This is a genomic window from Streptomyces sp. CBMA152 (assembly GCF_014596475.1).
Classification (GTDB): domain Bacteria; phylum Actinomycetota; class Actinomycetes; order Streptomycetales; family Streptomycetaceae; genus Streptomyces.
This window is the reverse complement of sequence record NZ_MECJ01000039.1, coordinates 114,820-172,326: the sequence shown is the minus strand read 5'-3', so window position 1 is coordinate 172,326 and position 57,507 is coordinate 114,820. Positions and strand designations below refer to the sequence as shown.

The following is a 57,507-nucleotide window of genomic DNA, read 5'->3' as shown; positions in this document are numbered from 1 at the left end:
TCCTCACCACGTACGACACGGACGCCGACATCCTGGCGGCGGTGGAGGCGGGCGCGTCCGGGTATCTGCTCAAGGACGCGCCGCCGGAGGAGCTGGCGGCGGCCGTGCGCACGGCGGCGGCCGGGCAGTCGGCGCTCGCCCCGGCGGTGGCGCACCGGCTGATGGACCGGATGCGCACCCCGGCCGAGGCGCTGACCCGCCGCGAGCTGGAAGTGCTGCAACTCGTCGGCGACGGGCTCTCCAACCAGCAGATCAGCAAGCGGCTCTTCCTGAGCCAGGCGACGGTCAAGTCCCATCTGGTGCATATCTACGCCAAGTTGGGAGTGGAGTCGCGCACGGCGGCGGTCGCGGCCGCCTCGGCGCGCCGGCTCATTCGCCAACCGGGGTGAATTCGTCTACGCCCCCGCGTCGGAAGGGGCGGAGCGGGGCATGGATGCGTCATGTGCCCGGCCTGACCCCGCGCGGAGGCCCGTATGCCACAGACAGCACGCCAGTACTGGTGGAATCTCCAAGGACGCACCAGGCTCAACTTCAACTGGGGCATCATCAACCACGACTCGACCGTGATCATCACCGCGTCCGAGTACAGCGTGGACAACAACGACCCCCGACACAGCCCCCGGTTCATCGGCGCCGCCACGGTCACCGTGGAGAACATCAGCCCGCACTCGCCGCCGTACGACCCGAACCACGGTGTCACCTTCACGGTCAACGTCGAGTGGGGCTCCCCGCTGCACATCGTCACCGACATCACGGTGCTCGACGGGCCACCCGTCGACATCGAGTACCAGAACGGCTGAGGGGGGCCGATGCCGCGTACCGCACGTCAGTACTGGGCCGGTCTGCAGGGCCGGACGGCGCTGAACTTCAACTGGGGCATCATCGACCACGACTCGACCGTGATCGTCACGGTCTCCGAGTACAGCGTGGACCCCAACGACCTCAAGCACAGCCCGAGGTTCGTGGGCGAGGCGCCGGTCCGGGTGAGCAACATCAGCCCGCACTCACCGCCGTACGACCCCAACCACGGAGTGGGTTTCGTGGTCACTGTCGACTGGGGTGCGCCGCTGCACATCGTCACCGACATCACGGTCCTGGACGACAAGCCGGTCTACAGCCTGTGGGAGGGCGGCCGGCTGGCCTTCGTGATGCAGCACCAGCAGCAGACCAACTGGTGCTGGGCTGCGGTCTCCACCAGCATCGCGCTCTTCTACAACGCGGGCAGTACGTGGACGCAGTGCGCGGTGGCCAACCAGCAGACCGGGCGCACCGACTGCTGCGCCGGCGGGGCGAGCGGCGCGGGCTGCAACTCCCAGCAGCCGCTGGACAATCCACTGAGCATCGTCGGCCACCTCGACCACATGGTCACGAACCAGGTGGACTTCGCGACCGTCGAGTCCGAGATCAAGGCGGGCCGACCGCTCTGCATCAGGATCGGCTGGTCGACCGGCGGCGGGCACTTCCTCACCGCGATGGGCGTGGACGCGCCGTACAACAACTCGGATGCGATCGTCGCCGTGGACGACCCGATCTACGGCCCCTCCGACCAGGTGTACAACACGCTCGCGACCAACTACCAGGGCAGTGGCACCTGGACCCACAGCTACTACACCCGGGCATAGGGACGGACCATGGCGCTTCAAGTACCGCAGCCACCCCAGGAGTCGCGTTCCGCCGCCGAGGCCGGGGTCGAGCTCCTCGCGGGCCTCGGCCGGGTCCGCCCGGCGCAGACACTGGTGCCCGCCGGGGCCGACGAACTCCAACTCGCCCATCCCCTCCAGATGTACGTGATCGGGCTCGCCGATCTGCCGGGCGGCCTTGCCGGGGCGCGGCCGGTGGCCTGGCGCTATCTCGTCCAGCACTCCTCCGGCCCGGTCGCGCTCGCCGAGACGGTACGGGACGAGGCGGGCGGCCATGTCTTCAGCCAGCTCAACTACGGCCCGTTCGTGGCCGGAACGGCGGCCGCGCTCGACGCGGCGGACCGTGAGTCGGGCGACGCGGAGGTGCGTCTGCTGCATCTTCCGGCCGTCCACCTGATCGCGGTCTGGCTGCACGGCGAGGCGTCGGACACGCTGATCCCGGCGGCCCCGGCCCCGCCCGGGGTCGAGGCGGACCACGCGTATCCGGCGACGGAACTCTTCACGCTGTTGGCCCGCGACGCCCCGCAGGACATCCTGCCTCCGGAGGCGGGGGACGACCGGGGCGGCGGCTGAGGGCTCAGCCCCGGAGGGTGAAGTCCTCCGCTGTCGCATGCCGCAGCTCCCGGGCGGCACCCTTCGGTGGGCGGGGCGCCGGTACGGTCAGAAGCGGGCACTTGGCGTGCCGCAACACATACCGGCGCACCGGCGCCCACCAGGCACCCGGGCGCCCGCCCACGACCAGCAGATCATCGGGCCGACCGGCGACGGCACACAGCACCCGCCCGGGCCGGTCCATCCCCGCCACCTTGCGCACCTCGACCCCGTCGGGCAGCCCGCCAAAGGCATCCTCAAAGGCCCGGTCGAGCCGCTGCCGCGCATCCAGCTCCCAGTGCGCGGCCCAGGCGGGCTCGGGATTGCGCAGATACAGGGCCCGCCCTTCGGGCGGCTCCCAAGCGATGACGGCGACAAGCACGCGCCCACTACGCCGCGCTTCCCCGGCCCCCGCGCGCAAGGCGGCAAGCCCGCCGAGCGACCCACTGACGCCGACGACGACGCGCCCGCGCGAGCTCACTTCGGCCTCCGGAGCGAACTAGTAGCAGCCCGATACGTCCCCGCGTCCGTTTGGGGGCGCGGGGCTGTGACATTTGCGGCTCCGCCGCGCGGGCGCGACCAGCCCAAGACGGCCCGCAGCCGCAAACGCACCCACTCCAGCGACACCCCTTCCGGCCTCTCCTCGCGGAGCGCCTGCATAGCTCGCTCGAAGCGATCCGTCACCACGCCGTACATGACACCCGCCCTCTCCCACTACCGCTGGCCGCCAGGCCAATCGCACTGCCTACAGTCGAGTCTGTACGCTGATTGGACCGGCCAGCAGGGCCAATCAAGGGGAGTTGGTATGGCAGGGATCCGCATGGTCCACTCCGTGGGCGGCACGACGGCCACCAGTCGGACGCTCGGCAGCCGACAGCTGGCCACGCTGCTCGCCGCGACCGCCGGGACGCGCCCGGGCTACCGCCCGCTGGCCCAGGGCGTACGCACCCTGCTCCTGGACGGCCGGATTCCGCTGCACGCCAGGCTCCCCGCCGAGCGGGAGCTGGCCACCGCGCTCGGGGTCAGCCGGGCCACCGTCACGGCGGCGTACGACCTGCTGCGCGAGGGCGGGTACGCGCTGAGCCGGCGTGGCGCGGGCACCTGGACCGAGCTGCCGGACGGCCAGCGCCCGGCCAATGTGGCCAGCTTCGCGGACGGCTCGGACCTCATCGACCTGGCCATGGCGGCGCCCTCGGCGCCGGAGGCCGAGTACACCGAGGCGCTGGCCTTGGCCGCGGACGAGTTGCCCAGCCATCTGCGCACACCCGGCTACCATCCGCTCGGCCTGCCCCGGCTGCGCGCGGCCGTCGCCGAGCGCTACACCCGGCGCGGCCTGCCGACCCTGCCCGACCAGATCCTGATCACCACGGGCGCGCAGCAGGCGCTCTCCCTGGTGGTGGCCCTGCTCGGCCGCCCGGGCGACCGGGTGATCGTCGAGAGTCCGTCGTACGCCAACGGCCTGGACGCCGTACGCCACGCGGGGCTGCGCATCACTCCCGTACCGGTGACGGACGACGGCTGGGACGGCGAGCTGATGGAGTGCGCCCTGCGGCAGACCGCGCCCCGGCTCGCGTATCTGATCCCGGACTTCCACAACCCGACCGGCGCGCTGATGCCGACCGAGCAGCGCACCCGGCTACTGCGGTCGGCGCGCGCCACCGGCACCTGGCTGCTCATCGACGAGACGATGGCGGAGATGGCGCTCGATGTCGCGGCGCCCGCGCCGTTCGCCTCGCTCGCGCACCACGGCGAGGCCGAGCAGATCGTGACGGTCGGCTCGCTCAGCAAGACCCACTGGGGCGGGCTGCGGATCGGCTGGGTGCGGGCGGGCTCACGCCTGATCACCGAGCTCGCGGGGACACGCATCCATCAGGACATGGCGTCCTCGGTCCTCGACCAGCTGGTGGCGGTGAACCTGCTGCCCGGCATGGACGACGTACTGGTGGACCGCCTGCGACGGATGCGGGAGCAGCGCGCGGCCCTGGCGGACGCGCTCACGGCCCAATTCCCGGAATGGCGCTGGCAGTTGCCGCCGGGCGGCCTGACGCTCTGGGTCGACCTGGGCCGCCCAATAGCGGGCGCCCTGGCCCAGGCAGCCCTGGCGCACGGGGTACTGCTCCAGGGCGGCGCCAGATTCGCGGCCGACCCAGGCACCCACGAACACCGCCTGAGGATCCCGTACTGCCTGCCGCCGGAGATGACCCGGGAAGCGGTACGGCGTCTGGCGGCAACGCTGGACGCAGGCCTCCCGACATCGACAACGCAGCCGACGCAACCGCACTGGGTCGCATGAGCGGCGTGCATCACCCCCGTCCCCCCTAGGGGCGCGGGGAACTGCGCGACAAGCCCCCACCGACCCGCAGACGAAAACACACGCGCGGAGCGCTACCGCTGGGGCGGATCCCCGAATAAGTCGACGGCTTCCCGCAGCCCCTTGACCGCCAGGGACAACGCACTCACGGACCCGATCGACCCGGCGATCAACAGCAGAGAGCGACGCAGCCGCAACACCTCGGGCGCACCGGTGACAGCCATGGCATCCAGCGCCGCCAGCTCGTCCTCGGCCACCGCCCGGTCCCGGAACTCCGCCGGATGCCCCGCCAGCTCCCGCCGCAGCCGCGCCACGGCCACCCGCAGTTCGGCGACTCTGGGGTCCGGGTCCTCACCACTGCCGGTCACGGGCCTCTGCTCCACGCGTCGCAACACAAGTCCTTCCCCAGGCGCCCCACGCACACCGTCGGGCCGTTCACAGCCCGTCAGCGAAGGTCAACTGACGGGAGTTGCGGGCAAGTTAACGCCATCGCGCCCGGCGCGCGCCACTGTGCGGACGGAATTCGGCGCCCCCATTCGATATACGTGGGGCCATGACATCACCGAGGAACGACGAACCGCAGGTCGTGGGTCTGCTGCTGGCGGCGGGTGGCGGACGCAGGCTCGGCGGACGCCCGAAGGCTCTGTTGACGCACCGGGGCCGCCCGCTCGTGGAGTACGCGGTGCGGGTGCTGCGCGAGGGCGGCTGCACGGCCGTGCACGTGGTGCTCGGCGCCTCGGCCGACGAGGTGCGGGCCCGCGCCCGCCTGGAGGGCTGCGTACTCGTCGACAACCCGGACTGGGCCGAGGGCATGGGCTCCTCACTGCGCGCGGGACTCGCCTCGCTCGCCACAACAGGCGCGAGCGCCGCCCTGGTCTCCCTGGTCGACCAGCCCGGCATCGGCCCGGCGGCCATCGCCCGCGTACGAGCCGCCTACGACTCCCCCGCATCGCTGGTCGCAGCCTCGTACGACGGGCGGCGCGGCCATCCCGTGCTCTTCGGCGCCGACCGCTGGCCGGACATCGCGGCCAGCGCCGAGGGCGACCGCGGGGCACGCGCGTATCTCAAGGCGCACGAGTCGGCGATCGCGCTGGTCGAGTGCGGGGACGTGGCCGAGCCGTACGACATCGACACGGAGGCCGATCTCAAGCGGCTCGACTGATACTCCGGTACACCTGGAGTGAACGGGGTGGCACCGAGCGCCACGGTCTGTCGACCCGGAGAATCTCGACATCAACAAACCATTGAACTTCCACTATGAGGAAACTAGTATCCACTGTTCAGAAGCGCCCGATTGATTGAGACGGCGCCCCCAGTCGTATCCGGGGCGATGGCACTCAGTGCCATTTCTGCCTCCCGGCGGCCGGCGAGGGCACCGCCCGCGAAGGAGTGACAGCACATGTCCGCACCAGCGCCGTCCCCGCTGGCCATCGTCGACGCCGAGCCCCTGCCCCGGCAGGACGAGGTGCTCACCGACGCGGCCCTCGCCTTCGTGGCCGAGCTGCACCGGCTGTTCACGCCCCGCCGTGACGAGCTCCTGCTCCGCCGCCAGGAGCGCCGCGCCGAGATCGCCCGCACCTCCACGCTGGACTTCCGCCCCGAGACCGCCGCCGTCCGCGAGGGCGACTGGAAGGTCGCGCCGGCCCCGGCCGCGCTGAACGACCGCCGGGTCGAGATCACCGGCCCCACCGACCGCAAGATGACCATCAACGCGCTGAACTCGGGCGCGAAGGTCTGGCTCGCCGACTTCGAGGACGCCTCGGCCCCCACCTGGGAGAACGTCGTCCTCGGCCAGCTCAACCTGATGGACGCGTACGAGCGGAAGATCGACTTCACCGACCCGAAGTCGGGCAAGTCGTACGCACTCAAGGACGCGGGCGAGCTCGCGACCGTCGTGATGCGGCCGCGCGGCTGGCACCTGGAGGAGCGCCACCTGCGCTTCGACGGCCGTCCGGTGCCGGGCGCCCTGGTCGACTTCGGCCTCTACTTCTTCCACAACGCCAAGCGCCTGATCGAGCTCGGCAAGGGCCCGTACTTCTACCTCCCGAAGACCGAGTCGTACCTGGAGGCCCGCCTCTGGAACGACATCTTCGTCTTCGCCCAGGACTACGTCGGCATCCCGCAGGGCACCGTCCGCGCCACCGTCCTCATCGAGACGATCACGGCCGCGTACGAGATGGAGGAGATCCTCTACGAGCTGCGCGACCACGCGGCCGGGCTGAACGCGGGCCGCTGGGACTACCTCTTCTCCATCGTCAAGAACTTCCGCGACGGCGGCGCCAAGTTCGTCCTGCCGGACCGCAACGCGGTGACCATGACGGCGCCGTTCATGCGCGCGTACACCGAACTCCTGGTCCGCACCTGCCACAAGCGCGGCGCGCACGCGATCGGCGGCATGGCGGCGTTCATCCCGTCCCGCAAGGACGCCGAGGTCAACAAGGTCGCGTTCGAGAAGGTCAAGGCCGACAAGGACCGCGAGGCGGGCGACGGCTTCGACGGCTCCTGGGTCGCCCACCCCGACCTCGTCCCGATCGCGATGGCGTCCTTCGACGCGGTCCTCGGCGACAAGCCGAACCAGAAGGACCGCCTGCGCGAGGACGTCTCGGTCGCCGCCGGTGATCTGATCGCCATCGACTCGCTGGACGCCAAGCCCACGTACGCGGGTCTGGTCGCCGCCGTCCAGGTCGGCACCCGCTACATCGAGGCCTGGCTGCGGGGCCTGGGCGCGGTCGCCATCTTCAACCTGATGGAGGACGCGGCCACCGCCGAGATCTCCCGCTCGCAGATCTGGCAGTGGATCAACGCGGGCGTCGTGTTCGAGAACGGCGAGCGCGCCACCGCCGACCTCGCCCGCAAGGTCGCCGCCGAGGAACTGGCCGCGATCCGGGCCGAGATCGGCGAGGAGGCGTTCGCAGCCGGCAAGTGGCAGCAGGCCCACGACCTCCTGCTGAAGGTCTCGCTCGACGCGGACTACGCGGACTTCCTGACGCTGCCCGCGTACGAGCAACTGGTCGGCTGACCAGCGCCTCAGCGGCCCGCATGACCTCAAGGGGCGCGGGTCCGGAGCGAATTCACCGCTTCGGACCCGCGCCCCTGTCAGAATGAGTGAATGTTACGTGGAGGCAGGGTCGCCGTAGTCGGCGGAAGCGTCGCCGGATGTGCCGCGGCGCTGGCAGCGCACCGCGGCGGCGCCGCGGAGATCACCGTGTTCGAACGGGCCGCGGGCCAACTGGCCGACCGGGGCGTCGGGCTCGCGATGCACAACGACCGGTACGCGGAGCTGGAGTCGGCCGGATATGTGGACGCGGCGATGCCGTGGCTCCAGCTGAGCCGCCGCTGCTGGTACGTCAAGAACGGCTCGGCGCCGCTGGGCCGCCGCATCGGCGTGCTGCCGTTCCCGTTCCGTACGTACAACTGGGGTCCGCTCTGGCATGAACTGCGCGACCGGGTACCGAAGTCGGCGGAGTTCCGGGGTGGCGCGACCGTGACCGGCGTCGAGGCGGACCCGGACGGGGTGGAGGTGACCACCGCCTCCGGCAGCGAGCGGTTCGACCTGGTGATCGGGGCCGACGGCTACCGCTCGGCGGTGCGCACGGCCGCGTTCGCCGAGGTGCGCCCCGAGTACGCGGGCTATCTCGCCTGGCGGGGCGCCTTCCCGGCCGAGCGGCTGATGGCACCGGAGCTGTGGCCCGACGAGGACTGCGTGTACGCGGTCTTCCCCGGCGGGCACACGATCATCTACCGCATCCCGGACGGCAAGGGCGGCCTGCGGATCAACTGGGTGCTCTACACCGCCCCTCCCCCGGACCTCGACCTGCGCTTCGACAACCCCACCAGCCTGCCGCCGGGCACCCTCGCCGAGACGCTGCACACCCGGCTCGCGCATATCGCGGACACTCAACTGGCGCCGTATTGGGGCCAGTTGGTGCGCACGACCACCGCCGAGGAGCTGTTCGTGCAACCGATGTACGACTTCACCGCGCCCCACTACGCCAGCGGCCGGCTGGTCCTCGCGGGCGACGCGGCGACGGTGGCCCGCCCGCACACCGGCGGCGGCGCGGTCAAGGCGCTCCAGGACGCCACCGCCCTGGAGGCCAGCCTCACGGCCGCACCCGACTGGGAGACGGCACTGCACGCGTACGACGAGAGCCGCGCCGCGACCGGCCGTTCCATGGTGGAACTCGGCCGCCAACTCGGCCTCGGGCTCGTCCAGGAGACGCCCGACTGGAGCGCGATGGACCAGCGGGGCCTGGAGAAGTGGTGGCAGCAGGTCGACGGCTCGGGCGGCTTCGGCGGCCGCCGCCTCACGTCGTGAACAGTCGGGTCGTGACCGGTCCCGGGTCATCGTTCAGCCACCGATGAGTTCCCCCCGCCCGACCGGTCTCCCCTGCATGGACGCACACGCACAGAACCCCAGGCCAGACCTCGCCCCCGCCGCCCACGCCGTGGCCCGCCTGATCGACGGCGTACGGGACGACCAGCTCGCGGCTCCGACACCCTGCCCCAAGTACTCGGTACGCGAGCTCGTCGGGCACATCGCCGGGCTGACCGGCGCCTTCACCGCGGCCGCGCACAAGAACTTCGGTCCCGCGACCGGCACCGACCCCGGGTCCGTCACGCCCGTACTGCCCGAGGACTGGCGGACCGGGCTGCCCGGGCGGCTCACGGCGCTGGCCGAGGCGTGGCGCGCGCCGCAGGCGTGGGACGGGGACACCCAGGCGGGCGGCGTCACGTTCCCGGCCGCGATCGCGGGCGTGGTCGCGCTCAACGAACTCGTCGTCCACGGCTGGGACCTGGCCCGCGCGACCGGCCAGGAGTACGACCCGGGCGCGGCCGGTCTGGAGGTGGCGTACGGCTTCTTCGCGGCGAACCGGGACAGCACCCTGCGCGCCCCCGCCTTCGGGCCGGTCGTCGAGGTGCCCGAGGACGCCCCGCTGCTCGACCGGGTCGTCGGGCTCAGCGGGCGGGATCCGGGCTGGGCCGCCTGAGCCCGGTCGCCACGGCGGCCGCTGTGGCGACGAGCAGCAACGCGGATGCCCAGAACGCCCGTTGGGCTCCGGCGGCCGGGTCCGCCGCGCCCAGGAAGACGCTGCCGAGCAGGGCCGTGCCCAGGGTGCCGCCGAGTTGCTGCACCGCGTTGAGCAGCCCGGCGGCCGAGCCGGTCTCGGCGGGGCCGACGCGGTGCAGTGCGGCTGTGAAGAACGGGACGGTGAACAGCCCGACGCCCGTACCGCACACCGCGAGCGCGCCCGGCAGCGGCCACGGGTAGCGGGCGGGGTCGCTCACCGCGTACACGGCTGTCGCGGCCAGGACCCCCGTGAGGAGTGTGGCGATTCCGGCGTACATCAGGCGCGGCCCGTACCGGGGCACGAGGCGGGTGCCCGCGACCCAGGAGGCGACGGCCATGCCGAGGGACCAGGGCAGCAGAGTGAGCCCGGCCGTCAACACATCTGATTCGAGGCCGAGTTGGAGGTGCAGGACGATCACCAGCATCAGACCGTTCAGCACCGCGAAGAAGAGCGTGGAGGTCACCAGGGCCGCCGGGAAGCCCCGGTGCCGGAAGAGCCCGGCCTCGACCAGCGGGCTGCGGCCGTGGCGGCTCTTGCGGCGCTGGTCGACCCCGAAGAGCCCGAGCAGCGCGACTCCGGCCGCAAGGAGCGCCCAGGTCCAGGCGGGCCATCCGGCGTCCTGGCCCTGGATCAGCGGGTAGACCACCGCGCCGGAGCCGGTCACCACGAGCGCGGTGCCGGTGAGGTCCAGGCGCGGGCGCCTGGCCGCCCGGTCCTCCCGCAGCAGCGGGGCCGCGAGCAGGACGGCGGCGCCGAGCGGCAGGTTCACCAGGAACACCGACCGCCAGGACGAGCCGAACAGGTCGGCGTGGGTCAGCAGCCCGCCGAGCGCGGGTCCGCAGACGGCGGCGAGCCCCATCACCGGGCCGATGCTCCCGAGCGCCCGCGCCATCTCGTCGCCGTCGAACATGGCCCGGATCAGGCCGATGGTCTGCGGGATGACCAGCGCGGCTGCGGCCCCCTGCACGGCCCGCGCCCCGATCAGCACCCCGTACGAGGGCGCGGCCGCGCACGCCACCGAGGCCACGAGGAACACCGCCACCCCGACCCGGAACACCCGCCTGCGCCCGAGGATGTCCCCGAGGCGACCGCCGGTGATGAGGAACATGGCGAAGGGGAGGGTGTACGCGGCGGCGTACCACTGGACGACCGAGTCCGGGCCGCCCAGGTCGGTCCGGATGACGGGCGCCGCAACCTGCACGATCGTCGCGTCAAGGAGATTCATCGCCTCGGCGACGAGGAGCACTGCCAGCGCGGCCCAGCGCCATCGGTACCGGCCGAGGGGCAACCCTGGCGCCTCTCCCAAGTCCCCCCGCACAACTTCCTGTCGTACGACCTTCGACACAGCCACTCCTCCCCTACGCCGCCGGGCTCCCCGGCCTCCCCCGAGCCTGTCGGCGCGTACGCTGGCGGTTCCATCCACAGCGCCGGATCCATCGATTCGTTCCACCTATACGACTCAGATGAAGGAATCTCACGTGCTCGACGAGATCGACCGTGCTCTGGTCCACGCCCTGCACCTCGACGGGCGGGCCTCGTTCGCGCGGATCGCGGCGGTCCTGGAGGTGTCGACGCAGACCGTCGCCCGGCGCTACCGGCGGCTGCGGGGCGAGGCGGGGCTGCGGGTGGTCGGGCTCGTCGATCCGGCGAAGGCGGGGCTCGCCCAGTGGATGGTGCGGCTCAGCGCCGTGCCGCGCGCCGCGCAGGATCTCGCCCAGGCCCTCGCACGCCGCGAGGACACCTCCTGGGTCAAGCTCGCCTCGGGCGGCACCGAGATCGTGGCGATCGTCCACGCCCCGCAGACGCTGCTGCTGCGCGAGATCCCCCGGACCGCCGGGGTGACCGCCGTGTCCGCGCACTATGTCCTGCACATGTACCTCGGCGGCCCCACGGCCTGGCACGGCCGGGCCCGCACCCTGGACGCCGAGCAGCAGCGGGCGCTCGCCCCAACCGGCGTAACAGACAAGGAAGTCGAGGGATCACGCGCGCTTCCCATGCCCACCGACGACCACCTCCTCGCCGCCCTGCGGCACGACGGCCGGGCGGCTCTCGCCGAGCTCGCCGTCGCCACCGGCTGGTCGCCCGCGACGGTCGCGCGGCGCATCGGCGAACTACGGGCCCGCGGGGCTCTGTTCTTCGACGTCGAGGTCGACGGTGCCCAGCTCGGCGGCGGTACGCAGGCACTGCTGTGGATGGCGGTCACTCCGGCGCACCTCGACGCGGTGGCCCGCGAGCTCGCCCGCCACGACGAGCTCGCCTTCGTCGCCGCGACCACCGGCCCGAGCAACCTCGTCGCCCAGGCGCTCTGCCCCGACCCGGCCGCGCTGCACCACTACCTCACCCAACGGCTCGGCGCGCTGGAGGCGATCCGCACCCTGGAGACCGCGCCGGTGCTGCGCACGGTGAAGGCGGCGGGTCCCCTCGCACCGACGCCCTCCCGGCGCGCCCCGCTCACACCCGCGCCCTCTCGGCGCGCCTCCCCGGGGCAGCGCACCCTCAACTAGCCTCCCGTACAGGCACCTTGAGCTGGTTGAAGCCGTAGTACACCGCGAGCAGACCGTGCGCCGCGAGGGTCAGCGGTGCCGAGACGAAGGCGAGGCCCACCGTCGCCGGGTAGGCGAGCGAGCCGATCGCGAAGCGGGCGCGGGTGGCGCGGGCGGCTCGTACGTCGACCCGGGAGTCGAAGAGGTGGCCGGTGCGGGTCAGATGCCACCACAGCGCCGTGAAGTTGAGGGCCATGACGACCATGAAGCCGCTGTACACGGCGGCGGCGACATGCGACGCGTGCTCCTCCCGCAGATATTCGGCCATCAGCCCCGCCGGCCACGGGATCGCGGCGACCGTCATGAGCAGCAGCAGATTGAGGAACATCAGCGTGCGGTCGACGCGCGCCACATAGCTGAAGACGGTGTGGTGGTTGACCCACATGATGCCGATGACCAGGAAGCTCACCACATACGCGGCGTACGAGGGCCACTGGCGGCCCAGGTCGCTCCACAGGTGGTCGCCGGAGTGCTGGGGCACCTTGATTTCCAGGATGAGGAGGGTGATCGCGATGGCGAAAACGCCGTCGCTGAACGCCTCGACCCGGCTTGATTCATTCACCGGGTGAACTGAACCCGACCCGTCCCGATTCTTCAACTTCCTTGTGCCGCAAGGGTGTACGGGTCCGCCGGAGAGCTGGTAGGAAAGTTTCCTAACAAAACAGCGGAACGACGAACTCCCCCCAGGAGGTCCGGTGCTCACCCCCCACCACAGCGCCACCGCACGTCGTCTCAGGATCACCGCCACGGCTCTGCTCGGCGCCGCCGTCCTTGCCGTACCCGCCGCCACCGCCACTGCGGCCACCAGCCACAATGCCCCCATGGCAGCTGCGGCGACCGGGCTCGACGACCCGGCCAAGAAGGAAATAGCGATGGAGCTCGTCTCCAGCGCGGAGAACTCCTCACTCAACTGGAAGGCCCAGTACAAGTACATCGAGGACATCCACGACGGCCGGGGCTACACGGCCGGGATCATCGGGTTCTGCTCCGGCACCGGTGACATGCTCGACCTGGTCCAGCTGTACAGCGACCGCGAGCCCGGGAACGTACTGGAGAAGTACCTGCCCGCCCTGCGCAAGGTGAACGGCTCGGACTCGCACGCCGGGCTCGACCCGCACTTCACCAAGGACTGGAAGACGGCCGCCTCGGAGACCGCCTTCAAGAACGCCCAGAACGACGAGCGCGACCGGGTGTACTTCGACCCGGCGGTCCGGCAGGGCAAGGCCGACGGCGTGGGCACGCTCGGCCAGTTCATCTACTACGACGCCCTCGTCATGCACGGCGACGGCAGCGACCCGACCACCTTCAGCGGCATCCGCAAGAAGGCGCTGAAGAAGGCCAAGCCGCCGTCCCAGGGCGGCGACGAGACGACGTACCTCAACGCCTTCCTCGACGCCCGCGTCTGGGCGATGAAGCAGGAGGAGGCGCACAGCGACACCAGCCGCGTCGACACCGAGCAGCGGGTGTTCCTCAACAACGGCAACCTCAACCTCGACACGCCGCTGGACTGGCATGTCTACGGCGATCCGTACCACATCAGCTGATGTGAGGCTATAGAGAGAAACGAGCGGCGTGCACGGTACCGTGCACGCCGCTCGCGTTGTTGTGTCGTACGTACGGGGTCAGTGCGCGACCACCGCGGGCTCGGCCAGCACCCCCGCTTCCGCTTCCGATTCCGCCGAACTCTCCTTGCGGCCTAGGTGGTTGAAGGCCAGGTTCAGGACGATCGCGATCACGCAGCCGGTGGAGATGCCGGAGTCGAGGACGACCCGGACGTTCTGCGGGAAGGCGTCGTAGAACGTGGGCGCCGCGATCGGGATGAGGCCGACGCCGAGGGCGGCCGCGACGATCAGCGCGTTCTCGCCCTGGTCCAGGGCGGCCGTGGACAGCGTCTGGATGCCGCTGGCCGCGACCGAGCCGAAGAGCACGATGCCCGCGCCGCCGAGGACCGGCAGCGGGACGAGCGCGATCACCGACGCGGCCACCGGGCACAGGCCGAGCAGGACGAGGATCCCGCCGCCGGTGGCGACCACGAAGCGGCTGCGCACCTTGGTCATCGCGACCAGGCCGATGTTCTGCGCGAAGGCGCTCGCCATGAAGCCGTTGAAGAGCGGGCTGACGGCGCTGCCGAGGGTGTCGGCGCGCAGGCCGCCCTCGATGGTGCGCTCGTCCGCCGGGCGGCCGACGATCTTGCCGAGCGCCAGCATGTCGGCGGTCGACTCGGTCATGCAGACCAGCATCACGATGCACATGGAGACGATCGCGGCGATCTCGAAGTGCGGTGCGCCGAAGTGGAACGGCGTGGGGAAGCCGACGGCGTCCGCGCCCCGGAGCGCGTCCAAGCTGGTCATGCCGAACGGCACGGCGATCAACGTGCCCACGACCAGGCCGAGCAGGATCGCGATCTGCTGGAGGAAGCCGCGCAGCAGTTTGCGCAGCGCCAGCACGATCACCAGGGTCAGCGCGGCCATCCCGATGTTCTTCGTCGAACCGAAGTCGTGCGCGGTGGCGTTGCCGCCCTGCGCCCAGCGGAAGGCCACCGGGAGCAGGGAGACACCTATCAGGGTGATGACCGTGCCGGTGACGACGGGCGGGAAGAAGCGGAGCAACTTGCTGAAGTACGGGGCGAGTACGAAACCGAGGACGCTCGCGACGATCACCGCCCCGAAGATGACCGCCATACCGTCGTGGCCGCGGTCCTTGCCGATCGCGATCATCGGGGTGACACCGGCGAACGAGACACCGTTGACGAACGGGAGGCGGGCGCCGACCTTCCAGAACCCGATGGTCTGGAGCAGGGTCGCGAGTCCGGCGGTGAACAGACTCGCGCCGATCAGGAACGCGGTCTCCTTGGCGCTGAGCCCGACGGCGGGCCCGACGACCATGGGCGGGGCCACCACGCCCGCGTACATCGCGGCCACGTGCTGAAGGCCGCTGGTGAACATCTTCAGTGGGGGGAGGGTCTCGTCGACCGGGTGCGTGGCACCTTCGGCGGCCGGGACGTGAGGGGCGACTGCTCCCTCGGTTACTGCGTCGTTGCGGGGCGCGGGCAGGGCGGCCACGGGCGGTTCCTCCGGTCGGGTAACGCGTCGGCGGCGACGCGGGTGTCAGGGAGGTGGTGCAGTGTGGTGCGGCTGTGTTTCGTGGGGCGTACGGTTCGGTCTCGTACGGCGAAAAGATCTTTCTCGTACCACCGACTCGTCCGGCGAAGAGACCTGCCTCGTGCGGGGATTGGCACGAGTCACCGTCCCGGGGGGTGCGCACCTTCCTGTGGTGCGCACCCCCCGGGCGCGGCTGCCGTGGGCCCCGCTCGGGTCCACGGCGACCGGCCGAGGGCCGTCCCCCTCGGCCGGACTCCTGGGCGGGAATCCCGGTCGGGATCAGGCCTGCGCGGCGATCCGCGCGAGGCGCTGCGCCTCGTCCCGCGTGGCGCGGGCGATGGCGTCCTCGTCGACCGTGAGGAGGCGGTTGTCCTCGACGATCTGCTTGCCGTTGACGAACGACGCCGTCACCGGGGCGGCGGCGCCGAAGACCAGTGCGATGACCGGGTCGGCGATGGAGGCGTGGGCGAGGGTGTCCAGCTTCCACAGCACGAAGTCGGCGAGCTTGCCGGCTTCGAGGGACCCGATCTCGGCCGAGCGGCCGAGCACCTGGGCGCCGCCGTACGTGCCGAGCCGCAGCGCCTGGCGGGCGTTGAGCGCGGACTCGCGGTGGGCGCCGAGGCGGTTGATCAGGAGCGCGTTGCGCAGTTCGGTGTGGAGCTCGCCGGACTCGTTGGAGGCGGTGCCGTCCACGCCGAGGCCGACCGGGACACCCGCCTTCAGCATGTCGGGGACGCGGGCGATACCGGCGGCGAGGCGCGCGTTGGAGGACGGGCAGTGGGCGACGCCGGTGCCGGTGCCGGCGAAGGCGGCGATGTCCGAGTCGTTCATGTGGACGCAGTGCGCCATCCACACATCGGAGCCGAGCCAGCCGGTCGACTCGAAGTAGTCGGTCGGACCCATGCCGAACAGCTCCTTGCAGAACTGCTCCTCCTCGACGGTCTCCGAGCCGTGGGTGTGCAGCCGTACGCCCTTGCGGCGGGCCAACTCGGCGCCCTGCTTCATGAGTTCGGTGGAGACCGAGAACGGCGAGCAGGGGGCGACCGCGACCTGGGTCATCGAGTCGAACGAGGCGTCGTGGAACCGGTCGACCGTCTCCTCGGTCCCGGCGAGCGCGCCCTCCAGGGTCTCGACGGCGAAGTCCGGCGGCAGACCGCCGTCCTTCTTGCTGCGGTCCATGGAGCCGCGGGCGAGCGTGAACCGTACGCCCATCTCGGCGGCGGCGCCGATGATCGCGCCGGAGAGGTCGCCGGCGCCCTGTGGGTACACGTAGTGGTGGTCCATCGCGGTGGTGACACCGCCGCGGGCCATCATCGCGAGCGAGCCCTGCGCGGCGACGCGCCCCATCTGCGCGTCGATGCGCGCCCAGGTCGGGTAGAGCGCCACCAGCCAGTTGAACAGGTTGTGGTCGGTGGCCAGGCCGCGGGTGATCCACTGGTAGAAGTGGTGGTGCGTGTTGACCAGGCCGGGGGTGACCAGGTGGCCGGTGCCGTCGATGCGGCGGACCACGTTCTCCAGGTGCTGCGGGGCCCGGCCCGCGCCGATCGACTCGATGCGGTTGCCGGCGACGACGAGGTACCCGGAGGCGTACTCGGTGTCGTTGGCGTCCACGGTCGCGATCGCACAGTTCTCGATGACGATGCGCTGGGCTGCCGATGGTGCCATCGTGCTTCCTCTTCCTTGACTTGCAGAGCGGGCACGGCAGGACCCTAGAGGATTTGAGTGCCGGGGCCGGGCGGCCCACGGGTGCCGAGTGGGTGGAAAAGCGCCCCCGGGCGGCGGGGTCCGGGGGCGCTCCGCGTCAGAGGTTGGTCATGTCGACCGGGATGCGCGGCTCGACGCCGTCGCGCAGCACGGTGGCCTCGATCAGACCGTACGGGCGGTCCGCGGCGAAGTAGACCTCGTTGTCGTTCTTGAGCCCGAACGGCTCCAGGTCGACCAGGAAGTGGTGGTTGTTCGGCAGCGAGAAGCGGATCTCGTCGATCTCGCTGCGGCTGTTGATGACCCGCGAACCCATCTGGTACAGGGTCTGCTGGAGCGAGAGCGAGTACGTCTCGGCGAAGGCCTGGAGTATGTGCTTCTTGGCCTGCTCGTACGACTTCTCCCAGTTGGGCATCCGGTCTTCGTCGCTGGTCCAGTTGTAACGCCAGGCAGCGGAGACGTCGGTGCACAGGATGCGGTCGTACGCCTCCTTCAGCGTCGTGTACTTGTCCTTGACGTAGCCCCAGAACTCCGAGTTGGTGGAGTTCATGACCGTGAGGTCCTTGAGACCGGAGATGATCTCCCAGTTCTCACCGTCGAAGGTGATCTGGGTGGTGCGCAGCTCCTGGCCCTTGCGGGCGAAGGAGTGCCGTACCTCGTCCGAGCCGATGAACTTGGAGTTGGCGTCGGAGGTGGCGATGCGCTCCCAGGTGTACTCCTCGATGCGGATGCGCGCCCGGTGGATCGGCTCCTGCGACGTCACGAAGTGACGGGCGAGGTGGATGCCGAACTGCTCGGCGGACTCGATGCCGTACTCCTTGGCGAAGGCGAACACCGTGTTCTTGGTGGTGTCCGTCGGCAGGACGTTCGCGTTCGAGCCGGAGTAGTGGACGTCGTCCATGTCACCGGAGAGGGCGACCGAGACGTTCAGGTCCTTGATGTGGTGCGTGTCGCCGTCCCGCGTGATCTTGACGACGCGGTTCTCTGCTTTGCCGTACTGGTTCTGGCCGAGAATCGTGGGCATGTCTGCTAGCTCCCTCGGTAAACGGAGTAGCCGAACGGGTTGAGCAGCAGCGGTACGTGATAGTGCTCGCCCGGCACGACGGCGAACGTGATCGCCACCTCCGGGAAGAACGCACCGCTGTCCCTTACGCGGGGGGCGTCCTGCTGCGCCTCGGCTTGCTTCACTGTCTTGATTGAACGCGTGAAGTACGTCTCGACCTCGAAGTCGAGTCGTACATGGGTCGTTCCCTCCGGCAGCGCCGGAAGGTCCTTGCAGCGCCCGTCCGCGTCGGTCGCGGAGCCGCCGAGCGCCACCCACTCGGCGTCGCGGCCCGAGCGGGCGGCGAGCGAGATGGCGACGCCCTCGGCGGGGCGGCCGATGCTGGTGTCGAGGATGTGCGTCGACACCGACGCGGTGGTCGCGGTGCTCATCAGTCCCTGTCCTCTTCTTCTGCGGTTTCCACGAGACGGGTCAGCCGGATCCGGTTGATCTTCCCGAGTTCGGCGCGCACGATCTCGCGCTCCGCCTCGGCGGTGTTGCCGATCCTGGCCTTCATCGCGTCGCGCATCTGCTCACCGGTGGCCCCGGTGGCGCAGATCAGGAAGACATGGCCGAACGTGTCCTGGTAGGCCAGGTTCAGATCGAGCATCTCGGCCTTGAGCTCCTCGGAGGCGCCGGCCATCCCCCGCTGTTCGCGGGCGGACGTCGGGTCGCCCGGCTTCGGCCGCCCGATCGGCGCGTGCCCCGCCATCGCCTCTTCGAGGTCCTTGGCGTCCAGCTCGGCCATGGCGGCGTCGCTGGCGGCGAAGAGCTCGTCGGCGGTGGCGTACGGGCGCCGGGCGAGCAGCTTGCTCCCCCATACCGAGCTGGCGCACACCTCGTGGAGCTCGGCGAGCGCCGTGCTGTCGTCGGAGGTGTTGAACCGGGCGAGGCCCGGCGTCGAGGTCGAAGTCACGAACGGCCTCCGTGGCCTTGGTGCTGGACGGGCTGCGGATAGCTAACGCCCTCGGAAACATCCCGTCAACACTTTGTTGAAAACTTGGAGCAACAAAAAGCCGCCGTCCCGATCCGCGGACGGCGGCTCTGCGCGCGAGGCTCGGCGGCGCGCCGCGCTCACTCGCTCTTGGCGGCGTTTTCCCTGTTCAGGTAGTTGTACACGGTGAAGCGGCTGACCCCCAGGGCGGACGCGACGGTCTCCACCCCATGGCGTACGGAGAACGCTCCGCGCGCCTCCAGGGTCCGTACGACCGACTGCTTGGCCTTGCGGTCGAGCGCGGCCAGCGGCATGCCGTGGCGCCGCTCCATGGCGGCCAGGATGTGGTCCAGGGAGTCCGACAGCTGCGGCAGCCGGACCGCGATGACGTCCTCGCCCTCCCAGCTGAGCACCACGTCGTCGGGCTGGGCCTGGTCGGGCCCCAGTATCTCCGCGCCCATGGCGTCGACCAGCGGCTTGACGGCGGTGACCAGCGGGTGGTCGGCGGGCTCGGTCACTTCTCGCCCTCCCCGACCACGTTGACCTGGAGCGAGACGCGGGTGGCCCCGGCCGCCAGGGACTTGCGCAGCAGCGCGTCGACGGCGGTCAGCACCTCGTCCGCGCCGCCCTCGGCGGTGTTGCCGAAGGGGCCCACGTCCACGGCGTCGAGCGCCGCCGTCTGCAGGACCTCACGGGCGGCCACCGCATGCGGGGGCGCCTCGTCCAGGTCGAAGGGCTCGGTCGTGAACTCCACTCTCAATCGCACGCGCACAACCTACTGCGCGGATTCGGAAATCCGGGAGGTCAATCGGACAGGGCCCCCTTGACAAGCTCACCCCTCTCCCTGCAACCTTCCATCAAGCAGAAAGTAACTTCCGCAATACGGAAGGAGCGCCGAACCCCATGGGATACTCGGACCAGCGCTTCGATGTGAACCTCTCGATCCTCTTCACGGAACTCCCGCTCCTGGAGCGCCCCGCGGCCGCGGCCGCGGCGGGCTTCACGGCGGTCGAGCTGTGGTGGCCCTGGATCGAAACCCCCACTCCGGCGCAGGCCGAGCTCGACGCCCTGAAGAAGGCGCTCGACGACGCCGGCACCCAGCTGGTGGGGCTGAACTTCTACGCGGGCGCCCTGCCGGGCCCCGACCGCGGAGCCCTCTCCGTACCCGGCGAGGAGTCGGACCGCTTCCGCGCCAACATCGAGGTCGCGGCGGACTTCGCCGCCTCGGTGGGCTGCAAGGCGCTCAACGCCCTTTACGGCAACCGCGTCGAGGGCGTGGACCCGCAGGTCCAGGACTCGCTCGCGCTGGAGAACCTGGTGCTGGCGGCCCGCGCGGCCGACCGCATCGGCGCGATCCTCCTGGTCGAGGCCCTGAACAAGCCGGAGTCGCCGCTGTACCCGCTGGTCAGCGCCCCGTCCGCGATCGAGGTCGTCGACAAGGTCAACGCGGCGACCGGCCTCGGCAACGCCAAGTTCCTCCTCGACATCTACCACCTGTCGATGAACGGCGAGGACGTCACCCAGGTCATCGAGGCGTACGCGGACAAGACCGGCCACGTACAGATCGCCGACAACCCGGGCCGTGGCGCGCCGGGCACCGGCGAACTCCCCCTGGAGGCCCTGCTCAACCAGCTCGCCAAGGCGGGTTACGAGGGCTGGGTCGGCCTGGAGTACAAGGCCGCCGACGCCGCCGCGTCCTTCGCGTGGCTACCGGCCGAGGCCCGCGCGGCGCGCTGATTCGCGCCCCCACGAACTTCCTGACGTAACACAGCAGTTGAGAGAGGCCCCCCAAATGAGCACAATTCCCAAGATCGCATGGATCGGCCTCGGCATCATGGGCTCGCCCATGTCCGAGAACCTGATCAAGGCCGGTTACCCCGTCACCGGCTTCACCCTTGAGCAGGACAAGCTGGACCGCCTGGCCGCCGCCGGTGGCTCCGCCGCCGCCTCGATCGCCGACGCGGTCAAGGACGCGGACGTGATCATCACGATGGTCCCGGCCTCCCCGCAGGTCGAGGCCATCGCGTACGGCGAGGCCGGCATCCTGGCGAACGCCAAGTCGGGCGCCCTTCTGATCGACATGTCGTCGATCACCCCGCAGACCTCCGTCGACCTGGCGAAGGCGGCGGCCGACAAGGGCGTGCGCGTCCTGGACGCCCCGGTCTCCGGTGGCGAGGCCGGCGCGATCGAGGCCGTGCTCTCCATCATGGTCGGCGGCGACAAGGCCGACTTCGACGAGGCCAAGGGCATCTTCGACGCGCTGGGCAAGACCATCGTGCTCTGCGGCCCGCACGGCTCCGGCCAGACGGTGAAGGCCGCCAACCAGCTGATCGTGGCGGTCAACATCCAGGCGTGCGCCGAGGCCGTGGTCTTCCTGGAGAAGTCCGGAGTGGACCTCACCGCGGCCCTGGACGTCCTCAACGGCGGTCTGGCCGGTTCGACCGTGCTGACCCGCAAGAAGGACAACTTCCTCAACCGCGACTTCGCGCCGGGCTTCCGCATCGACCTGCACCACAAGGACATGGGCATCGTCACCGACGCCGCCCGCAACGTCGGCGCGGCGCTCCCGGTCGGCGCGGTGGTGGCCCAGCTGGTCGCGTCGCTGCGCGCCCAGGGCGACGGCGGCCTGGACCACTCGGCGCTGCTGCGCGCGGTCGAGCGCCTGTCGGGCGCGCAGATCTGAGCCTTCAAGGCTCTCCCCGACTTCCGGGCGGCGGTGGCGCTGACACCTGTCCTGTCGCGCCCAGGCGTCGCCGCCGCCCGGAACACCCCACTTCATTTTCAACAAACTGTTGACGTTCGCTTCGGGGCGTACCTACGCTCCTGACACCGCAGACCGTTCAGCAGTGCAGCTCCCGTACGGAAGGTCACGATGTCGAAGCGCGTGCTTACGACCGAGTCCGGCGCCCCCGTCGCCGACAACCAGAACTCCGCCACCGCCGGCGTCGGTGGCCCCATCCTCCTCCAGGACCAGCACCTGCTGGAGAAGCTCGCGCGCTTCAACCGTGAGCGGATCCCGGAGCGCGTGGTCCACGCCCGCGGCTCCGGCGCGTACGGCTACTTCGAGGTGACGGACGACGTCACCGGCTTCACGAAGGCCGACTTCCTCTCGCAGGTGGGCAAGCGCACCGAGACGTTCATCCGCTTCTCGACGGTGGCGGACTCGCTCGGCGGCGCGGACGCGGTCCGCGACCCGCGCGGCTTCGCGCTGAAGTTCTACACCGAGGACGGCAACTACGACCTCGTCGGCAACAACACCCCGGTGTTCTTCATCAAGGACCCGATCAAGTTCCCCGACTTCATCCACTCCCAGAAGCGCGACCCGTTCACGGGCAAGCAGGAGCCGGACAACGTCTGGGACTTCTGGGCGCACGCCCCCGAGGCGACGCACCAGATCACCTGGCTGATGGGCGACCGCGGCATCCCGGCGTCGTACCGCCACATGAACGGCTACGGCTCGCACACCTACCAGTGGACGAACGAGGCGGGCGAGGCCTTCTTCGTGAAGTACCACTTCAAGACCAACCAGGGCATCCGCAGCCTGTCGTCCGACCAGGCGGCGGAGCTGGTGGGCCAGGACGCGAACTCGCACCAGACGGACCTGCTCCAGGCGATCGAGCGCGGCGTGAACCCGTCCTGGACGCTGTACGTCCAGGTCATGCCGGCGGCCGAGGCGGCGGGCTACCGCTTCAACCCGTTCGACCTCACCAAGGTGTGGCCGCACAGCGACTACCCGCTGCAGCGGGTGGGCCGCCTGGTGCTGGACCGCAACCCCGACAACGTCTTCGCCGAGGTCGAGCAGGCGGCGTTCTCGCCGAACAACTTCGTGCCGGGCATCGGCCCCTCGCCGGACAAGATGCTCCAGGGCCGCCTGTTCGCGTACGCGGACGCGCACCGCTACCGCCTGGGCGTCAACCACACCCAGCTCGCGGTGAACGCGCCCAAGGCGACGGTCGCGGACAACTACGGCCGCGACGGCGCCATGGCGACGCGCAACGGCCGCCGCACCGACAAGAACTACGAGCCGAACTCGTACGCGGGCCCGTCGCAGACGGACGCGGCACTGTCCGCCCCGCTGGCGATCGCGGGCTGGACGGGCACGCACGCGGCCCCCGCCCACGTGAAGGACGACGACTTCTTCCAGGCGGGCGAGCTGTACCGCCTGATGTCGGACGACGAGAAGTCCCGCCTGATCGCGAACATCGCCGGCGGCCTCTCCCAGGTCTCCCGCGACGACGTCATCGAGAAGAACCTGGCCCACTTCCACGCCGCGGACGCCGAGTACGGCAAGCGCGTGGAGGAAGCGGTCCGCGCACTGCGCGAGGACTGAGCGGGTTCGCTTCACCAGACCGCGCTCGGAAATCTGACGGGAGGTCACATTTCCGGGCGCCGTCCGGACCGCCGGCCCGATGAGGGGTGGCCGGCGGCCCCGGACAGGCCGAGGATCGCGGCGGCACTCGTGATGCCAGTGCGGTGGTCAAGGTCCGTCCCGGCCCCTTCTTGACCTGAAGGAAGGGCGCGCGGAGGACGAGCCAATCACTGGCCGCCGCGATCCCGGACGCCTGCACCCCCAGACTCCGCCCGGCGGTGCGAACGTCCTGTCGCGCCAGCCTCGCCCCGTCGGGCGGTCACAACTCCACAGCCAGGGCGCTGGGTTCGGTTTACGGTCCTGAATCGAGCGCTCGATGATCAAGGCTCTACCTGCAGTTATAGGTAGAGCCTTGATCGTTTTTATCAGGAAGCATTCAGCGCGCTCCGCGCGCGAGTGATCACCCGGTGCGCATCAGCCCCGTAAACCGCGGACTCGCTCAGGGTCTTCCATACCCGCAGATAGGTGGCGACGCTGTCGGCGTCATCGATCCACAGCTCGGCGTGCCAGTCCTCGACGACCACGAGACGCTCGTCGTAGACCCAGAAGCTGTTGCCCGGCCAGATCTTCAGTGACGCCGTGAAGGGGATGATGCCGAGTTCCACGGTGTCCAGGCCGATGACGCCGGCGAGGTGGTGCAGCTGAGCGGCGAGCACGGACGGCGGACAGACCAGGGACAGCAACGCGCCTTCCCACATCATGATCCGGTACGTCCGGCCTGGTCGGTACAGCCCTTCCTGCCTCTGGATCCGGGCGCGTACGGCGTCCTCGGTGTCTCGCGGTGACCGCATCAGGTCGGCGTGCCGGGTGAAGGTGTGCCGGGCGTACTCGGGGATCTGCACCATGCCGGGGATGAGGACGTTCTCCCAGATGGTCAGGACGCGTGTCCGCTCGTGCTCCACCGTGACGGCGTCCTGCACGGGCCGGTGCCCTGCGGCCAGTTGGCGACGCCACGACCGGATGTGCGACTCGAACCCCCGCAGCCGGGCGATCAGTTCATCACAGGCACCGGGTTGGCCGGTTCCGTCCGCCCAGGCCCGCAGGTCTTCGGCTGTCGCTGTCTGTTTGCCGTTCTCCAGCTTACTGATCTTGACCTTGGTCCATCCAGACCCGAGCCGTTCAGCGAGCTGCGTACCGGTGAGCCGACCTTCAGGCGCCGTGAGCCGGAGTTCCCGGAGCCGGATTCCGAGATCCTCACGCGCCTTCTGATAGTCCGTGCTCACCGGCACTCACCTGCTTACTCCTCCTTCGCAGCCAGGTCAGCCACGAATTGCTTGTTCGGGGTGGCGTAGTGCTGCGCCACGTCACGCAGCCGGTTGTACTGGTTGACGCGCGCCGGTTCGGTGATCAGCTCGACGCCCGTGAGGTTGTCGTCGTCATCGAACAGGCACAGCGCGACGATGTGAGAGTCGAAGATCCAGAAATCCTCGTCCGGGAGGTTCGCACGCCTGGCGTCGTCGCGCCACATGTTCCGGACTTCCTCACCGAGCTCGGCGTTGTGCTCGGCGTGCGCCAGCAGGTACAACTGGCCCTCGGTCGGCGGGTTGTCGACGACCCGGACGCGCCCGACGTACGCACCATCCCGCGTCTTGGCACTGATCGTACGAGCCCACGGTGAGCCCATGTCCCATGCCGGTGTCTCGCCCCGGACGAATTGGGCGTAGGTGTCCGTGGCCTGGTCCACTGCGTAGCCCTTGCGCATCTCCAGGTGCCAGGCACTGTGCCGGAAGTTCTCGAACATGCGGGAGAACGTGTCCGGGTCGAGGATGCGCGGCTCGGTGTCCCGGTCCTTGGGACCGAAGTCGATCAGCGTGTTGCGCGGCACCACGATCGGGATCTCGTCCTCGTCCAGGTGCTGGAGCCGGGCGATGTCCTCGGGGTCGGTGAGCCGGGGGCCGTGCACGATGACCTCACCGGTGTCCAGGTCTTCGTGCACAGCTGGACAGGAGCCGCCACCACTGCCGGTGCCGTTGAAGCGCAGCCGTCGCGCCATGATCAGTTCCTTTCGTCGAGGACTGATCCCGTCAGCATCACGCAGACCAACACCCCGTGGACCGGGCTGGTTTGGCCTTCGTGAATAACTTTGCGCAACTCCGCCAGATGGTCAAGAAACTCCGAGCAACTCGCGTGGCAGCGGCCAACTCACCCTCCCTACCTTCCGATTCATGACCACGAAGCAGTCTGCACGGGCGGGCTCCCCGACCCCTCTCTCGCTTGACTGGCGTGACTTCACCGGTCCCCAGCGGGAGGGGTGGGCCTGCGCCTACTGCGGCAACCGCTTGTACCGGGACCGGCTGGTCGGCACGGTGACCGAGCCGACCGGCCACCCCGACCACTTCCGGATCAAAGAGCTGTGGGCCTGCGACCCGCCCTGCCGCAACAGCAACGTCCGCGCACGGGCGGACAGATCGGACCGATCATGAGCGTGGATACGCAGCGCGCGGCTTCCGACTGGCTCGCCTCCGCGCACTCCTCACCCTCGAAGGTCTGGATGGAGTGGCAAGGGGATGGCCTGGCGATGCTCCCGACGGGCCGCGCGTTCGACACCGTCCGCATCTCCGCGGCGATCATTCACGCCGCAGCCCAGAGCGGCGACTCGGCCACCGTCGCCGCGTACCTCGGCCGCGTCATGGACGGGCCCGTCATCCACGACGCCTACGACACCAGCGTCTGGTACTACACCCTCGTGGCCGTCGGCAGCTGTGCCCAGTACGACAGCCCGACGTCACACTCCTTACCCCCGAGACGACGTGGCTCGGCATCCCCGAACTTCACCGCACCGCCAAGCCCGGGGCGTACTGGCCGATCCCGCCACGGCGCCGAGAGGACTACTGCATCCCGGCCGGTGTCGACGAGGTCATCCGCCTCGGCCGCCGGCGCGCCGCCGAGTCAACCGTCGGCGCCCCGGCCGGGCCCTGCCTCGACGCGATCGCGGAAGAGTGCGAGGCCCTGCTCGCCGACGCCCCGGCCCACGCGGACGCGCTGTCGCTGGAGGACGCGACCGCCGCAACCATGCGCTACCGCGGCCACCTCGGAGCCCTGCTGCCAGCGGTCCAGGACGCTGCTACCGGGCTCCACTTCGCCGACCCGGCGCGCAGCCGGCTCCTGCTCGGCATCACGGAAGCACACCGACAACTCGCCCTCGACAGCGAGTCGTCCAACCTCCCACAGCAGTGGGAGCACGCACGGCGCCTGGCCCGCTGCTGCCTCGCTCAGGTGAAGACCCTGCGCGCTCGTCTCGATCGTCGGGCGTGGGGCCTTGATCTGGACGGCCCAGCGCCACCGCCATAAGATCCGCCCGTGATCCGCACAGTCGCCTTCGACATCGGTGAAACCCTTGTACGCGACGATCGTTACTGGGCGGCGACGGAGTTCTTCGCCCGCGTCCTCGAAGCGGCCGGGACGGGACCCGACGAAACGCTCTACGTCGGCGACCACCCGGCGAACGACCTTGCGCCCGCGCACACCGCGGGCCTGCTCACCGCACACCTACGACGCGGCCCATGGGGATATCTGTGGGCGGACACCCCCGAGGCGGCCACTGCTGACTGGCGCGTCGACTCCCTCCACGACGTTGTACGGATCGTCGGCGGCTAGCGTCGAGCTTGGAGCCCCGTTGCCAAGCGACTCCACTATCGAGCTGGGGCGCCGAAAGCTGGCCACTCTGGGCGCGTGGGGAGTGCGGCAGCCCGGCGCCTGGTGAGACGGCCGTCCGGTGCTCCGACCCCGTGTCGGAGCGGATCAAGCCAGTGCTCCCGTCTGGGTGACTGCTGTCGGTCGAGCCACCGAGATGGGCTGATTCACTGCCCATGGAGCGGGCCCGCCTTGCCTTCAGGCGGGTGCACTGCAAGGCTCCCTTTGGATCGAATGGCGCACCGGGGTACCCGGGGTGAAGCCTTGATCCTCTTCTCGAACGGTTGCCGTCCGAGCGCGAGCGTCGGCAAGGCACGATGCCCGCCATCACCATTTCCGGGCGTTTGACCGCAAAAGTTGCCATTTGAGCTTGAGTGCGGGCCAAGCTGGTCACTGGGCGCAGAGCCCGTTCCTACTGGCCCGACCGACGTTGGGGAATCATGAAGACATCGAAGTACCGTGCCGTTCCGCTGGCTGCCGGGCTGGCGCTGGCCGTGGTCACCGCTGCCGTGCCGGCGGCCGCTCAGTCCCACCATGCTCCAGCAGCCCAGCGCGTGACGCTGACGAACGTGGACGACGGCCGGACCGTGGCCCTGGCGGCCGGGGACGACGTCAGCGTCATGCTCACCGGCTACCGCAGCCAAGGGCTCAACTACACCTGGAGCATTCCGCAGTCCAGCACCCCCGACGTGCTCCGACGCACCACGGGCGGCACGACACCGACGGGCAGTGCCAGCGGCGTCCTCCACGCGGAGAAACTCGGCGTCGCCACGATCACCGCAACACGCCACTGCCGCCCGGACCCCGGCCGCATCTGCCCCGGGGCCGTCTTGCTCTGGAAGGTCACGGCCGAGGTGAAGTGACGGGGCACCCCGCCGACCTCTGCAGCCACCGCACAAGTTCGCGCAAGTTCCTGGTATCCACGAGCTGCTGGGGCGCACGATCGGGCATGGCAGGTCCGCCCGAGAACGACATGAGGAGGCACGACGGCGCTCATCAAGCTCGGCCAGGACCCGGAGAGCCCTGACGGCAAGTCGCCGACCCTGTACCTGGACGACGAGAAGGACACGTACCTGGTGCAGGGCTGGAAGGTCGCGGACGAGGCCCGGCGCTCGCAGCTCGGTCTCCCCGGGCACGAGGATGTGGTGGAGATCCCGAAGCGCATGGTGCGGTTCTTCCCGGAGGTGAACGGCGGTGGCGTTGCCGACTCTTGAGGACCGGCTGCGGGGCTGCACCCGTTCGGCCGTCCACCTGGAGATGCGCGACGGGTACATGCGCTCCGACCCCCGGTTCGTCGCCTGGCAGAACGGGGCCCGGGACGACCCGGCCGACAGCGACCCGGACCGGCGTCCCTGGCTGCGTCTGGTCGGCGATCTCGTCGCCCAGGGGGTCGCGGTGCGGCGGGCCCGTATCGTGTCGGAGCCGGTAGCCGACTACATCAAGTTCGAGCATCACCTGACCGGGCCCAACGTGAAGGCAGGCGAACAGGTCCGGTGGCTGCCGCGTCGCCGGACCTCCGGGCTGGCGCTGCCCGGCAACGACTTCTGGCTCTTCGACGGGGCGTCCGTTCTCTTCCACCACTTCGCCGGTGATGGGGAACTCGCTCCGGACGACGAGGAGTTCACGGATGACCCGAGGGTCGTCAAGCTCTGCGCCGACGCTTTCGACGCAGTGTGGACCCTTGCCGTCGACCACTCGGAGTACGCACCTCATTGAGCAGTTCGTCTTCCAGCGTCGCCGAAGCCCGCAGGGCCCTCGGCGGGCGGCTGCGCGAGATCCGGAAGGAGGCGGGGCTGACCGCGCGGGCGCTGGCCGAGCGGTCAGGGTGGCACGAGTCCAAGTGCAGCCGCATCGAGCACGGACGGACCGTTCCGTCGGACGGAGACATCCGCGCCTACACACTGCACTGCGACGCCCAGGACCAGACCGCCGATCTCATCGCCACGACCCGAGCTGTCGAGGGCATGTATGTCGAGTGGCGCCGGATGGAACGTGCAGGCCTCACGCACGTCCAGCAGTCCGTCGCGCCGCCGTTCGAACGCACCCGCCGCTTCCGCGTCTACCAATCCTGGGTGATTCCGGGCCTGCTCCAGTCAGCGGCCTACACGCGCGCCGTGCTGGGCACCGTGGCCCACGTACGAAACGTGCCCGGGGACGTCGACGACGCCGTGGCCGTCCGTATGGACCGGCAGCGCGTCTTGCACTCCGGTGATCACCGATTCGCCATGCTCGTCGAGGAAGAGGAATGGGTGCTGCGCACGGTCATCGGGGACAGTGACACCATGACCGACGCTCTCGGCCACCTGCTCTCCGTCGCGTCGTTGCCCTCGGTCAGCCTTGGCATCATCCCGCTGGGCACTCCGCGCGGCGCGGGTTGGCCGGTCGAGTCCTTCACCCTGTACGACGACGCCCAGGTGAACGTGGAGCTCGTCTCCGCGCATCTGACAGTGACACAGCCCGGCGAGATCACGCAGTACGCGAAAGAGTTCGCCGCACTGTCCGCGATCGCCGTGTATGGCACACAGGCCAAGGCGTTGATCACTGCGGCGGTCGACGCCCTCGCGTAACCGGCGCGCAAGTCCACACACGTTCGTAGACCCCACCCCCTGCTCGGTTTCAGCCTGGGTGATGTCCAGCGATCAAGTCGGGGAGCATCCATGGCGGCCGAGGAACACACTGCCGACCTGCCGGCGGGACTCACCGCATGGGTGCTGGACTGCGCACCCGCGCCGCGCTGCGGGGTCTGCGCCGCCAACTGGAGACAGCTCACAGCCGCCAGGAACGCCGAAAACATCGCGCAGGCCGCCCGGCACGCCACAGAGATCCGTGACCACGCCTCCGGAATCCATCAGTGATGGACATGCCGGCCTCCTCAGGGCAGCCGGACGGAGGCCCGTGCCACGGCAGAGACGATGCGGGCAGACCTGGCGGCGCTCAGCATGCAGGAAAGCGGCTGGGGCTGCATCCAACCCACCGTCACCAACACGGCTAACCCGTACGCACACCGGGAAGCGGTCCGCGCTGGCGTGGTCAAGGAGGGAATACGCCACGCATGCTCCAGGCGTCACCACCACCGACAGCTGATCTTCCCCGTCTTGCGGATCTGCCGAGCAAAGATCTTGCCCGACTCAAGCAGGTATCGCTGGCCGTCCGACCATGCCGACCTCGACCTCCAGGACCCGGCGCTGAAGACTTCGGGGGAGCTGGGGGTACCGGTTGGATCGCCTCTGGCGCCATGAGGAGATTGACGAAAGAGGCAGCAGGTGAACCTGACCGCGGGGGTCGCGGTAGTACAAGGTCCGATCACTGAGAACAAAATCCCCGTCTGGAGCAGGGAAGTACGCCTTGACCTCATCGACTGACCAGCCCTGCGGCGGTACGGGCGCCTGAAGTGTGAGATCGTCCGCGCTGCTCGCGACGGGCGTCTCTCCCCCCAGAAGACAATCTCCGAGCGCCCGGGTCCTCTCGGCTGCTGGACGCCGCCCCAAGAGGCTCGGGACTTGGCCCGCACGGACGCACACGTGCAGCGGTACGGGCAAGCCCTGCTTGTGCACGCCCTAACTGATGAACAACGAGAGCACGTTCATTGGCCGGAACCGCAAAGAGTTCTTCTCGAAGAACTCTTTGCGAAGAACTCTTTGCGGTCTATCGTGCGTGGCATGACCGATTCACGCGAGAGTGGTTCGAGTGGCAAGCAGGCGCCGGATGTTGGGCCCAGGGCCGTCGTCCTGGACGCGAAAGGGCTGCGTGCCATGGCGCATCCCGTACGTGTGCAGCTGGTCGGGCTGTTGCGGCGGCACGGGCCCTCGACGGCCACGCGGCTCGCCGAGCGGCTCGGGGTCAATTCCGGTACGGCCAGCTATCACCTGCGCCAGCTCGGCGCGGCGGGGTTCGTCGAGGAGGACGCCGAGCGCGGGAACGCACGGGAGCGCTGGTGGCGTTCGGTGCATCAGGCGACGTGGTTCGAGGAAGGGGACCTGGCCGAGCAGGAGCCCGAGGCCGCGCTGACGTATATGCAGTCCGTGGCCACCACGTACGCCCAGCGCGCCCAGCGCGCGATCAACGAGCTCGCCACGATGCCCCGTTCCTGGCGGGACACCTTCGACATGAGCGACTGGACGCTGCAACTCACGGCGGAGGAAGCCACCTCCCTCGACGAGGAGTTGAGGGCCGTCATCAACCGCTACCGGCGGGCCGTTCCGGAGGGCGCGGCCGGTGCCCCCGAGGGCGCCGAGCGGGTCTCCGTCATCGTGCACATCCTGCCCGACCTCGGTGAGACCGAGGAGTCGGGGCCGGAGTCGTCGTGACGGCGGAAGCGGTGGAAGCGGAACGGATATCCGGCGCGCGGTCCTTACGGCCGCTCGGTGGCGTACTGGCCGCGATGGCCGTCTCGTTGACCGGTACCCGGATCTCCGCCATCGCCCTGCCCTGGTTCGTGCTCGCCACCACCGGCAGCGCCACCCGGACAGGACTGGTGGCGTTCTGCGAGATGGTCCCGTACGTCGTGGTCAAGGCGTTCACAGGACCGCTGGTGGACCGGGCCGGGCCGCGTTCCGTGTCATGGGTGACCGATGTGATCAGCGCGAGCGCCGCCGGTGCGATCCCGCTGCTCCATGTCCTCCACATGCTGTCGTTCTGGCCACTGCTGGTGCTCGTCGCGGTGATCGGCGCGGCCCGTGGTCCCGGCGACCTGGCCAAGGAGGTCATGGTTCCGGAGGCGGCCGAACGCGCTCGGATGCCACTGGAGCGGGCCGCCGGACTGGCCGGTGTGACCGAACGGCTCGCCTCCACAGTCGGCCTGGCGATCGGAGGTGCGGCCGTGGCGTTCCTCGGGCCGCTGACCGCCCTCACCGCCGACGCGGTGTGCTTCGCGTCGGGTTCGGTGATCATCGCTCTTGCCCTGCCTCGGAGGAGTGCGTACGCCTCACCTGCGGCGGAAGGTCCTCCCGAGCACGAGCACAGGCAAGAGCCCGAGCACGAGCCCGGCTATTGGCACCGCTTCGGTGACGGCTTCCGGTTCCTGCGGCAGGAGCCGCTGCTGCTCACCATCATCGTCACGGTCGGCATCCTCAACCTCCTGGACGCGGCGTTCTCCTCGCTGCTCATGCCGGTCTGGGCGCGCGAGTCCGGCCACGGCCCCTCCGCGATGGGCCTGGCCGGCAGCGTGATGGGGTTCGCGGCGGTGGGCGGCAGCCTGATCGCCGCAGCCGTGGCACACCGGATGCGGCGCCGACTGGTGTTCTTCGGCGGCTTTCTGCTCGCCGGAGCGCCGAGGTTCCTCGTGCTCGCCGCCGACGCGCCGATGTGGGCGGTACTGGTGGTGTTCGCCGCCAGCGGGTTCGGCGCGGGCTTCCTCAATCCGATCCTGGGGGCCATCACCTTCGAGCGGGTGCCGCGGCCGCTGCTGGGCCGGGTCAACGCCCTGGGCGACTCGCTGGCCTGGGCCGGTATCCCCCTGGGCGGGCTGATCGCCGGGGCGAGCGTGGCCTCGTTCGGGCTCACGGCGGTCCTGCTGGCGGGCGGGGCGGCGTACTTCCTCACCACGACCCTGACCGCGCTGCGGCCCGAGTGGCGGGACATGGACCGGGCGCGCGCGAAGGGCACGACCGCGACGGAAACGCGTCAGGGCCCCGCCCACTGACGCGGACGAAGGCCCTGATCGGGGTTTTTCCCGGCTCTTTTCAGAGGCGGTGCATGCGGGTGTAGGGGCTCAGGATGCGGGCGCGTCGGGAGCCGAAGTCGACGAGCATGGCGACTCCGTCCTCGACGCCCACGATCCTGCCCAGGCCGAACTGGTCGTGGGAGACCCGGTCGCCCAGTTCGAAGGTCTTGGCCTGCGGGTCGACCGGAGCTTTGAAGGGACTGGTGGGCAGGTGGCGCCTCGGCGCGGACGGCTGCGTCATGGTCGTACCAGTATGCGCCGTCGCGGCCCGTCCCACTGGCCTTCACTCGTCTCGGATTCGACACGATTGGCCTGTGGGCCCAGCAATGCCGGGCTCAAAGCGTGTCCGGAACAGGTGCGAATAGGCAGATGGTGCATCGTGCGCGGCGTCTCCTGTGGGGTGAACGCTAACGAGTGAACGGCGACGGCTCCGATGCCACCCCCCACGGGAAACACCGGAGCCGTCGGTCTTGCGGGCGGGCTCGCTCACGTATGCGGGCGGGCTCGCTCACGTAACGGAGTCGTACGTACGTGATGTACGTGACGTACGTCCGTTACGTGCGAACTGTTACGACTTCTGCAGCGGGCGGATCGCCGTCGGGGCGTGGCCCGGCTCGGTCGCGAGCTCCTCGAACTCGTTGATCGCGTCGATCTTGACGCCCATCGAGATGTTGGTGATCCGTTCCAGGATCGCCTCGACGACGACCGGGACGCGGTACTCGGCGGCCAGCTTCTTGGCCTCCTCGAAGGCCGGGAGCAGCTGGTCCGGCTCGGTCACGCGGATCGCCTTGCAGCCCAGGCCCTCGACGACCTTGACGTGGTCGACGCCGTAGACGCCCAGCTCCGGGGAGTTGATGTTCTCGAACTCCAGGTTGACCTGGAAGTTGATGTCCAGGCCGCGCTGGGCCTGGCGGATCAGGCCCAGGTAGGAGTTGTTCACGAGAACGTGGACGTACGGGATGTTGTGCTGCGCGCCGACGGCCAGCTCCTCCAGCATGAACTGGAAGTCGTAGTCGCCGGAGAGGGCGACGACCGGGGTCTCCGGGTCGGCCGTGGCGACGCCGAGCGCGGCCGGGATGGTCCAGCCGAGCGGGCCGGCCTGGCCGCAGTTGATCCAGTGGCGCGGCTTGTAGACGTGCAGCATCTGCGCGCCGGCGATCTGGGAGAGGCCGATGGTGGTGACGTACCGGGTCTCCGGGCCGAAGGCGCGGTTCATCTCCTCGTACACACGCTGGGGCTTCAGCGGGACGTTGTCGAAGTGCGTACGGCGCTGGAGCTGCGCCTTGCGCTCCTGCGTGGAGGCCGCCCAGGCGCTGCGGTCGGGGAGCCTGCCCGCGGCCTTCAGCTCCTTGGCCACCTCGACGAAGAGGGTCAGCGCGGCCTTGGCGTCCGAGGCGATTCCGTAGTCCGGCGCGAAGATCTTGCCGATCTGGGTCGGCTCGATGTCGACGTGGACGAACTTGCGGCCCTTGGTGTAGACGTCCAGCTCACCGGTGTGGCGGTTGGCCCAGCGGTTGCCGATGCCGAGGACGAAGTCGGACTCCAGGAAGTTCGCGTTGCCGTAGCGGTGCGAGGTCTGCAGGCCGACCATGCCGGCGTTCAGTTCGTGGTCGTCGGCGAGGATGCCCCAGCCCATCAGGGTGGGGATGACCGGCGTGCCGGTCAGCTCGGCGAACTCGACGAGGAGGTCGCTGGCGTCGGCGTTGATGATGCCGCCGCCCGCGACGATCAGCGGGCGCTCGGCGTCGAGGAAGAACTGGAGCGCCTTCTCGATCTGCGCGCGGGTCGCGGACGGCTTGTAGACCGGCAGCGGCTCGTACGTGTCCGGGTCGAAGTCGATCTCGGTGAGCTGGACGTCGATCGGCAGGTCGATGAGGACCGGGCCGGGGCGACCGGAACGCATCAGGTGGAACGCCTGCTGGAACACGCCCGGGACCTGCGCGGCCTCCAGGACGGTGGTCGCGGCCTTGGTCACCGGCTTGGCGATGCTCGCGATGTCGACCGCCTGGAAGTCCTCCTTGTGGAGCTTGGCGACCGGCGCCTGGCCCGTGATGCAGAGGATCGGGATCGAGTCGGCGATCGCCGAGTACAGGCCGGTGATCATGTCGGTGCCGGCGGGGCCGGACGTACCGATGCAGACACCGATGTTGCCGGCGTCGGCCCGGGTGTACCCCTCGGCCATGTGGCTCGCGCCCTCGACGTGGCGGGCCAGCGTGTGCTGGATGCCGCCGCCGGCCTTGAGTGCCGCGTAGAAGGGGTTGATCGCCGCGCCCGGCACGCCGAACGCGTTGGTGACGCCTTCGCGCTTGAGGATCTCAACTGCCGCTCGGGCAGCGGTCATACGAGGCATGGAGTGCTCCTGCTTCGGCCTGGCGGAGTCGGGCTCTGTCGCGCCACCTGAGAGCCTTAATTCCGTAATGCGGAAGTTTAGTTCTGCGATATGGAAGAAACATAAGGGGCGTACGCAGGCGCGTCAAGGGATCCCAGAAGTCGCCTCCCCCACGGGCCTCGGTGGAGGACGATGGGCGGATCGGGCGGCGAGCGCGGGGTGAAGGGCATGGGCGACGGGGTGGACGACGGGCGCGGCTTCGGCGAGGCCGCAGGTGCCGGGGGCGTCGGTGACGGGCCCGGCTTCGGCCCGGACACAGGCACCGGAGACATCGGCGGGCCCGACCTCGGCTGGGGTGACGACCCCGGCGACATCCGTGCCAACGGATGGTTCCGGGACGGCTGGGCCAGCGGCCTCGGCCGGACCGAAGGCGGCGGCTCGACCGGCAGCGGCATGACTCGTGACGGCATGAGCGGTGGCACCGGTGCGCCAGGAGGCGGAATCGACAGTCCCGGCAGCAGACACCTCGGTGGCGGCACCCCTCGCAGCACGGGCGGCACCGGCAGCGCGGGCGGCACCGGTGGCCCTGGCAACACGGGCGGCCCGGGCAACACGAGCGGTCCCGGCGACACGAGCGGTCCCGGCGACACGCACGGCCCCGGTGGCGGGCACAGGCCGCCCAGGCCCGGTGGTGGGCGCGGCGCCGGTGGCGACGGTGTCGCCGTGCGGTGTCCCGCGTGCCGACGCGAGCACCGGTACACACCGACCTCCTACCCCTGCCCCTGCGGCGCTCCCCTCGCGCCCCCGCTCGCACGCGGCGGCTCGCCCGAGCCGATCACTCATCGCACCTGGAACGAGGACTGGGTCGTCGTGCGCTGCGGCAGGTGCGGGCGGGAGGACCAGTGGCCGCAGCCCGAGCTCGGGTGCTCGTGCGGCACGGTGCTGCGGATCCCCGTACGCCCGGTCACCGCGCCGCCCGTCCCGCTGCCGGTCCACATCCCGGTCCCGCCGACCGCCCCGGCACCGCGTACGGCGTTCCGTCCGGTGACCATCCGTACCGCCCGCGACGCGGTGACGGCGGCGGCGCTCTATCTGAAGTGGCTCGGGTTCCGCGATGTGCTGCAGTCCGAGGCCCGACCCGCCTCCGGGATCGATCTGCGCGGTCCCGGACTGGTCGCCCAGGTCGACCCGACGACCCGCCCGGCCTCCCTGCGGGCCGTGGAGTGCCTGTGGCTGAACGGGCTCAGCAACTCGTCCACCAGCGTGTACTTCTCGCTCGCCGGGTACACCAAGGACGCCCGCACTCGTGGTGACGAGCTGCGCATCCCGCTCTTCGTCATGGACCTCACCGGCACCCCGCAGCCCGTGAACGACGCGGCGGACGAGCTCATCGTCACCGGGCCGTAGAAAGCCGTAGAAATCCGAGGACCCCCTAACCTCAAATCAAGCTCTGAGAACTGCCCTCGCCGCTTCGGACCTCCCCACCCCGGGGACATTCCCCCACAGGCACCCTCGGGGGAGGCGGACGGCCATGTGGTGGTTCATCGGGGCGGCGGGCATCCAGCTGATCACGGCGGCGGCACTGCTGCGCCCCGCCCCGGCCCGGCGGGCCTCGCTCGACGCGGTGGCCGCCGCGTGCGTACGGGGTGGGCCCCGGGCGGCCGTGACCGTCGCGCTCACCGGGCTCCACCTGAGCAACACGATCGGCGTCGACCGCCCCGGCACCGTATCCGTACGCGTCGCAGAGCTCCCCGTACGGCTGCCCGATCCGCTTCAGCACGCCGTCGCCACGTCGCTGCGGACGCCGATGGACGCGCGGGCGATCATCACGCGACCCAGGGTGCGGCAGACGCTCGACAACCTGCTCGACGGCCTCACCGCCGACGGCCTGCTGCGCCGCCACACGCGATGGACCGCCGCGCAGATCCTGCTGGCGGCGATCCCGTTGAATCTGATGGTGGCCGTGGTGTTCGGACCTCGGCCACACATCACCCAACTCGCCGTCACCGCACTGCTGTTGACCGGAGCCACCGCGCTGCTCTGCCTGCCCCGCCGCACCCCGGCCGCGCACGCCCTCCTCGCCTCGCTGCGTGCCGCACACCCGCTGCCCATGACCCGGCCCCGCCTCCCCGACGGGGAGATCCTGATGCTCGTGGCCCTGCACGGCGATCGCGCCCTGAGCCAACTGCTGCCCCGGTTCGCACGGGAGGCGGGACTCCTCGGCGACCGGGGCAGCACGGACCTGAGCCGCACCCCGATCTGCCAGGTGGTCCCGCCGAGCCCCCACCCCTAAGCGGCTACTCCCCGTACCCCTCCCTCAACTCCACCTTCCGCACCTTCCCACTCACCGTCATGGGGAAGTCACGAAGGATCCGCAGCCTGCGCGGCACCTTGTAACGCGCCAGCCGGTCGCGGCAGAACGCGGCGATGTCGTCGAGCGTCGGCGGGTCGGCGGGGTCGCGCGGGATGACGCAGGCCAGGATCTCCTCGCCGTACTTCTCGTCCGGCACGCCCACCACCTGCACATCGGCGATCTTCGGGTGCGCGTAGAGGAACTCCTCGATCTCGCGCGGGTAGATGTTCTCGCCACCTCGGATGATCATGTCCTTGATGCGGCCCACGACCTGTACGTAACCGTCCTCGCGCAGCACGGCCAGGTCACCCGTGTGCATCCAGCGCCCCGCGTCGATCACCTCGGCGGTCCGCTCCCGTTCGTCCCAGTAGCCGAGCATCACGCTGTATCCACGTGTGCACAGCTCACCCGCCTCGCCGCGCGGCAGGGTGACGCCGGTCGCCGGGTCCACCACCTTCACCTCGACGTGCGGTATCACCCGCCCCACCGTCCCCGTCCGGCGCTCCAGATCGTCGTCGCGGCGGGTCTGGGTGGACACCGGGGAGGTCTCCGTCATGCCGTAACAGATGGACACCTCGGCCATGTTCATCTCGGCGACGACCCGCTTCATCACCTCCACCGGGCACGGCGACCCAGCCATGATCCCGGTGCGGAGCGAGGACAGGTCGTACGAGGCGAAGTCCGGGAGGTTCAGCTCGGCGATGAACATCGTCGGGACCCCGTACAGCGACGTGCACCGCTCCTCCGAGACCGTCCGCAGCGTCGCCGCCGCGTCGAAAGACGGCGCCGGGATGACGACGCACGCGCCGTGCGAGGTGGCCGCGAGGTTGCCCATCACCATGCCGAAGCAGTGGTAGAACGGCACCGGCACACAGATACGGTCCCGCTCGGTGTACGCGATCGACTCCCCGACGAAATACGCGTTGTTGAGGATGTTGTGATGGGAGAGCGTCGCCCCCTTGGGGAAGCCGGTGGTGCCCGAGGTGTACTGGATGTTGACCGGGTCGTCACACGTCAACTCGGCCTTGCGCAAAAGGAGTTGATCGGCCGTCACCTCCTCCGCACGGCTCACCAACCCGTCCCACGACTCGTCCCCGATATAGTGCACCGACCGCAGCGCCGGGCACTCCGGGCGCGCCTGCTCGACCAGCGCCCGGTAGTCGCTGCCCTTGTGTTCCTGCGAGGCGAAGAGCATCGAGATCCCGGCCTGCTTCAGTACGTACGCGAGCTCGTGCGCCCGGTACGCCGGGTTGATGTTCACCATGATGGCGCCGATCCGCGCGGTCGCGTACTGCACGAGCACCCACTCCGGGCAGTTCACCGCCCAGATGCCGACCCGGTCGCCCTTCGCGACGCCGGAGGCGAGCAGGGCGCGTGCCAACTCGCCAACGGACGCGCCGAATTGGGCATACGTCCAGCGCCGCCCCGACGCCACGTCGACCAGTGCCTCGCGCTCGCCGTACAAGGCGATCGCCCGGTCCAGGTTGCGTCCGATCGTGTCGCCGAGCAGCGGCGTACCGCTCACACCGTGGGCATACGAGAGGTCCGTCACCGAAGGTCCCCCTCGTCGTACTCCGCCGACGAACCCGCCGCCGTCGCCTCCCGCAGCTCGATGCGGCGGATCTTCCCGGACACCGTCTTGGGCAGCTCGCCGAACTCAAGTCGGCGGATGCGCTTGTACGGTGCGAGGACCGCGCGCGAGTGCGCGAACAGCACCTTTGCCGTGTCCGGGCCGGGCTCCCAGCCCTCGGCGAGCACGATGTACGCCTTCGGCACGGCCAACCGCAGCGGGTCGGGCGCGGGGACGACGGCCGCCTCCGCCACGGCCTCGTGCTCCAGGAGCGCGCTCTCCAGCTCGAACGGCGAGATCTTGTAGTCGGACGCCTTGAAGACGTCGTCGGCTCGGCCGATGTACGTGATGTAGCCGTCGGCGTCGCGGGCGCCGATGTCGCCGGTGCGGTAGTAGCCGCCGGCCATCGACTCGACGGTACGTTCCGGGTCGCCGTGGTAGCCGGTCATCAGGCCGACCGGGCGGGTGGACAGGTCGAGCGCGATCTCGCCCTCGGCCGCGCCGGGCGCGCCCGTCACCGGGTCGAGGAGCTCCACCGTGTAGCCGGGGCTCGGCCGCCCCATCGAGCCCGCTTTCAGCAACTGCCCTGGCGTGTTGGCGACTTGGACGGCCGTCTCGGTCTGCCCGAAGCCGTCCCGGATGACCCGGCCCCACTCCCGCCGGACCGTCTCGATGACCTCGGGGTTGAGCGGTTCACCGGCCGCGACGACCTCGCGCGGCGGGTTCCGCAGCGCGCTGAGATCGGCCTGGATCAGCATCCGCCACACCGTCGGCGGCGCGCAGAAGCTGGTGACGCCCGCCGCGTCCATCGAGGCCATCAGCCGGGCCGCGTCGAAGCGCGTGTAGTTGTGGATGAAGACGGTCGCCTCGGCGTTCCACGGGGCGAACAGATTGGACCAGGCGTGCTTGGCCCAGCCGGGCGAGGAGATGTTGAGGTGTACGTCGCCGGGCTTGAGCCCGATCCAGTACATGGTCGCCAAGTGCCCGATCGGGTACGACACATGGGTGTGCTCGACGAGCTTGGGCCGGGCGGTCGTACCGGAGGTGAAGTAGAGCATCAGCGGGTCGTCGGCCCGGGTGACCCCGTCCGGCTCGAAGGACGCGTCCATCCCGAACGCGTCGTCGAAGTCCAGCCACTCGGGAACGGGGGCGGCGCCCTGAGCCTTCACCGCGATCCGCGTGTACTCCCCCGGCACCTCCCCGAACTTCCCCGTGTCCTCCGCCCGCACCACCACATGCCGGGCCCGCCCCCGCTCGATCCGGTCGCGCAGATCCACCGGACCCAGCAGGGGTGTGGCCGGGATGACGACCGCGCGCAGCTTCATCGCCGCGAGCGCGGTCATCCACAGCTCCTGCTGGTTGCCGAGCATCACCACCACCCGGTCCCCGGCCCGTACACCCTGGGCTCGAAGCCAGTTGGCGACCTGGTCGGAGCGCAGCGCCATCTCCGCGTACGAAAGGATGGTCTCGCGGCCGTCCTCCTCGACGATGTGCAACGCGGTCGCCGTGTTGCCCTCGGCGATCACGTCGAACCAGTCGAGCGCCCAGTTGAAGTGCTCGGGGCGCGGCCAGGCGAACCCCTGACAGGCCGTCGCGTAGTCGTCCCGGTGCTCCAGCAGAAAATCCCGCGCGGCCCGGAACTCCTCCGTGGCGCCGTGTGCGTCCATATGCCCTCCTCGTTGCCTGGCCTCTCTCTACCATCCTGGAGACCTCGGCACCGTCCGGGGAAGGCGGCGAACCCTACTTGTCGGCGGTGAGCTTGCCCGCCACGCCCCAGCTGTCCGTGGGGACCTCGTGGATCCAGACCTGGACCGTCTCGGCGGGGATGCGGTACGCGTCCACGAAGGCGTCCGTGACCCGCTTGACCAGCTCGCGCTTGAGCTCGACGTCGCGGGGGCCCTGGTGAATGGTGACGATCGGCATGACGGTCAACTCCCTTGTCCGCGGCGGCTTCCCGGCTCTTCCGGGCCGCTCGCCTGGCATGACCCCAGTCCATCCGATCGACGGGTCCCGACCAAGAAGCAGACCGCGACCGCAGCGATCAGTTTTCGTGATCGTTGCAGGTGACGGTGGATTTATGAGCCTGCGCGCGTACGAGTCGGCTACTGCACCGGCGCCGCGCACGCGCGCAGCAGTACGTCCATCTCCGCCGGGGGCGTGCGCGCGTGCACCGCGAGGCCCGTCGCCAGGGTGAGGCCGGGCGCGCGGAAGGGGCGGAAGGCGATCCGGGGGCTGTGCAGGACGCGCGCGTGGGAGGCGTACACGACCGTCCACAGCGGCCGCCCGCCCGCGCCTCCCGCACCGATCGTGGCCAGTGTGTCCTGGAGCGAACCGCTCACCGGTCCGGGCAGCGGCTCGAACCCGGCCTCGTGGCACGCTCCCACCACCAGGTCCACCAGCGCCGGATGGTTGCGGCGGGCCGTGATGCACAGGCCGAGCTCCGCCAGGTCGGCGATCGCGAGCTCCGCCGCCCCGGCCACCGGATGCGCCGCCGGGACCGCCGCGACCAGCGGGTCGTCCCAGAGCGGCAGGATCCGTACGCCCGACACCGGGTCCGGGGAGCGGACGAACGCGGCGTCCAGGCGCCCGTCCGCGACCTGTTCGAGGCGGTCCCGGGTGGCGGCGGACACCAGCTCGACGGTGGTGCCGGGGGCGAGTACGGCGAGCTCGGCCAGCACCCGGTCGAGGTGGGCGCCCAGACCCGTACTGGTGCCCAGGCGCAGCCCGGAGCGGCCGCGCACCGCCGCCCGCGCCCGGTCCGCCGCCGCGAGCACGGCCCGCGCCTCGGGCAGCAGCCGCTCCCCCGCACCGGTGAGCCGCACGTGCCGGGGCGAGCGGTCGAAGAGCTCGGCACCCAACTCGCGCTCCAGCCGCCGCACTTGCTGACTCACCGCCGACTGCACGATGTGCAGCCGGTCGGCGGCCCGCCCGAAGTGCAGTTCCTCGGCGACGGTGACGAAGTAGCTGAGCTGCCGCAGTTCCATACGGGGACTCTAACCAGGGGTTTCGCGGGGCCCGACGCGGCGGCGGAAAGGGGCGGCGCTAGGGAGCCGTCAAAGTCGGGCGGCACGGAGTCAGCGCCGCGTCAGGACGCGGGGTCGGGGCCCGGGTGCGGGCTTAGCGTCGAGATCGCCGCAGACAACGGCCTCGGCTTCGACTCCCACCCGGAGGGCACCACCATGGACAGCCTCACCATCGACGTCGCCGACGCGGACCCCGACGAACGCCGCCCGGCAGGGCCCCTGTACGTGCCGGTTCGGCTCGGCTCTGCCGGAGGAGAACAGCTGCGCTTCCTGCGCACACCGCTCGGCGTACGGACCGCCGTCGGCTTCACCAGTCCCGAGCGGCTGTGCGCGGTGCTCGGGCACGAGCAGCGCTGGATCAGGCTGGCGGAGCCCGCACTGCGCTCGCTGGCCGAACCGCTCGGGGTGACCACCGTGACGGTGGACCCGCAGCTCACGGCCCCGGCGCCGGTATCCGCGAAGAAAAGGCGCCGGGAGCCCGTCGAGCAGCAGCCCTGCGCACGCCGCTCCGGGCTGCACCCGGACACGGTCGGCGTGCTGCGCGTGACGGGCGCGGCCGCCGCCGTCTGGACCGCCGTCACCGCGATCCACGCATTCGTCGACTGAGCGAGGTACCTCCACATGACCACTGAACCCGATCTTTTCGTACGGGAGTTGAGCGCACCCTCGGTGTGGCCGGACTCCGCCGTGAGCGCGCCCGGCGGCGATGTCGCCCTGTCCGGCGTCTCCCTCGCCGAGCTGGCCGAACGGCATGGCACACCCGCGTACGTACTCGACGAGGAGGAGGTGCGGTCCCGGGCGCGGGCCTGGCGGCGGGCGCTGCCGGACGCCGAGATCGTGTACGCGGCGAAGGCGTTCGTGTCGCGGGCGGTCGTCGACTGGATGGCCGAGGAGGGTCTCGGCCTCGACGTCTGCTCGGCGGGCGAACTCGAACTCGCCGCCACCCGCGGCTTCCCGCCCGAGCGTGTGGTGATGCACGGCAACGCCAAGTCCCCGCAGGATCTGCGGACCGCGCTGCGGCTGGGGGTGGGCCGGATCGTCATCGACTCGGACTGCGAGATCGCGCGGATCGCGGCCCAGGTGCCCGGGACCGACGCCCAGCGCGTGCTGGTCCGCGTACTGCCCGGCATCGAGGCGGGCGCGCACCGCAAGATCCAGACGGGGTCCGAGGGCCAGAAGTTCGGCCTGTCGATCGCCAACGGCGACGCGGAGGACGCCATCGCCCGCGTCCTCGGCCAGCCTCGCCTCGAACTCGCCGGTCTGCACTGCCACTTGGGCTCGCAGATCACCTCACCCGAGCCGTACGGGGAGGCGGTGCGCCGACTGGTCGCACTGCTGGCCCGCATCCGCGACCGCCATGGCGTGACCCTGCCCGAGCTGGACCTCGGCGGCGGCTTCGCGGCGGCGTATCTGCCGGGCGACCCGGCGCCTTCCCCGGCCGCGTACGCCCGCCGTATCACCGAGGAACTGACCCGCGCCTGCGTCGAGTTCGACATACCGACACCGCGCCTGACCGTCGAGCCGGGCCGCTCGATCATGGCTCCGGCCGGGGTCGCGCTGTACCGGGTGCTGTCGGTGAAGCGCACCGGTTCACAGGTGTTCGTCGCGGTCGACGGCGGCATGAGCGACAACCCGCGCCCAGCGCTGTACGGGGCCCGATACACCGTCCGCATGGTCGGCCGCAGCACCTCCGCGCCGATGCGCACGACGACGGTGGTCGGCCGCCACTGCGAGGCGGGCGACATCCTGGCGCAGGACGTGGAACTCCCGGAGGACGTACGCCCCGGCGACATCCTCGCCGTACCGGCGTCCGGCGCGTACCAGGTGTCGATGGCGTCCGGCTACAACATGACCGGCCGCCCGCCGGTGGTGGCGGTGTCGCAGGGGCGGTCGCGACTGCTGATGCGGAGGGAGACGTTCGAGGACCATCGGTCGCGGGATGTGGGGTTGTGATGGGCTGCCGCTCGGGGGTCAGCCGATGACGTCCCCGAAGCGGACGTCGTACGAGGTCGCCTCGGTCATGTCGACGAGCAGCCGCTCGCCCTCCGCGACCACCTCGTCGCGGGCGGCCCGGCCGAGCGTCCCGAACGGCTGAACGGTGAGGGTGGCGCCTTTCGTCTTCTTGTCCTCCTCCATCCGCCAGACCCCGGCGAGGAAGCCGTCGACGAGGAGCGTACGGAAGGCCTGGTTGCCCTTCGAGGCGCTGCCCCGGTGCTCGGCCGGGATGACCCGGGTGCGGTCGGCGTACGAGAGCAGCAGGTTGTCGAACTCGGGCAGGAAGCGGGGCGGCGCCGGGGTGTCCGCGTCCGGGCGGGGGGCGTCGGGCAGGTCGAACAGCTCGACGCCGTTCTCGTCACGGAAGGTCACGAGCTCGGGCCGCAGCCGCTCGAAGACCTCACTCAGCCGGGTGAGTCCCGCCCAGGTCTGCATGTCCTTGACCGAGGCGGGCCCGAACGCGGCGAGATAGCGCAGCACGGTGCCGTCCGGCGCCGGGACCGGCCCCGGCGCCCGCCCCAGCCAGTGCTCGGCGGTGGTCAGCGCGACCTGCCCGCCGCGCCCCCACAGCCCGCGCGGAGTGACCTGCACCAGCGGCAGCACACACCGCGCGGCGGTCGAGAGCGCCTGCGGCGAGGCGTCCGGCCACTCCTTCAGGAGTACGTCCCGGATCTCCTTCATGGTGTACGGCCGCTCCTCGACGAGTGCACGTACGGTCACGGCGAGCCGGTCGAGATCCACGCCCTGGAGGCCGCCCCGGAACATCTTGAGCTCCCGGTCGCGGGCCGCCTGGACGAGCGGGCGCAGAGTGAGGGCGTCGTCGGCGGTGTGGAGGTGGATGGTCGAGCGCATGGTGACGATCCGGACGAGTTCGCGTGCCTCGATGAGCGCGGAGAGGTCCTCGGGCCGGAACCCTTCGAGCCGGGCCCACAGGGCGAAGTACGGCGGCTTCGCGTTCTGCGCCTGAAGTCCGACGAGGTGGGAGACCGCGTCCTTCGGGGTCAGGGTGGCCGTGCGGCGGAGCAGGTGCTGGCGGGCGAGGGTGGCGCGGTTGAGGGCGCGGGGGGTGAGGAGGGGGGCCGTGGAGGTGGCGGGGCGCGAGGGGCGGGGCGTTTGCGGGGCCATACGACGCACGTTATCGCCGATGGAGGACAGTTTCTGTCCTCGTTGGAGAAGTGTGCGGGGGGAGGCTGAGGGCCGCTGTCCGGAACGCCGAGCCTGTGGCATTTGATCCGTATATCCTGCTCCGAGACTGCTCGGAGACTTCACAGGACTTCTCGGGGACTTTCCGGAGACCGGGCAGACGCATACGCACCGGACGGGAACGCGCCGGGGCCGATGTCGCACGGGAGGTGAGGCATGACCGGCCGAAGGGCCCGCGCCGACTCCGGGCGCACCCAGCCGCAACCTCCCCCGGCGACGCCGCAGCCGAAGAAGCACTCCTGGCGCCGCCAGCCGATCACGCCCCCGCCGGCGCAAGCTCCGCCGGCGACCACGCCACCGCACACTCCCGACCCCGCACGGGTCGAGCACCGCAGCGTGGTGGAGTCGGCGCTGTACCGGGACGGCCGCAGGGTCTCGTCCCCCGACACGCTCGCCGACACGTTCCGCAGGCTGCGCGAGACCCCCGACGGCATGGCGTGGATCGGCCTGCACCGCCCGTCCGAGGCGGAAGTCCTCTCCCTGGCCGAGGAGTTCGACCTGCACCCCCTGGCGGTCGAGGACGCACTGGAGGCCCACCAGCGCCCGAAGCTGGAACGGTACGGCGAAACCCTCTTCGTGGTCCTGCGCGCCGCCCGCTACCTCGACGCCCCGGAGGAGGTCGACTTCGGCGAGCTGCACGTCTTCGTCGGCCGCGACTTCCTCATCACGGTCCGCCACGGCGCCGCCCCCGACCTGTCGGCGGTGCGCCGCCGCATGGAGGAGACGCCCGAGCTGCTGGCCCTGGGCCCGGAGGCGGTGCTCTACGCGATCCTGGACGCGGTGGTCGACGGCTATGTCCCGGTCGTCTCCGGCGTCCAGAACGACATCGACGAGATCGAGACGGAAGTCTTCCGCGGCGACCCCGAGGTATCCCGCCGCATCTACGAACTCTCCCGAGAAATCGTGGAGTTCCAACGCGCCACCCGCCCCCTGGTAGGCATGCTCCACGCCCTGATGGCCGGCTTCGCGAAGTACGGCACGGACGAGGAACTCCAGCGCTACCTCCGTGACGTGGCCGACCACGTAACCCACACCAGCGAACGCGTAGACGGCTTCCGCCAGGCCCTCACAGAAATCCTCACGGTCAACGCGACCCTGGTCACCCAGCAACAGAACGCCGAAATGCGCGCGTTGGCGGAGGCGGGCTTCGAACAGAACGAGGAGATCAAGAAGATCTCGTCGTGGGCGGCCATTCTGTTTGCTCCCACACTGGTGGGAACGATCTACGGCATGAACTTCCACGACATGCCCGAGCTGAGCTGGGGCTTCGGGTACCCGTTCGCGATCGGGCTGATGGGGGTCGTGTGCGTGGGGCTGTACTTCATTTTCAAGCGGCGGGACTGGCTGTAGCAGCGAGCGCGAGGGTTTGATCGACTTCGCATGCGCGAACGCCTACGAGGGGGCTCCGTCGGTACGGCAGGAGCCGTTGCGGCCCGGGCCTCTCCGGCCCCGCCGCCAGGCCGGATGATACCCGCCAAACCACCCGTACGACCCCGATGGCATGATCGACCTCTCGACACACGCCCGCTTCACCCTTCCTTCACCGGAGAACGACGCTGTGCCGCATGAAGGGTGATCCACTCAAACAGCATCTACCAAATCGGCCAAATCAATTGATACCTACACTTTCGCAGGCGTTTCAGCGAATAAGTCGCAAAACCAGGTTCGCCTCGTGGTCCCAGCCACGCGTGATGCTGTGGGCCACGGCGGGTGTGGTGGCCCTCGGGCTGCTCGTCGCCGTGGAGATCGTCGCGCGTCGCTGCGCCGGCGTGCCCGGGCCGCTCACCACCCAGGCGCGAGAACTGGTGTTCCCGCCCAAGCCGGGGCCGCTGTACGGCGGGCTGGCGTTGATGATGGTGGTGCTCACCTGGCGGCAACGGTTCATCGCGGCCGGTGCCGCGATCGGCATCGACGCCCTCTTCGTGCTGGGGCGGTGGGCGGCCGGCGCCAAGGTGCCTGCGGACCACTTCTTCGGCAACGGCGCGCTGTGGGCGATGCTGGGCTGTGCGGTCTTCGCGATCACGCGCCGCACCGGCCAGGAACGCCTCCTGCTGCTGAAGGGTGTCGGCCTCGGCCTGCTCCTGGTGACCGGCCGCAAGACCGGTGACACCTGGCTGCTCATCACGTCGAAGACCCGCCCGACCGTGCTCGACCCGTACGTGGCCATGGCTGATCACGCACTGGGCAACCCGTCGTGGGCGGCGGGCCGGGCACTCGACGCCATCGGCCCGATCGGCAGCCACATCCTCGCCTCGGTCTACGCCCAGCTCGCGGTGGCCGCCGTAGCCGTCGCCATGTACCAGCTGCGCAACGTGGCGTCCGAGCGTCGCTTCCCGCGCCACCATCTGGTGCGCACCTTCCTGGTGATCGGCCTCCTCGGGCCGGCCATCTACATGATCTTCCCGGTGGTCGGCCCGGTCTTCGCCTACGGCCCGGGCGCCTCCGGCACCGGCGGTGTGCAGTGGGCGGTGTCCAACCTGTGGCCGCACACGCCGCCGCCGATCACCGTCCCGCACCCGGTGCCGTACGACGGGATCACCCCGCGCAACTGCATGCCCAGCCTGCACACGGCATGGGCCACCGCGATCTTCATCCACTCCCGCAAGGGCCCCCGCCTGCTGCGTTACGCGGGCACGTTCTGGCTGGTCGCCACGCTCAGCGCGACGCTGGGCTTCGGCTACCACTACGGCGTGGACCTCGTCGCCGGCGTGGTGTTCTCGCTCACCGTCGAGACGGCCCTGCGCACGTACGACCGCGGCTGGGACCGCGCGGGAATCCAGCAGGTCGCCCACGGCACGGCGGTCTTCGTCGCGCTCCTGCTGGCGTACCGCTGGCTACCGATGAAGATGGCCGCACATCCGTGGGTGTTCGGACCCCTTGTCATTCTGGCGATGCTCTCGGTGATCTACGGCTACGTACGGACCACCCGAGAGTGGGAACCGAAGGCCGCACCAGTACTCCGACCGGAACCACAGCCCGAGCTGGTCTGAGTCGTACCGCATCGGGGCGTGGGGCTGCGCGCGGTACGGGTCGGGCGGCCATGATGGGGACGGTCCATGGGCTGAAATTCAAGCGGAGGGCCTGGCTGTGAGCCCACGCCGCCGTGTGGCACCGCGACGGCCCAGGTCGCCGGTCCTGGGCCGTCGCGGTGGTGAGTCAGGGCGTCGACGCGCGCTTCCAGCAGGAGAGCAGGACGGCTTCCGGGCGGTGCAGGCCGTCCGTACCCACGTCGAAAACCTGCAAGGCCCGCAAGGCGCGAACAGCGCCGGAAGGGGGCATCGCCGTGTCGAACGTATCGGTCTCCACGGCCGCTTCGAGGTCGTCGTGGGACAGCCCTTCCTCCGTCATGAACTCAAGCACCACCTCGAACGCCGACCACAGGGGTGTCTGGGGGACGAGGCCCACCTGGGCCAAGAAGTCCCGCGCGCCTGCCGGGCTCTCCAGTGATTCCTGGACCGACCGCAGGGCCTTGCTCTGGGAAAGGCCGCGGGCCACCCGTTCAGAGAGACGGTCGACGAGCAACGGCCAGCCGCCTGTGGCCTCCTCCAGGCGTTCGAGTGCCGACTCCGCGGCGAAGACGCTCTTCTGGTCCAGGGCCCAGGTACGCAGCCCGTGCCGGGTGAAGCGGCGTAGGGGCACGACTCCCAGCTCGCTGGTTCGGGCGTCCGACAACAGCCCGCACCAGAGAGCCAGCTGGTCCAATCCGGCCACCACCACGGCAGAGCGGGTGACGCCTGGCGCCGCGGGGAGCCGGGTCACGGCCATGTCCAGCGATTCCAGGCAGGACTGCTCGCCGGGCGACTTGACCGTCAGATCGGAGACGACCACTCGGCTCGTTCCCGCTTCGCCGCCCACCAGCTCACGTTCGAAATCGGCCCGCCTGTTGATGACGGGCATCTTCCAGCCCGTGCTCTCCGCGACCTCGCGCAGTGCGGCGCCGACCCGGCCGATCCCCGTGGCCGGTGACCCGATGACGACACGGGCGAGGTTCCGACGGCCCTGTTCACCGCCCGCAACCTGCCGCCCCGGCAGGATGTCGGCGATCTGCGCCGCGGTGAGCGGGCAGTGCGAATGGGAGTGGGCGGACCGATGGCGGGTCTCCATGGCCGTGAGCCGCTCGGTCACCTGCCGACTCGACGTGTTCTGCAGCTGCGCGTCCACGTCCTCCAGCGTGCCGATCATGCTCAGCGCGTTTGCGCTCCGCAGGTGCCAGCCGCGGTGGTCGGGGTCCGGGGCGAGCACCCCGAGTCCCTCCATCTCGGTGAGATAGGCACGGAACTGGTCGGGGTCCAGGTCCCGGAACCCCTCGGCCCACCAGTACGTGCACTCGTCGCGCAGCTCCCCATGGGTCATCCTGGCGTCGATCCCGTGATGGTGGGCGTGGTGGGCGACCACATTGGCGATCGTGTTGTACCGGGAGTCGAGCCGCAGCGTGTCGTGGAAGGCCGCCGTGATGCTGCGCTGGAGGTCCTTGTCCGTCTGGACCCGCTCCACGTCCGCCCGCGCGATGGAGTACAGAGGGCCCGCCACTTCCTCCTTTCGCTTGACGTGCATGGCCTGGACAAGTCGGTGAGCGAACATCTGCAGCAGGAACGGCTGATAGGAGCAGTGCCCGAGGATCCGATGGACCAACGGCGCTTCGTCGAACTGGTAGCCCAGCGCCGCCAGCGGCTTCAGCAGCAGATTCGCCGCGTCCTGCGGCTGCAGCGGACCGATCACCGTCGGGTGCTGCGAGAGATGGCTGAACGGGTTGTTCACCGCGAGCGTCGCGTACCGCTGCACCGAGTGCAGGCCCGCGAAGACGACTTTGACGCCGTCGCTCGTCTCCGAGCTCAGGTCGCGCAGGCGCCTGGTCTCGGTGAACCTGGGGGAATCCGACTCGAAGAAGCCGTCGGCCTCGTCCAGCATGATCAGCATGCGCCGACCGCTGTCCTGCTTGAGCCAGGCCTTGATGCCCGTCACCACGGTGTCGGCCGTCAGGGCTGCCTCGGACCGCCCCCGCTTGGTGAGCGGAAGCGCGTCCTCCTCCAGCAGCCGGCGCCCGATGATGTTCCATACGGTGGCGGCCTGGGCGCTGGTGCCGTTGTAAGTGGAGTCCAGGCTCAGTGCCAGGCTGATGTGCGCAGCCGGGGCCTGTGCCGTGAACTTCCTGCCCGCCTCCTTGAGCAGGGCGGACTTCCCGAGGCCCCGGCCGCCGAACACGACCTGGTTGCCGACCGGATTCTGTACGGAGCTCAGCTCGTCCAGTCGGCCGAAGAACATCTCCTCCGCGACCCGGCCGCGCTTCTCACTGACGTACGGGTTGACGGCCGAGAACGGCAGCAGCACCCGCATTGCCGGGTCCAGCAGCTGGTTGCCCCGCGCGGCGAGGTAGGCGAGAGCAGCGTCGTCGAGTACGACCATGGGTCGCTTACCGACACTGAGTGCCGCAAGCGTCTTCCGGTCCTGCGGCGACAGCGTTCCGAAATAGGCGACGAGCAGACTCTCGTGGCTCGGGTCCTGCTGCACGCGGGCCATCAGCGCCTCCGGGTTCGGCTGCCCCCAGGCCAGCATCACCCGCAGTCTGCCCCGCAGCGCCGAACCGAACGACGGTACAAGGGCGTTGCCCGTGTACGTCACCTCCACCAGGTCGAGGAACCGGTGCTCCGGGGTGGTGCTCCGCTGTCGCTCGCGCTGTGGACTGCGCAGGCTGCGATACCCGATGAGACGCAAAGCAGGCAGGAGCAGATGCAACTCGCTGAGCCCCTCCAACCGCCGAGATCCCCGACGGGATGCCATGTCGTGCCAGCCGGCGAGACCTTGTGCCGCCTGCTCCGTGAACTCCTGTGACATGGTGGAGAAATCGAGAGCGTCAAGATCGAGAAACCGCTGACGGTTACGTACGGCCTGAATGAGTTCCTCGGTGATTCCGTTCGGCAGCGCCTGCGGCACCACAGGGAAGAACGCGTCCAGGGGATGGTCCGCCTGACGGGTGTCGGGGATGCTCTCGCCGTTGGAGAGGTGGGAGATCAGCTCCTCGGCGGTCAGCAGATCGCCGTCGTCCAGAAGGGGCGTGACTCTGGCCGCGTTCTCGGGCTTCAGGCCGGGGATCTCCGCGAGCCGGGTCCGCAGCTTCGCCGTGGCTGTGGCGTGAGCCCGTTCCAGCTCCTCGGACAGCGCGTCCAACCGCTGCCTGGCGGCGGCGAGGTCGGCCGTCGGCTCGAAGGACGTTGCCTGGAGCCGGTGTTCGAAGACTCGCTCCTCTTCCTCCCTGAACACCCCGTTCACGCGGGTGCGGCGCAGGGCGTCCTCAAGGGCCCGCCGCTTTCCCCGCAACTCGGCCGCAGTGCTCTTGGCCGCCTCGGTCACCGCCGTGTGCACACTCTCGGCGATCAACCTGCCGTCCTCCCCGACACCTGGCAGATGGCGCTTCTCGGAGAGGTCGAGGAGGTAGGCGGCCAGGTCGAACCGCTCGGCCGCCGCATGCCTTCTGACGGCCTCCGCCCACGACCTGTCCCCGGCGGCCGCGATGTCCTCCATCGACAGATGCGGCGGTGAGATCCGCCCGCTCACCTCGTCCACGCGTACGCCCGCGATCTTCAACAGATCGGCTCCCAGCACGATTTCGGCCGCGGGCTCCATCGGATCGAGCCGGGTGTCACCGGCCAGCAGCTCGAAGGTCAGGCGCAGAGAGCTCGCAGCCGACTGCATGGCCGTCGCGGCGTACGGATCCTCGGTCAGGGACTGCTCATCGAGGTCGTCGAGCACGCTGCTGCGCAGCGCCAGCACGTTGGCGCGCATCTCCTGGACCTGATCCGCGCTCCAGTCGCTGGCCCCGGCGTCGAGCGCACGCGCGGCGGCGACCCACTTCTCCACCGACCGCAGTCGATCGTTCATCAGCCGCAACAAGCTCTGTCGCGCGGGGCCTTCCAGGCGGCTCCTGCTGGACTTCATCATCTGCCGGTCGATGTCGTTCAGCCGGTCCTGGAGTACGGAGTCGACACCCAACTCCCGTACACGCTGCGCCACATCGTCGATGGCCGCCCTGTCGTCGTCGACCGCGCTGCGCAGGAGGGCACCGATGAGGCCGTCCTTGCCGAGCCAGACACGTGTGATCTCAGTCGCGCGGCTGAAGCGCAGCCTGGGGACCTGATCGAGCCCCTGCTGGCACTCCTCACGGGCCTCCTGCATGGTCTTTTCGAGCTCGGCGGCACCCCGGGCCAAGGCCAGTGGGGGCGAGTGGAGCAGCATCGACTGCAGGGCCCGCCGGGAGACCTCGGCGGCGATGGACGCCAGGCTCGGCGGCAGCGCCGAAGCGACCCGCTCCAGCGGGGCGCTGGCCTCGGGATCGCCGGTTACCAGGACTGTACGCAGCAGGGCGGCGGTGACGAGGGCGGCATCCGGTCGACTGCCAACCAGCTGGTCCACATTCGTCTCGGCCAGCTCGCCCCGGACGCGGGAGGCACATTCGCCACTGGCCGATCGCACCCCGTGGGCGAACGCGCAGATCCGCAGAGCCGAGACCCGGAAAGCGGGTTCGCCGCTCTGGGCAGCCAGCGCCGCCGCCATCCCGTAGCGCTGCACTGCCACGAGAGGCGCGAGCGATGCCGTGGAGGACATGGCGGACGACGAAGCGGTCCGCGCCACGTCCGATCCGGCGGGTGTGGCATCGGAAGCACGAGAGCTGATTCCCTCGGCGGAGTTCGGGGCAGCGGCCTCTCCGCTGCGCTGAGCCGGAATCGTCGCGCCCATGGCCGCAGCGGCCGCCCCCGGCCACTCCCGCTTCGCACGGTCGGACGATACCGGGGTCGACGGGCCGGCCGAGGCATCGTGCTGGGGCTTGTCTGGCACAGGCGGCGGCGCTGGCTCATCCGTGGATGGCACCGGTGCTGGGACCGGCGAAACAGGCGGAGCCGTTACGGGGACCGGGGCCACGAGCGGGCTTCGACCGGCGCCGCCCGCCTGCTCCTCATCCTGTACGAACGTCAGGCACGCGTGCTGTGCGGCCAGCAGCACCAGTTCGGCTGCGGGCCCCTTCGCGGACATCGCCCCCAGGAGCTCAAGGATCTCTGCGGACCTGCCCTCGCTGCTCTGCGCGAACTCCACCATCGTCAGGAGGGTGCCAAGCGCTTCGGCATCCACTCGGTCCTGCCGGCCCCAGGTCTCCTGGGAGTGCAGCGTACGCGCGCGTTCCTGTGCCTGGGCCAGTGCGTCAATCGGCAGCGCGGAGCCCGCCGTTCGGCCCAGGCGTGCCACGAGCGGGAGCCGCGCGCGGAGTTCGCCGAGGTCCAGCGCCTCGACCACCGCGGCCGTCCCCTCCCTGAGCCCCGTCAGATCGATGGATGCGGGGACCACTTGATGGGCATGGAGTCCCGCCGAGGCGGCGTCGAACGACTCCGCGATCTCGACGAGCGCGGCAAGGTCCGCCTCGTCGGGCCTGGCCTGCTCGGACACCGCCCGGGCAACCCGCTGCACAGGCTCGATCGCGGCCTTCAGTGCCTGCTCGGCGCGGTCGAGGTTGGCGGCGAGCAGCTCGGCGTCCGGCGCTACTTCCTGCCTCGTCCCTTCACCAGTGTCAGCCGAAACCTGTCCGCCGGAGCCGGCCGACACCTCGCCGCGGTCCGCATCCTGTTCCTCGTGCTGCTCCCGGGATTCCGGTAACAGCTCCACGACACGCGCTGCGGCTTGTCGTACGACGGCAATCGCTTCCGGTGGAGAGGCATCCGTCATCCATGGCTGGTCCAGGGCCCAGACCCACAGCGGCGCGTCCTCGCCGCTGACGCGCAGCATCGACCACGCAGCGAGGCGCAGCAGCGCGGGGCTCCAGCGCCGGGTCAACGGTTCGTCCGAGCGGGCTGCCGTCAGCAGGTCACCGAACAGGGGCTGGCCGAGGTGGGCGGCGGCGTGCCGCGCCTTGGGCGAGTCAGGATCGCGCCCCAAGCGGGCCAGAATGTCACGGCACAGGGCCGGACTCACCCTCGTCCCCATCACCGAGATGCGCAGAGCACCGAGCAGATGACGACGCCACTGCACCGGCATCGAGTTCAGGGCGTGTTCCACGTCGGCCTGCTGGAGAAGCCTCACGGCCGAGCCGACCGGCGAGGGAACCGCGGACAGGGCTCGCGCCAGCGCCTCCAGCGCGCCGACGAGGACAGGGGCCATGTCGGCCGCTGTTCCTTCGGCCGTGACGAACGGGGATTCGGACTCTTCGCACAGCTGGGCACGGTGGCGACGAGGTGAGCTCACACGATCTCCTGCGTACGGGTCGGTACTGGGTGTCTACGTGCTGTCGTGCGGCCCGGTCCCGTAGGGACAGGGCAGAAGGTGTGCCACCGCGAATGTTCACGAACCCCGTTCATGCGGTCGCACATAGGTGTAGCCCGGAGGTATCTCGGGTGTACCGGCCAGGCCGAACGTCAGGAAGTCCTGCCGGAACAAGCGCCGCTGTTCGTCGCTCGCCTCGTGCCCCAGATGACCTATGAGTCGCAGGAAGCCGGGCACGTGATACCTGGTGACCAGGCGGCCCGCCTTGGCCGGCTCGTCGGCGCCGTTCCCGCCACGTGGCCTGTCCTCGACGACCAGCGGGGTGTAGCAGACGAGTTCCAGCCCCGCCTCATACGGCTTGGGAGGGTAGTGGGGGCGACCGTCGGCGCCGCGACTGCCGCACACCGTGGTGAGACGGCCGGTGGCCAGCAGTGCGACCAAAGCCCTTTCCACACCGGGGGCGGTGGGACGGACCGGTGCGTCCGCCATGACGAGGCCGATCGCGGGGTGGAGCCGTTCACGGGCGAGCAGAGCACGGCCATAGACGTCCAGGAGCCCGAGACGACGGACAGCGATCATGACAAGAGACTCGGTGTCGGTCCAGGCGCCGACGGCCGGGCCCCGCCGTGGTGTGTCCACACCGTCCCGGGTGCGTACGCGCCGGTCGTAACGGTGCGCCACCGGCTGCCCGTCGACGGTCTGCGGCCGGGACAGCAGCCGGGTCCTGATGTTCACCGTCCGGCTGTCGCGCCGCCAGGTCGACGTGAGCAGGATCCCCGGGAAGAATTCGTCCGGCCAACGCAGGCCGGTGAGGCGGCCCTCCTTGTCGATCCGTGCGCACTGGCTGGACCAACGGGACGGCAGAGTCCGCCCGTCGTGACTCATCCGGACCTGTACGTCCTCGTCCGGAAAGCCGGGCAGCGCGAGCCCGGCCAGAACATCCTGTGGCAGCGGTAGGCATCCAAATGTCCGGTGCGCGGAGCGCAGAGGCTGGGTCCACTCGATCCGGTCCGGCTCGGCCGATGCCGGAACCGGGTCACCCAACCCCCGGTCGTCGGGCCACAGTTCTGCGTCATCGGGGTCTGGTTCGGCGTCCGGGACGCGAGGGGAGGGCTTGACGGCCTCGGGCCGCGCAACCGGGTGCAGTGAGGTCGCGGGCGGCGTCGGGACACAGCTCTCGGTCCAGCCACGACCGGCCGGCTCACCCAAGGACCCCAGGGGCAAGCGCCCCGGGCCTTCGTCTGCCGCGTACTCGACCCGCCACACCCCGCCGCCCTGCCAACGGTCGTCCAGGGTCATGTGAACGCCGTTGGGGAGCAGCCCCGTGTCCTCGTCCGCCTCTCCCCGCGCATAGTCCGTAAGCAGGACGTTGGCGTGGCTGATGGCCAGGGGATACGCCGTTTCCCGGAGCAGCCCGGAGGCCTGTGGCAGGGCACGCAGCGCCGGTCCGAGAGCGGTGTAGACGACCTTCTTCTGGGCCGCCGCCCGACGCGTCCCGATCGGCACGGCCGAGCGGGCGACCGAGTGCGCCAGGGCTTCGAGGGCATCACGCCCCAGCGGTCCCGGATCGGCGAGACGAGCGGCCATGGAGGTCCGGGTGAAGGCGTAGTCACCCCACATCCGAAGGTCGGGCGACGACGCCAGCGCCTGCCGGACGACACACATCAGCCTGAGCAGCGCTGCTTCCAACTCGTCCGGAGTACTGGTGGGTGGCAGCATCAATGGCAGCGGCATGGGGGCCAAGGAGCTGGTCAGTTGGTCCCGGCCCCGGGTCATCAGATAGCGGGCGTAGTAGGACGTGTCGTCCAGGTCGCTCTCGGGCCGCCTGTACCGCGCTTCGACCAGCAGATGACCGTACTCATCGGTCGTTCGCCGACGGCTCAGCCTGGCGAGCCGTTGGCTGGTCGCGGCCAGCCCCTGACCGAATGCCCCGGCATCGAAGACCAGCCGCTCGCGCATGGTCGGCGACTCCACCGCCGCAAGCATGCCCGGGCCCTGGGCACCGGACGGAGCACCCGACAACCACGTCGGCACATCTCCCGCGCTGCCGAGATCCCGATGAGCGCCCTCCTTGTAGATCACCTCCGCAGGCAGGAGATCACCGCCGGTTCGCACATTGATCATCGCGCCGACGGGGAGCGCCTCGACCTCGTCGTCGAGGGCGACGGAGGGGAAGTCCCCGATGTCGAGCGGCCCGCCGGCGTAGCCACCGGCTTCCGTGTCGAAGCCGAAGTACACCGCGTTGAAGGCGACCGCGGTGTGCACGGGCGCGGTCCGCCGGGTGACCAACGCGCCCAGGTAGTGACGCAGTCGAGCGAAGTCCGGATGAGCGCCCAGGTCCGGCTCATGGAGCAACTCGGGAGAGAGCAGAGGGGGATCCACATACGGCCGCCAGGCCCTGGGTAAATCGCCGCTGTCAATCGTCAATCGCATATGTTGCCCATGTTCACGCGACACCTGGGGAATGTGAAGAGCTCGGACCGAACGGGACGGCGCCACCGCCGGAGGCGTCGAGGTTACGCCCATCGATGTGGTCGCACGTGCGGTTCGGCGGATTTCCGGAATCCCCCTCCCCCGACCTCCTGGTCAGGGATTGATCACCGGCAGCATCGGCGCCTGCGAGAGCGGGAGCGCCGGCGGCCGCGCCCGATCCAACAGCGGCCCGGTGATCAGCGTCGTCCCCACCGCCATCACCACCATCGCCGTGAACAGCCGGGTGTCGATGACGCCGAGGCCGAGGCCGACGTTCAGGATGACCAGCTCCGTAAGGCCACGGGCGTTGAGGAGGACGCCCAGCGTCGTCGCCTCGCGAGGGGGCGCGCCCGTCAGGCGGGCCGCTCCGTACGCGCCGGTGAACTTGCCCGCGCAGGCGACCACCAGGACTGCCGCCGTCATGATCAGGCCCCGGACGCCGAGGCCCGAGATGTTCACCGACATGCCGGTGACCGTGAAGAAGACCGGGAGCAGCAGCAGGCTGGTCTGCTCGATGCGTTCGGGGACCTGCGGCGCCGTCTCGTCGATCTGGCGGCGCGGTGCGATCGCGCCGAACGCGAAGGCGCCGAAGACCGCGTGCAGTCCGATCTCGTCGGTCGCGGCGGCGGTCAGCAGCACACCGACGACCAGGACGGAGTGGGTCAGGGCCGTGCCGCCCGCCCAGGGTCTGGCCCGGTCGAGGAGCCAGGCCAGGGCGGGGCG

At 70.1% G+C, this 57,507-nt stretch carries 53 protein-coding genes (2 of these 53 cut by a window edge); 30 read left to right on the top strand and 23 right to left on the bottom strand.

All coding sequences use genetic code 11. The annotated features are described in order from the left end of the window. From BG418_RS38820 to BG418_RS38805, 4 genes are all read left to right on the top strand, one after another. Window positions 1-389, top strand: the 3' portion of a protein-coding gene (locus BG418_RS38820; protein WP_188278792.1) for a response regulator transcription factor. It extends 250 nt beyond the left edge of the window; the window shows 389 of its 639 coding nt (coding positions 251-639); its start codon lies off the left edge, out of view; it ends in the stop codon at window positions 387-389. An 84-nt stretch (window positions 390-473) separates the two neighbouring features. Next, window positions 474-800, top strand: coding sequence for a hypothetical protein (locus BG418_RS38815; protein ID WP_188278791.1), 327 nt, complete (start codon window positions 474-476; stop codon window positions 798-800). A 9-nt stretch (window positions 801-809) separates the two neighbouring features. Further along, on the top strand, window positions 810-1,622 hold the full coding sequence (locus tag BG418_RS38810) for a papain-like cysteine protease family protein (protein ID WP_188278790.1): 813 nt from the start codon (window positions 810-812) through the stop codon (window positions 1,620-1,622). A 9-nt stretch (window positions 1,623-1,631) separates the two neighbouring features. Continuing rightward, entirely contained in the window at window positions 1,632-2,213 is a 582-nt protein-coding gene (locus tag BG418_RS38805) for a hypothetical protein (protein ID WP_188278789.1), read from the top strand. A gap of 4 nt (window positions 2,214-2,217) precedes the next feature. Here BG418_RS38805 and BG418_RS38800 read toward each other — a convergent pair whose 3' ends face one another. Then, window positions 2,218-2,712, bottom strand: coding sequence for a universal stress protein (locus BG418_RS38800; RefSeq protein ID WP_188278788.1), 495 nt, complete (start codon window positions 2,710-2,712; stop codon window positions 2,218-2,220). Window positions 2,713-3,036: 324 nt separating this feature from the next. Here BG418_RS38800 and BG418_RS38795 point away from each other — a divergent pair, with 324 nt between their 5' ends. Further along, window positions 3,037-4,524, top strand: coding sequence for a PLP-dependent aminotransferase family protein (locus BG418_RS38795; protein WP_188278787.1), 1,488 nt, complete (start codon window positions 3,037-3,039; stop codon window positions 4,522-4,524). Between the two features lie 92 nt (window positions 4,525-4,616). Here the strand turns inward: BG418_RS38795 and BG418_RS38790 are convergent, their stop codons facing one another. After that, entirely contained in the window at window positions 4,617-4,937 is a 321-nt protein-coding gene (locus tag BG418_RS38790; protein ID WP_188278786.1) for a DUF5955 family protein, read from the bottom strand. A 158-nt stretch (window positions 4,938-5,095) separates the two neighbouring features. On the opposite strand from BG418_RS38790, the gene BG418_RS38785 reads away from it, so the two are divergent. From BG418_RS38785 to BG418_RS38770, 4 genes are all read left to right on the top strand, one after another. After that, on the top strand, window positions 5,096-5,704 hold the full coding sequence (locus BG418_RS38785; RefSeq protein WP_188278785.1) for an NTP transferase domain-containing protein: 609 nt from the start codon (window positions 5,096-5,098) through the stop codon (window positions 5,702-5,704). A gap of 237 nt (window positions 5,705-5,941) precedes the next feature. Continuing rightward, window positions 5,942-7,561 carry a malate synthase A gene (gene aceB / locus BG418_RS38780; RefSeq protein ID WP_188278784.1) on the top strand — a complete coding sequence of 540 codons (1,620 nt, stop codon included), beginning with the start codon at window positions 5,942-5,944 and terminating at the stop codon, window positions 7,559-7,561. 90 nt (window positions 7,562-7,651) lie between these two features. Then, a complete protein-coding gene (locus tag BG418_RS38775) occupies window positions 7,652-8,857 on the top strand; it encodes an FAD-dependent monooxygenase (protein WP_188278783.1) in 1,206 nt (401 codons plus the stop codon). A 76-nt stretch (window positions 8,858-8,933) separates the two neighbouring features. After that, window positions 8,934-9,530 carry a TIGR03086 family metal-binding protein gene (locus BG418_RS38770; protein ID WP_188278782.1) on the top strand — a complete coding sequence of 199 codons (597 nt, stop codon included), beginning with the start codon at window positions 8,934-8,936 and terminating at the stop codon, window positions 9,528-9,530. On the opposite strand, the gene BG418_RS38765 is transcribed toward BG418_RS38770, so the two are convergent. Then, a complete protein-coding gene (locus BG418_RS38765) occupies window positions 9,499-10,899 on the bottom strand; it encodes an MFS transporter (RefSeq protein ID WP_188278781.1) in 1,401 nt (466 codons plus the stop codon). The genes BG418_RS38770 and BG418_RS38765 overlap by 32 nt on opposite strands. 175 nt (window positions 10,900-11,074) lie before the next feature. Here BG418_RS38765 and BG418_RS38760 point away from each other — a divergent pair, with 175 nt between their 5' ends. Next, on the top strand, window positions 11,075-12,115 hold the full coding sequence (locus BG418_RS38760) for an Lrp/AsnC family transcriptional regulator (protein ID WP_188278780.1): 1,041 nt from the start codon (window positions 11,075-11,077) through the stop codon (window positions 12,113-12,115). Here the strand turns inward: BG418_RS38760 and BG418_RS40690 are convergent. Continuing rightward, window positions 12,108-12,716: a TMEM175 family protein gene (locus tag BG418_RS40690; RefSeq protein WP_188278779.1), complete on the bottom strand. Its 609-nt coding sequence runs from the start codon at window positions 12,714-12,716 to the stop codon at window positions 12,108-12,110. The genes BG418_RS38760 and BG418_RS40690 overlap by 8 nt on opposite strands. A 133-nt stretch (window positions 12,717-12,849) precedes the next feature. Here BG418_RS40690 and BG418_RS38750 point away from each other — a divergent pair, with 133 nt between their 5' ends. Beyond that, on the top strand, window positions 12,850-13,698 hold the full coding sequence (locus BG418_RS38750) for a chitosanase (RefSeq protein WP_317453903.1): 849 nt from the start codon (window positions 12,850-12,852) through the stop codon (window positions 13,696-13,698). 78 nt (window positions 13,699-13,776) lie between these two features. On the opposite strand, the gene BG418_RS38745 is transcribed toward BG418_RS38750, so the two are convergent. From BG418_RS38745 to BG418_RS38715, 7 genes are all read right to left on the bottom strand, one after another. Next, window positions 13,777-15,216 (bottom strand): nucleobase:cation symporter-2 family protein, encoded by a 1,440-nt coding sequence (locus BG418_RS38745; RefSeq protein WP_399001985.1) that lies wholly within the window; start codon window positions 15,214-15,216, stop codon window positions 13,777-13,779. A 318-nt stretch (window positions 15,217-15,534) separates the two neighbouring features. After that, a complete protein-coding gene (locus BG418_RS38740) occupies window positions 15,535-16,920 on the bottom strand; it encodes an 8-oxoguanine deaminase (RefSeq protein WP_188278778.1) in 1,386 nt (461 codons plus the stop codon). A 136-nt stretch (window positions 16,921-17,056) separates the two neighbouring features. Beyond that, on the bottom strand, window positions 17,057-17,980 hold the full coding sequence (pucL, locus tag BG418_RS38735; RefSeq protein WP_188278777.1) for a factor-independent urate hydroxylase: 924 nt from the start codon (window positions 17,978-17,980) through the stop codon (window positions 17,057-17,059). A 5-nt stretch (window positions 17,981-17,985) separates the two neighbouring features. Then, the gene (uraH, locus tag BG418_RS38730; protein ID WP_188278776.1) at window positions 17,986-18,390 is read right to left on the bottom strand and encodes a hydroxyisourate hydrolase; all 405 of its coding nucleotides are present in this window, start codon (window positions 18,388-18,390) and stop codon (window positions 17,986-17,988) included. Beyond that, window positions 18,390-18,914, bottom strand: coding sequence for a 2-oxo-4-hydroxy-4-carboxy-5-ureidoimidazoline decarboxylase (uraD, locus tag BG418_RS38725; RefSeq protein ID WP_188278775.1), 525 nt, complete (start codon window positions 18,912-18,914; stop codon window positions 18,390-18,392). The genes uraH and uraD overlap by 1 nt, the downstream gene beginning before the upstream one ends. Window positions 18,915-19,072: 158 nt before the next feature. Then, window positions 19,073-19,450 carry a helix-turn-helix domain-containing protein gene (locus BG418_RS38720; RefSeq protein WP_188278774.1) on the bottom strand — a complete coding sequence of 126 codons (378 nt, stop codon included), beginning with the start codon at window positions 19,448-19,450 and terminating at the stop codon, window positions 19,073-19,075. Next, complete coding sequence (locus tag BG418_RS38715) at window positions 19,447-19,698, bottom strand: hypothetical protein (protein ID WP_188278773.1); 252 nt, start codon at window positions 19,696-19,698, stop codon at window positions 19,447-19,449. Before BG418_RS38715 ends, BG418_RS38720 begins: the two co-directional genes overlap by 4 nt. Window positions 19,699-19,835: 137 nt before the next feature. On the opposite strand from BG418_RS38715, the gene BG418_RS38710 reads away from it, so the two are divergent. From BG418_RS38710 to BG418_RS38700, 3 genes are all read left to right on the top strand, one after another. After that, the gene (locus BG418_RS38710; protein WP_188278772.1) at window positions 19,836-20,669 is read left to right on the top strand and encodes a TIM barrel protein; all 834 of its coding nucleotides are present in this window, start codon (window positions 19,836-19,838) and stop codon (window positions 20,667-20,669) included. A 55-nt stretch (window positions 20,670-20,724) separates the two neighbouring features. After that, complete coding sequence (locus BG418_RS38705) at window positions 20,725-21,615, top strand: 2-hydroxy-3-oxopropionate reductase (protein ID WP_188278771.1); 891 nt, start codon at window positions 20,725-20,727, stop codon at window positions 21,613-21,615. 189 nt (window positions 21,616-21,804) lie between these two features. After that, window positions 21,805-23,262, top strand: coding sequence for a catalase (locus BG418_RS38700; protein ID WP_188278770.1), 1,458 nt, complete (start codon window positions 21,805-21,807; stop codon window positions 23,260-23,262). Between the two features lie 404 nt (window positions 23,263-23,666). Here the strand turns inward: BG418_RS38700 and BG418_RS38695 are convergent, their stop codons facing one another. After that, window positions 23,667-24,524, bottom strand: a complete 858-nt coding sequence (locus BG418_RS38695; RefSeq protein ID WP_188278769.1) for a Scr1 family TA system antitoxin-like transcriptional regulator — start codon at window positions 24,522-24,524, stop codon at window positions 23,667-23,669. A 14-nt stretch (window positions 24,525-24,538) separates the two neighbouring features. Further along, entirely contained in the window at window positions 24,539-25,294 is a 756-nt protein-coding gene (locus BG418_RS38690) for a DUF6879 family protein (RefSeq protein ID WP_188278768.1), read from the bottom strand. A gap of 172 nt (window positions 25,295-25,466) precedes the next feature. Between BG418_RS38690 and BG418_RS38685 the strand changes: the two genes are divergently transcribed. The 10 genes from BG418_RS38685 (at window position 25,467) to BG418_RS38640 (ending at window position 32,575) form a co-directional block, all read left to right on the top strand. Then, complete coding sequence (locus BG418_RS38685) at window positions 25,467-25,724, top strand: hypothetical protein (protein WP_188278767.1); 258 nt, start codon at window positions 25,467-25,469, stop codon at window positions 25,722-25,724. 73 nt (window positions 25,725-25,797) lie between these two features. Next, the gene (locus BG418_RS41310; RefSeq protein ID WP_399001975.1) at window positions 25,798-26,592 is read left to right on the top strand and encodes a DUF6415 family natural product biosynthesis protein; all 795 of its coding nucleotides are present in this window, start codon (window positions 25,798-25,800) and stop codon (window positions 26,590-26,592) included. A 9-nt stretch (window positions 26,593-26,601) separates the two neighbouring features. Continuing rightward, window positions 26,602-26,898, top strand: a complete 297-nt coding sequence (locus tag BG418_RS38675) for an HAD hydrolase-like protein (protein ID WP_188278765.1) — start codon at window positions 26,602-26,604, stop codon at window positions 26,896-26,898. Between the two features lie 476 nt (window positions 26,899-27,374). Further along, entirely contained in the window at window positions 27,375-27,797 is a 423-nt protein-coding gene (locus BG418_RS38670) for a hypothetical protein (protein ID WP_188278764.1), read from the top strand. A gap of 132 nt (window positions 27,798-27,929) precedes the next feature. Then, the gene (locus tag BG418_RS41055) at window positions 27,930-28,148 is read left to right on the top strand and encodes a hypothetical protein (protein WP_188278908.1); all 219 of its coding nucleotides are present in this window, start codon (window positions 27,930-27,932) and stop codon (window positions 28,146-28,148) included. Next, a complete protein-coding gene (locus tag BG418_RS38660; protein ID WP_188278909.1) occupies window positions 28,135-28,650 on the top strand; it encodes a DUF6879 family protein in 516 nt (171 codons plus the stop codon). The genes BG418_RS41055 and BG418_RS38660 overlap by 14 nt, the downstream gene beginning before the upstream one ends. Next, window positions 28,647-29,501, top strand: a complete 855-nt coding sequence (locus tag BG418_RS38655) for a helix-turn-helix transcriptional regulator (RefSeq protein WP_188278763.1) — start codon at window positions 28,647-28,649, stop codon at window positions 29,499-29,501. The genes BG418_RS38660 and BG418_RS38655 overlap by 4 nt, the downstream gene beginning before the upstream one ends. 90 nt (window positions 29,502-29,591) lie before the next feature. Continuing rightward, complete coding sequence (locus BG418_RS38650) at window positions 29,592-29,789, top strand: hypothetical protein (protein WP_188278762.1); 198 nt, start codon at window positions 29,592-29,594, stop codon at window positions 29,787-29,789. Between the two features lie 804 nt (window positions 29,790-30,593). Then, on the top strand, window positions 30,594-31,241 hold the full coding sequence (locus tag BG418_RS38645) for a transcriptional regulator (protein ID WP_188278761.1): 648 nt from the start codon (window positions 30,594-30,596) through the stop codon (window positions 31,239-31,241). Then, window positions 31,238-32,575, top strand: coding sequence for an MFS transporter (locus tag BG418_RS38640; protein ID WP_317453902.1), 1,338 nt, complete (start codon window positions 31,238-31,240; stop codon window positions 32,573-32,575). The genes BG418_RS38645 and BG418_RS38640 overlap by 4 nt, the downstream gene beginning before the upstream one ends. Window positions 32,576-32,615: 40 nt before the next feature. On the opposite strand, the gene BG418_RS38635 is transcribed toward BG418_RS38640, so the two are convergent. Further along, the gene (locus BG418_RS38635; RefSeq protein ID WP_188278760.1) at window positions 32,616-32,837 is read right to left on the bottom strand and encodes a hypothetical protein; all 222 of its coding nucleotides are present in this window, start codon (window positions 32,835-32,837) and stop codon (window positions 32,616-32,618) included. Window positions 32,838-33,164: 327 nt separating this feature from the next. Further along, window positions 33,165-34,946: a glyoxylate carboligase gene (gene gcl, locus BG418_RS38630; RefSeq protein WP_188278759.1), complete on the bottom strand. Its 1,782-nt coding sequence runs from the start codon at window positions 34,944-34,946 to the stop codon at window positions 33,165-33,167. A gap of 702 nt (window positions 34,947-35,648) precedes the next feature. Here gcl and BG418_RS38625 point away from each other — a divergent pair. Both BG418_RS38625 and BG418_RS38620 read left to right on the top strand, forming a co-directional pair. Continuing rightward, window positions 35,649-36,332: a hypothetical protein gene (locus BG418_RS38625; protein ID WP_188278906.1), complete on the top strand. Its 684-nt coding sequence runs from the start codon at window positions 35,649-35,651 to the stop codon at window positions 36,330-36,332. Window positions 36,333-36,456: 124 nt separating this feature from the next. Continuing rightward, entirely contained in the window at window positions 36,457-37,218 is a 762-nt protein-coding gene (locus tag BG418_RS38620) for a TIGR04222 domain-containing membrane protein (protein ID WP_188278758.1), read from the top strand. A 4-nt stretch (window positions 37,219-37,222) separates the two neighbouring features. Here BG418_RS38620 and BG418_RS38615 read toward each other — a convergent pair whose 3' ends face one another. The 4 genes from BG418_RS38615 to BG418_RS38600 all read right to left on the bottom strand — a co-directional run bounded on the left by BG418_RS38615 (window position 37,223) and on the right by BG418_RS38600 (window position 41,832). Further along, window positions 37,223-38,830: an AMP-binding protein gene (locus BG418_RS38615; RefSeq protein WP_188278757.1), complete on the bottom strand. Its 1,608-nt coding sequence runs from the start codon at window positions 38,828-38,830 to the stop codon at window positions 37,223-37,225. After that, entirely contained in the window at window positions 38,827-40,515 is a 1,689-nt protein-coding gene (locus tag BG418_RS38610; RefSeq protein ID WP_188278756.1) for an AMP-binding protein, read from the bottom strand. Before BG418_RS38610 ends, BG418_RS38615 begins: the two co-directional genes overlap by 4 nt. Before the next feature lie 73 nt (window positions 40,516-40,588). Further along, entirely contained in the window at window positions 40,589-40,771 is a 183-nt protein-coding gene (gene dmpI / locus BG418_RS38605; RefSeq protein WP_188278755.1) for a 4-oxalocrotonate tautomerase DmpI, read from the bottom strand. Between the two features lie 179 nt (window positions 40,772-40,950). Beyond that, window positions 40,951-41,832 (bottom strand): LysR substrate-binding domain-containing protein, encoded by an 882-nt coding sequence (locus BG418_RS38600; RefSeq protein WP_188278754.1) that lies wholly within the window; start codon window positions 41,830-41,832, stop codon window positions 40,951-40,953. A gap of 195 nt (window positions 41,833-42,027) precedes the next feature. Between BG418_RS38600 and BG418_RS38595 the strand changes: the two genes are divergently transcribed. Both BG418_RS38595 and lysA read left to right on the top strand, forming a co-directional pair. Then, window positions 42,028-42,477, top strand: coding sequence for an SAV_915 family protein (locus BG418_RS38595; protein WP_188278753.1), 450 nt, complete (start codon window positions 42,028-42,030; stop codon window positions 42,475-42,477). A 15-nt stretch (window positions 42,478-42,492) separates the two neighbouring features. After that, window positions 42,493-43,824 (top strand): diaminopimelate decarboxylase, encoded by a 1,332-nt coding sequence (lysA, locus tag BG418_RS38590; protein WP_188278752.1) that lies wholly within the window; start codon window positions 42,493-42,495, stop codon window positions 43,822-43,824. 18 nt (window positions 43,825-43,842) lie between these two features. On the opposite strand, the gene BG418_RS38585 is transcribed toward lysA, so the two are convergent. Further along, window positions 43,843-44,991, bottom strand: a complete 1,149-nt coding sequence (locus BG418_RS38585; RefSeq protein ID WP_223186050.1) for a winged helix DNA-binding domain-containing protein — start codon at window positions 44,989-44,991, stop codon at window positions 43,843-43,845. A 234-nt stretch (window positions 44,992-45,225) separates the two neighbouring features. Between BG418_RS38585 and BG418_RS38580 the strand changes: the two genes are divergently transcribed. Further along, window positions 45,226-46,419, top strand: coding sequence for a magnesium and cobalt transport protein CorA (locus BG418_RS38580; RefSeq protein WP_188278750.1), 1,194 nt, complete (start codon window positions 45,226-45,228; stop codon window positions 46,417-46,419). A 341-nt stretch (window positions 46,420-46,760) separates the two neighbouring features. Continuing rightward, the gene (locus BG418_RS38575) at window positions 46,761-48,059 is read left to right on the top strand and encodes a phosphatase PAP2 family protein (RefSeq protein ID WP_188278749.1); all 1,299 of its coding nucleotides are present in this window, start codon (window positions 46,761-46,763) and stop codon (window positions 48,057-48,059) included. Between the two features lie 166 nt (window positions 48,060-48,225). Here the strand turns inward: BG418_RS38575 and BG418_RS38570 are convergent, their stop codons facing one another. The 3 genes from BG418_RS38570 to BG418_RS38560 form a co-directional block, all read right to left on the bottom strand. Further along, window positions 48,226-54,210, bottom strand: coding sequence for a hypothetical protein (locus tag BG418_RS38570; protein ID WP_188278748.1), 5,985 nt, complete (start codon window positions 54,208-54,210; stop codon window positions 48,226-48,228). A 180-nt stretch (window positions 54,211-54,390) separates the two neighbouring features. Beyond that, on the bottom strand, window positions 54,391-56,739 hold the full coding sequence (locus BG418_RS38565; protein WP_188278747.1) for a hypothetical protein: 2,349 nt from the start codon (window positions 56,737-56,739) through the stop codon (window positions 54,391-54,393). Between the two features lie 159 nt (window positions 56,740-56,898). Beyond that, a protein-coding gene (locus BG418_RS38560) for a cation:proton antiporter (protein ID WP_188278746.1) crosses the window boundary here: on the bottom strand, window positions 56,899-57,507 show its end. 699 nt of this gene lie beyond the right edge of the window; only the last 609 of its 1,308 coding nucleotides appear in the window; the start codon falls outside the window, past its right edge; its stop codon occupies window positions 56,899-56,901.

Excerpts from the sequence above, each read along its gene's own strand:
- BG418_RS38815 (WP_188278791.1), top strand. The coding sequence starts at position 474 with ATGCCACAGACAGCACGCCAGTACTGGTGGAATCTCCAAGGACGCACC.
- BG418_RS38810 (WP_188278790.1), top strand. The coding sequence starts at position 810 with ATGCCGCGTACCGCACGTCAGTACTGGGCCGGTCTGCAGGGCCGGACG.
- BG418_RS38805 (WP_188278789.1), top strand. The coding sequence starts at position 1,632 with ATGGCGCTTCAAGTACCGCAGCCACCCCAGGAGTCGCGTTCCGCCGCC.
- BG418_RS38795 (WP_188278787.1), top strand. The coding sequence starts at position 3,037 with ATGGCAGGGATCCGCATGGTCCACTCCGTGGGCGGCACGACGGCCACC.
- BG418_RS38785 (WP_188278785.1), top strand. The coding sequence starts at position 5,096 with ATGACATCACCGAGGAACGACGAACCGCAGGTCGTGGGTCTGCTGCTG.
- aceB (WP_188278784.1), top strand. The coding sequence starts at position 5,942 with ATGTCCGCACCAGCGCCGTCCCCGCTGGCCATCGTCGACGCCGAGCCC.
- BG418_RS38775 (WP_188278783.1), top strand. The coding sequence starts at position 7,652 with ATGTTACGTGGAGGCAGGGTCGCCGTAGTCGGCGGAAGCGTCGCCGGA.
- BG418_RS38770 (WP_188278782.1), top strand. The coding sequence starts at position 8,934 with ATGGACGCACACGCACAGAACCCCAGGCCAGACCTCGCCCCCGCCGCC.
- BG418_RS38760 (WP_188278780.1), top strand. The coding sequence starts at position 11,075 with ATGAAGGAATCTCACGTGCTCGACGAGATCGACCGTGCTCTGGTCCAC.
- BG418_RS38740 (WP_188278778.1), bottom strand. The coding sequence starts at position 16,920 with ATGGCACCATCGGCAGCCCAGCGCATCGTCATCGAGAACTGTGCGATC.
- pucL (WP_188278777.1), bottom strand. The coding sequence starts at position 17,980 with ATGCCCACGATTCTCGGCCAGAACCAGTACGGCAAAGCAGAGAACCGC.
- uraH (WP_188278776.1), bottom strand. The coding sequence starts at position 18,390 with ATGAGCACCGCGACCACCGCGTCGGTGTCGACGCACATCCTCGACACC.
- BG418_RS38710 (WP_188278772.1), top strand. The coding sequence starts at position 19,836 with ATGGGATACTCGGACCAGCGCTTCGATGTGAACCTCTCGATCCTCTTC.
- BG418_RS38705 (WP_188278771.1), top strand. The coding sequence starts at position 20,725 with ATGAGCACAATTCCCAAGATCGCATGGATCGGCCTCGGCATCATGGGC.
- BG418_RS38700 (WP_188278770.1), top strand. The coding sequence starts at position 21,805 with ATGTCGAAGCGCGTGCTTACGACCGAGTCCGGCGCCCCCGTCGCCGAC.
- BG418_RS38690 (WP_188278768.1), bottom strand. The coding sequence starts at position 25,294 with ATGGCGCGACGGCTGCGCTTCAACGGCACCGGCAGTGGTGGCGGCTCC.
- BG418_RS38685 (WP_188278767.1), top strand. The coding sequence starts at position 25,467 with ATGACCACGAAGCAGTCTGCACGGGCGGGCTCCCCGACCCCTCTCTCG.
- BG418_RS38670 (WP_188278764.1), top strand. The coding sequence starts at position 27,375 with ATGAAGACATCGAAGTACCGTGCCGTTCCGCTGGCTGCCGGGCTGGCG.
- BG418_RS38650 (WP_188278762.1), top strand. The coding sequence starts at position 29,592 with ATGGCGGCCGAGGAACACACTGCCGACCTGCCGGCGGGACTCACCGCA.
- BG418_RS38645 (WP_188278761.1), top strand. The coding sequence starts at position 30,594 with ATGACCGATTCACGCGAGAGTGGTTCGAGTGGCAAGCAGGCGCCGGAT.
- BG418_RS38635 (WP_188278760.1), bottom strand. The coding sequence starts at position 32,837 with ATGACGCAGCCGTCCGCGCCGAGGCGCCACCTGCCCACCAGTCCCTTC.
- gcl (WP_188278759.1), bottom strand. The coding sequence starts at position 34,946 with ATGCCTCGTATGACCGCTGCCCGAGCGGCAGTTGAGATCCTCAAGCGC.
- BG418_RS38620 (WP_188278758.1), top strand. The coding sequence starts at position 36,457 with ATGTGGTGGTTCATCGGGGCGGCGGGCATCCAGCTGATCACGGCGGCG.
- BG418_RS38610 (WP_188278756.1), bottom strand. The coding sequence starts at position 40,515 with ATGGACGCACACGGCGCCACGGAGGAGTTCCGGGCCGCGCGGGATTTT.
- dmpI (WP_188278755.1), bottom strand. The coding sequence starts at position 40,771 with ATGCCGATCGTCACCATTCACCAGGGCCCCCGCGACGTCGAGCTCAAG.
- BG418_RS38600 (WP_188278754.1), bottom strand. The coding sequence starts at position 41,832 with ATGGAACTGCGGCAGCTCAGCTACTTCGTCACCGTCGCCGAGGAACTG.
- BG418_RS38595 (WP_188278753.1), top strand. The coding sequence starts at position 42,028 with ATGGACAGCCTCACCATCGACGTCGCCGACGCGGACCCCGACGAACGC.
- lysA (WP_188278752.1), top strand. The coding sequence starts at position 42,493 with ATGACCACTGAACCCGATCTTTTCGTACGGGAGTTGAGCGCACCCTCG.
- BG418_RS38585 (WP_223186050.1), bottom strand. The coding sequence starts at position 44,991 with ATGGCCCCGCAAACGCCCCGCCCCTCGCGCCCCGCCACCTCCACGGCC.
- BG418_RS38580 (WP_188278750.1), top strand. The coding sequence starts at position 45,226 with ATGACCGGCCGAAGGGCCCGCGCCGACTCCGGGCGCACCCAGCCGCAA.
- BG418_RS38575 (WP_188278749.1), top strand. The coding sequence starts at position 46,761 with ATGCTGTGGGCCACGGCGGGTGTGGTGGCCCTCGGGCTGCTCGTCGCC.
- BG418_RS38570 (WP_188278748.1), bottom strand. The coding sequence starts at position 54,210 with ATGGCCCCTGTCCTCGTCGGCGCGCTGGAGGCGCTGGCGCGAGCCCTG.